The 57,671-nt window shown below is 50.5% G+C and carries 55 protein-coding genes, 2 other RNA genes and 3 riboswitches (1 of these 60 running past the window's edge); of the genes, 49 read left to right on the forward strand and 8 right to left on the reverse strand.

Annotation, left to right across the window (positions count from 1 at the left end; genetic code table 11):
• Positions 1-417 precede the first annotated feature (417 nt).
• From NE473_RS00005 to NE473_RS00120, 24 genes are all read left to right on the forward strand, one after another.
• Entirely contained in the window at positions 418-1,062 is a 645-nt protein-coding gene (locus NE473_RS00005) for an HAD family hydrolase (RefSeq protein ID WP_039892634.1), read from the forward strand.
• An 84-nt stretch (positions 1,063-1,146) separates the two neighbouring features.
• Positions 1,147-1,947, forward strand: coding sequence for a GNAT family N-acetyltransferase (locus tag NE473_RS00010; protein WP_006775737.1), 801 nt, complete (start codon positions 1,147-1,149; stop codon positions 1,945-1,947).
• Between the two features lie 25 nt (positions 1,948-1,972).
• A complete protein-coding gene (locus NE473_RS00015) occupies positions 1,973-2,239 on the forward strand; it encodes an HPr family phosphocarrier protein (protein ID WP_006775736.1) in 267 nt (88 codons plus the stop codon).
• Positions 2,240-2,370: 131 nt separating this feature from the next.
• Positions 2,371-2,551, forward strand: a non-coding RNA gene (ssrS, locus tag NE473_RS00020) — 6S RNA.
• A gap of 101 nt (positions 2,552-2,652) precedes the next feature.
• On the forward strand, positions 2,653-3,885 hold the full coding sequence (locus tag NE473_RS00025; RefSeq protein WP_006775735.1) for an AI-2E family transporter: 1,233 nt from the start codon (positions 2,653-2,655) through the stop codon (positions 3,883-3,885).
• Between the two features lie 9 nt (positions 3,886-3,894).
• A complete protein-coding gene (locus tag NE473_RS00030) occupies positions 3,895-6,174 on the forward strand; it encodes a SpoIID/LytB domain-containing protein (protein WP_055651840.1) in 2,280 nt (759 codons plus the stop codon).
• Positions 6,175-6,242: 68 nt separating this feature from the next.
• A complete protein-coding gene (locus NE473_RS00035) occupies positions 6,243-7,946 on the forward strand; it encodes a S8 family peptidase (protein WP_022032737.1) in 1,704 nt (567 codons plus the stop codon).
• 114 nt (positions 7,947-8,060) lie between these two features.
• A riboswitch (glycine riboswitch) is annotated at positions 8,061-8,143 on the forward strand.
• 215 nt (positions 8,144-8,358) lie between these two features.
• Positions 8,359-9,447, forward strand: coding sequence for a glycine cleavage system aminomethyltransferase GcvT (gene gcvT, locus NE473_RS00040; RefSeq protein WP_055651839.1), 1,089 nt, complete (start codon positions 8,359-8,361; stop codon positions 9,445-9,447).
• A 36-nt stretch (positions 9,448-9,483) separates the two neighbouring features.
• Positions 9,484-9,858 (forward strand): glycine cleavage system protein GcvH, encoded by a 375-nt coding sequence (gene gcvH, locus NE473_RS00045; protein ID WP_055651838.1) that lies wholly within the window; start codon positions 9,484-9,486, stop codon positions 9,856-9,858.
• Positions 9,859-9,887: 29 nt separating this feature from the next.
• Positions 9,888-11,207: an aminomethyl-transferring glycine dehydrogenase subunit GcvPA gene (gcvPA, locus tag NE473_RS00050; protein ID WP_055651837.1), complete on the forward strand. Its 1,320-nt coding sequence runs from the start codon at positions 9,888-9,890 to the stop codon at positions 11,205-11,207.
• On the forward strand, positions 11,204-12,658 hold the full coding sequence (gene gcvPB, locus NE473_RS00055) for an aminomethyl-transferring glycine dehydrogenase subunit GcvPB (protein ID WP_022032733.1): 1,455 nt from the start codon (positions 11,204-11,206) through the stop codon (positions 12,656-12,658). The genes gcvPA and gcvPB overlap by 4 nt, the downstream gene beginning before the upstream one ends.
• Positions 12,655-13,656 carry a lipoate--protein ligase gene (lplA, locus tag NE473_RS00060; RefSeq protein ID WP_155560662.1) on the forward strand — a complete coding sequence of 334 codons (1,002 nt, stop codon included), beginning with the start codon at positions 12,655-12,657 and terminating at the stop codon, positions 13,654-13,656. Before gcvPB ends, lplA begins: the two co-directional genes overlap by 4 nt.
• Before the next feature lie 28 nt (positions 13,657-13,684).
• On the forward strand, positions 13,685-15,076 hold the full coding sequence (gene lpdA, locus NE473_RS00065; RefSeq protein WP_055651835.1) for a dihydrolipoyl dehydrogenase: 1,392 nt from the start codon (positions 13,685-13,687) through the stop codon (positions 15,074-15,076).
• A 277-nt stretch (positions 15,077-15,353) separates the two neighbouring features.
• The gene (locus NE473_RS00070; RefSeq protein ID WP_055651834.1) at positions 15,354-16,364 is read left to right on the forward strand and encodes a deoxyguanosinetriphosphate triphosphohydrolase; all 1,011 of its coding nucleotides are present in this window, start codon (positions 15,354-15,356) and stop codon (positions 16,362-16,364) included.
• Between the two features lie 32 nt (positions 16,365-16,396).
• Complete coding sequence (gene dnaG, locus NE473_RS00075) at positions 16,397-18,160, forward strand: DNA primase (protein ID WP_055651833.1); 1,764 nt, start codon at positions 16,397-16,399, stop codon at positions 18,158-18,160.
• Positions 18,161-18,199: 39 nt separating this feature from the next.
• Positions 18,200-19,408 carry an RNA polymerase sigma factor RpoD gene (gene rpoD / locus NE473_RS00080; RefSeq protein WP_022032729.1) on the forward strand — a complete coding sequence of 403 codons (1,209 nt, stop codon included), beginning with the start codon at positions 18,200-18,202 and terminating at the stop codon, positions 19,406-19,408.
• A 16-nt stretch (positions 19,409-19,424) separates the two neighbouring features.
• Complete coding sequence (locus tag NE473_RS00085) at positions 19,425-20,141, forward strand: tRNA (adenine(22)-N(1))-methyltransferase (RefSeq protein WP_055651832.1); 717 nt, start codon at positions 19,425-19,427, stop codon at positions 20,139-20,141.
• A complete protein-coding gene (locus tag NE473_RS00090; protein ID WP_055651831.1) occupies positions 20,110-20,919 on the forward strand; it encodes a Nif3-like dinuclear metal center hexameric protein in 810 nt (269 codons plus the stop codon). Before NE473_RS00085 ends, NE473_RS00090 begins: the two co-directional genes overlap by 32 nt.
• A gap of 60 nt (positions 20,920-20,979) precedes the next feature.
• Entirely contained in the window at positions 20,980-22,641 is a 1,662-nt protein-coding gene (locus tag NE473_RS00095; protein ID WP_055651830.1) for a nucleoside kinase, read from the forward strand.
• 52 nt (positions 22,642-22,693) lie between these two features.
• The gene (locus NE473_RS00100) at positions 22,694-23,617 is read left to right on the forward strand and encodes an AEC family transporter (RefSeq protein WP_022032726.1); all 924 of its coding nucleotides are present in this window, start codon (positions 22,694-22,696) and stop codon (positions 23,615-23,617) included.
• Between the two features lie 91 nt (positions 23,618-23,708).
• An RNA gene (rnpB, locus tag NE473_RS00105) (RNase P RNA component class A) lies at positions 23,709-24,071 on the forward strand.
• A gap of 175 nt (positions 24,072-24,246) precedes the next feature.
• Positions 24,247-25,311, forward strand: a complete 1,065-nt coding sequence (locus NE473_RS00110) for a lysylphosphatidylglycerol synthase transmembrane domain-containing protein (protein ID WP_242866241.1) — start codon at positions 24,247-24,249, stop codon at positions 25,309-25,311.
• 183 nt (positions 25,312-25,494) lie between these two features.
• A complete protein-coding gene (locus NE473_RS00115; RefSeq protein ID WP_022032725.1) occupies positions 25,495-25,944 on the forward strand; it encodes a LytTR family DNA-binding domain-containing protein in 450 nt (149 codons plus the stop codon).
• A gap of 1 nt (position 25,945) precedes the next feature.
• Positions 25,946-26,344, forward strand: a complete 399-nt coding sequence (locus tag NE473_RS00120) for a DUF3021 family protein (RefSeq protein WP_006776923.1) — start codon at positions 25,946-25,948, stop codon at positions 26,342-26,344.
• A 64-nt stretch (positions 26,345-26,408) separates the two neighbouring features.
• Here the strand turns inward: NE473_RS00120 and NE473_RS00125 are convergent, their stop codons facing one another.
• Both NE473_RS00125 and pyrB read right to left on the reverse strand, forming a co-directional pair.
• A complete protein-coding gene (locus NE473_RS00125) occupies positions 26,409-26,834 on the reverse strand; it encodes an aspartate carbamoyltransferase regulatory subunit (RefSeq protein WP_022032723.1) in 426 nt (141 codons plus the stop codon).
• Complete coding sequence (pyrB, locus tag NE473_RS00130) at positions 26,828-27,751, reverse strand: aspartate carbamoyltransferase (protein ID WP_022032722.1); 924 nt, start codon at positions 27,749-27,751, stop codon at positions 26,828-26,830. The genes NE473_RS00125 and pyrB overlap by 7 nt, the downstream gene beginning before the upstream one ends.
• A 300-nt stretch (positions 27,752-28,051) precedes the next feature.
• Between pyrB and NE473_RS00135 the strand changes: the two genes are divergently transcribed.
• From NE473_RS00135 to NE473_RS00210, 16 genes are all read left to right on the forward strand, one after another.
• Positions 28,052-28,774, forward strand: a complete 723-nt coding sequence (locus NE473_RS00135; protein WP_055651842.1) for an ABC transporter ATP-binding protein — start codon at positions 28,052-28,054, stop codon at positions 28,772-28,774.
• Positions 28,758-30,587, forward strand: coding sequence for a COG1361 S-layer family protein (locus NE473_RS00140; protein WP_022032720.1), 1,830 nt, complete (start codon positions 28,758-28,760; stop codon positions 30,585-30,587). The genes NE473_RS00135 and NE473_RS00140 overlap by 17 nt, the downstream gene beginning before the upstream one ends.
• Complete coding sequence (locus NE473_RS00145; protein ID WP_055651828.1) at positions 30,577-31,941, forward strand: ABC transporter permease; 1,365 nt, start codon at positions 30,577-30,579, stop codon at positions 31,939-31,941. The genes NE473_RS00140 and NE473_RS00145 overlap by 11 nt, the downstream gene beginning before the upstream one ends.
• Before the next feature lie 129 nt (positions 31,942-32,070).
• Positions 32,071-32,153: riboswitch (ZMP/ZTP riboswitch) on the forward strand.
• A 65-nt stretch (positions 32,154-32,218) separates the two neighbouring features.
• Positions 32,219-32,959 carry an IMP cyclohydrolase gene (locus NE473_RS00150; protein ID WP_055651827.1) on the forward strand — a complete coding sequence of 247 codons (741 nt, stop codon included), beginning with the start codon at positions 32,219-32,221 and terminating at the stop codon, positions 32,957-32,959.
• 26 nt (positions 32,960-32,985) lie between these two features.
• The gene (locus NE473_RS00155; protein ID WP_055651826.1) at positions 32,986-34,161 is read left to right on the forward strand and encodes a phosphoribosylaminoimidazolecarboxamide formyltransferase; all 1,176 of its coding nucleotides are present in this window, start codon (positions 32,986-32,988) and stop codon (positions 34,159-34,161) included.
• Positions 34,162-34,255: 94 nt separating this feature from the next.
• The gene (sigK, locus tag NE473_RS00160) at positions 34,256-34,906 is read left to right on the forward strand and encodes an RNA polymerase sporulation sigma factor SigK (protein WP_022032716.1); all 651 of its coding nucleotides are present in this window, start codon (positions 34,256-34,258) and stop codon (positions 34,904-34,906) included.
• Between the two features lie 173 nt (positions 34,907-35,079).
• Positions 35,080-35,907 carry a BglG family transcription antiterminator LicT gene (gene licT / locus NE473_RS00165; protein ID WP_006776176.1) on the forward strand — a complete coding sequence of 276 codons (828 nt, stop codon included), beginning with the start codon at positions 35,080-35,082 and terminating at the stop codon, positions 35,905-35,907.
• 25 nt (positions 35,908-35,932) lie between these two features.
• Entirely contained in the window at positions 35,933-36,424 is a 492-nt protein-coding gene (locus tag NE473_RS00170) for a PTS sugar transporter subunit IIA (protein WP_022032715.1), read from the forward strand.
• Between the two features lie 13 nt (positions 36,425-36,437).
• The gene (locus tag NE473_RS00175) at positions 36,438-36,692 is read left to right on the forward strand and encodes an HPr family phosphocarrier protein (RefSeq protein WP_022032714.1); all 255 of its coding nucleotides are present in this window, start codon (positions 36,438-36,440) and stop codon (positions 36,690-36,692) included.
• Between the two features lie 72 nt (positions 36,693-36,764).
• A complete protein-coding gene (nagE, locus tag NE473_RS00180; protein ID WP_039892960.1) occupies positions 36,765-38,204 on the forward strand; it encodes an N-acetylglucosamine-specific PTS transporter subunit IIBC in 1,440 nt (479 codons plus the stop codon).
• Between the two features lie 201 nt (positions 38,205-38,405).
• Positions 38,406-38,972, forward strand: coding sequence for a signal peptidase I (gene lepB / locus NE473_RS00185; protein ID WP_055651825.1), 567 nt, complete (start codon positions 38,406-38,408; stop codon positions 38,970-38,972).
• Positions 38,973-39,102: 130 nt separating this feature from the next.
• A complete protein-coding gene (locus tag NE473_RS00190; protein WP_055651824.1) occupies positions 39,103-40,464 on the forward strand; it encodes an MATE family efflux transporter in 1,362 nt (453 codons plus the stop codon).
• A gap of 38 nt (positions 40,465-40,502) precedes the next feature.
• On the forward strand, positions 40,503-41,129 hold the full coding sequence (locus NE473_RS00195) for a manganese efflux pump MntP (RefSeq protein ID WP_055651823.1): 627 nt from the start codon (positions 40,503-40,505) through the stop codon (positions 41,127-41,129).
• A gap of 58 nt (positions 41,130-41,187) precedes the next feature.
• Positions 41,188-42,354 (forward strand): flagellin lysine-N-methylase, encoded by a 1,167-nt coding sequence (fliB, locus tag NE473_RS00200; protein WP_055651822.1) that lies wholly within the window; start codon positions 41,188-41,190, stop codon positions 42,352-42,354.
• A 42-nt stretch (positions 42,355-42,396) separates the two neighbouring features.
• A complete protein-coding gene (locus NE473_RS00205) occupies positions 42,397-43,041 on the forward strand; it encodes a sugar O-acetyltransferase (RefSeq protein ID WP_055651821.1) in 645 nt (214 codons plus the stop codon).
• 141 nt (positions 43,042-43,182) lie between these two features.
• Positions 43,183-44,361 carry a cell wall-binding repeat-containing protein gene (locus tag NE473_RS00210; protein WP_022032708.1) on the forward strand — a complete coding sequence of 393 codons (1,179 nt, stop codon included), beginning with the start codon at positions 43,183-43,185 and terminating at the stop codon, positions 44,359-44,361.
• Positions 44,362-44,457: 96 nt separating this feature from the next.
• On the opposite strand, the gene NE473_RS00215 is transcribed toward NE473_RS00210, so the two are convergent.
• Positions 44,458-45,150, reverse strand: a complete 693-nt coding sequence (locus tag NE473_RS00215) for an LrgB family protein (RefSeq protein ID WP_055651820.1) — start codon at positions 45,148-45,150, stop codon at positions 44,458-44,460.
• Complete coding sequence (locus tag NE473_RS00220; protein ID WP_039894179.1) at positions 45,143-45,514, reverse strand: CidA/LrgA family protein; 372 nt, start codon at positions 45,512-45,514, stop codon at positions 45,143-45,145. Before NE473_RS00220 ends, NE473_RS00215 begins: the two co-directional genes overlap by 8 nt.
• Before the next feature lie 142 nt (positions 45,515-45,656).
• Between NE473_RS00220 and NE473_RS00225 the strand changes: the two genes are divergently transcribed.
• Positions 45,657-46,202: a phosphatase PAP2 family protein gene (locus NE473_RS00225; RefSeq protein ID WP_022032705.1), complete on the forward strand. Its 546-nt coding sequence runs from the start codon at positions 45,657-45,659 to the stop codon at positions 46,200-46,202.
• 130 nt (positions 46,203-46,332) lie between these two features.
• A riboswitch (THF riboswitch) is annotated at positions 46,333-46,431 on the forward strand.
• Between the two features lie 64 nt (positions 46,432-46,495).
• The gene (locus NE473_RS00230) at positions 46,496-47,056 is read left to right on the forward strand and encodes a folate family ECF transporter S component (protein WP_006777059.1); all 561 of its coding nucleotides are present in this window, start codon (positions 46,496-46,498) and stop codon (positions 47,054-47,056) included.
• Here NE473_RS00230 and NE473_RS00235 read toward each other — a convergent pair.
• Positions 47,053-47,838, reverse strand: coding sequence for an HD domain-containing protein (locus tag NE473_RS00235; RefSeq protein WP_006777060.1), 786 nt, complete (start codon positions 47,836-47,838; stop codon positions 47,053-47,055). The two genes, NE473_RS00230 and NE473_RS00235, sit on opposite strands and share 4 nt — an antisense overlap.
• 91 nt (positions 47,839-47,929) lie before the next feature.
• Between NE473_RS00235 and NE473_RS00240 the strand changes: the two genes are divergently transcribed.
• Genes NE473_RS00240 through NE473_RS00250 form a run of 3 tightly spaced genes read left to right on the forward strand, consistent with a single transcriptional unit; the run spans position 47,930 to position 50,338 of the window.
• On the forward strand, positions 47,930-48,739 hold the full coding sequence (locus NE473_RS00240; RefSeq protein ID WP_022032704.1) for a Cof-type HAD-IIB family hydrolase: 810 nt from the start codon (positions 47,930-47,932) through the stop codon (positions 48,737-48,739).
• Between the two features lie 3 nt (positions 48,740-48,742).
• Positions 48,743-49,582 (forward strand): Mrp/NBP35 family ATP-binding protein, encoded by an 840-nt coding sequence (locus tag NE473_RS00245; RefSeq protein ID WP_006777062.1) that lies wholly within the window; start codon positions 48,743-48,745, stop codon positions 49,580-49,582.
• Between the two features lie 45 nt (positions 49,583-49,627).
• Positions 49,628-50,338, forward strand: a complete 711-nt coding sequence (locus NE473_RS00250; protein WP_055651819.1) for a GTP pyrophosphokinase — start codon at positions 49,628-49,630, stop codon at positions 50,336-50,338.
• 97 nt (positions 50,339-50,435) lie between these two features.
• On the opposite strand, the gene NE473_RS00255 is transcribed toward NE473_RS00250, so the two are convergent.
• A complete protein-coding gene (locus NE473_RS00255; RefSeq protein ID WP_055651818.1) occupies positions 50,436-51,110 on the reverse strand; it encodes a GntR family transcriptional regulator in 675 nt (224 codons plus the stop codon).
• 205 nt (positions 51,111-51,315) lie between these two features.
• On the opposite strand from NE473_RS00255, the gene NE473_RS00260 reads away from it, so the two are divergent.
• The gene (locus NE473_RS00260) at positions 51,316-51,999 is read left to right on the forward strand and encodes a cyclase family protein (protein ID WP_006777065.1); all 684 of its coding nucleotides are present in this window, start codon (positions 51,316-51,318) and stop codon (positions 51,997-51,999) included.
• Positions 52,000-52,016: 17 nt separating this feature from the next.
• Positions 52,017-52,943: a ketopantoate reductase family protein gene (locus NE473_RS00265; protein WP_055651817.1), complete on the forward strand. Its 927-nt coding sequence runs from the start codon at positions 52,017-52,019 to the stop codon at positions 52,941-52,943.
• A 116-nt stretch (positions 52,944-53,059) separates the two neighbouring features.
• On the opposite strand, the gene NE473_RS00270 is transcribed toward NE473_RS00265, so the two are convergent.
• Positions 53,060-54,307, reverse strand: coding sequence for a sensor histidine kinase (locus tag NE473_RS00270; RefSeq protein ID WP_055651816.1), 1,248 nt, complete (start codon positions 54,305-54,307; stop codon positions 53,060-53,062).
• Positions 54,301-54,978, reverse strand: coding sequence for a response regulator transcription factor (locus tag NE473_RS00275; RefSeq protein WP_055651815.1), 678 nt, complete (start codon positions 54,976-54,978; stop codon positions 54,301-54,303). The genes NE473_RS00270 and NE473_RS00275 overlap by 7 nt, the downstream gene beginning before the upstream one ends.
• A 343-nt stretch (positions 54,979-55,321) precedes the next feature.
• Here NE473_RS00275 and NE473_RS00280 point away from each other — a divergent pair, with 343 nt between their 5' ends.
• Together NE473_RS00280 and NE473_RS00285 are read left to right on the forward strand one after the other, a co-directional pair.
• Positions 55,322-56,413, forward strand: coding sequence for an S-layer homology domain-containing protein (locus NE473_RS00280; RefSeq protein WP_055651814.1), 1,092 nt, complete (start codon positions 55,322-55,324; stop codon positions 56,411-56,413).
• A 14-nt stretch (positions 56,414-56,427) separates the two neighbouring features.
• Positions 56,428-57,671, forward strand: partial view of an efflux RND transporter periplasmic adaptor subunit gene (locus NE473_RS00285; protein WP_055651813.1) — the 5' portion only. 508 nt of this gene lie beyond the right edge of the window; 1,244 of the gene's 1,752 nt are visible here — the first part of the coding sequence; it begins with the start codon at positions 56,428-56,430; the stop codon falls past the right edge of the window.

Here is a 57,671-nt window from a genome sequence, read left to right on the forward strand (position 1 = left end):
TGAATTTATATAGGATTGTCTGATGTAAAAGGATTCCGCATTTTTGGACTTCGTTGTATCAACCTTCATAATAATCACCCCATCCCTATTTTACCACAAAAAGCTAAAAAAGGCTATATATTAAAACGAAATATTTGACAAAAAAATATAAGCCAGTAGCGGCTTAGTGGCTAATTTTCTATGATTAGGGTGTCAAAGACCCGAGCACGGCGGGGAGTGAATATTTTATGATTCGTACAAAATATATACATTTTACGACAAATTTGCAATAGAAATGATTGACTTCTAATTCACAAAGTGAGATAATGTCTTAAACTGTGAATGGAATTAATTCAAAATGTGGATGGAAATAAAAATGCATATGGGGACGGGGGCTTGCCTTCCGTCTCCGTTGCATTCTTATCCATGGAGGAGAGAATGGAGAAGGAATACCTGCTGTTTGATCTGGACGGAACACTGACCGATCCAAAAGAAGGCATCACGAAATCCGTGCGCCATGCCCTTAAGGCCTATGACATCGAGGTGGAGGATTTAGATTCCCTCTGCTGTTTTATCGGCCCGCCGCTGAAGGACAGCTTCATCGAGTACTACGGCTTCAGCGAGGAGAACGCGTCCAATGCAATTGGCGTTTACCGGGAATATTTTTCCGACCGTGGGATCTTTGAAAACGAAGTTTATGAGGGCATCGAGGAGGTGCTGAAGGCACTGAAGGCCTCAGGGAAAAAGCTGTTCGTGGCTTCGTCGAAGCCCGAGGTTTTTGTCAGGAAAATTATGGAGTATTTTAAGCTGGATCCGTATTTTACCTTTATGGGAGGCGCGGATTTAGGCGAGACCAGAGTGAAGAAAGCGGATGTGATCCGCTACGTCCTTGAGGAAAACGGAATTACCGATCTGGAGAAAGTGATCATGATCGGAGACCGGAAACACGATATTTTAGGGGCGAAGGAAGTCGGAGTCGACAGCGTCGGCGTCCTCTATGGTTATGGAGACCGGGAGGAACTGGAAGCCGCGGGAGCGGACTTTCTGGCGGAAACAGTTTTTGATTTGCAGAATCTTTTATAGTGTGGTATGATACACAGTATTATGGCGCTTAAGGAATAGTTTTGGCTGACGGCGAAGAGGAACGCCTTAAGGAGGAGACGCATTATGATTGAACTGGGAAAAGAAAAGAGACAGATAATCAGAACGCTTTGCGGACAGGCGGATAATGTACTGGTGCACGGAGCGGTTCAGGGATATATGGGCCGTGTGTGGGTGCCGGAGCTGACGAATCCATCGTACTGCCTGATTCATCTGGGTGATTTCGCATACCTGTTTGGCATATGCCCAAAGGGTGAGCAGGCCATGGAACTGAGAGCACAGCTTTACAGGGAATGCGGCCAGGACTACATCACCCCAGCCGATGAAAGATGGGCCGAATGGCTGGAAGAATCCTTTCCGGGAGAATACAGGGTTTTATCCCGGTATTCGATGAGAAGGGACAGGAACCATTTTTCGGAGGAGGCACTGGAATCCTACTGCAGGAATCTGCCTGCCGGAATTCGATTAAAAAGAATTGATAAGAGACTGTACCAGACGGCGCTTAAGGAGGAATGGAGCCGCGATTTCTGCTCCAATTTTGAAACTCCGGAAGAATATGAACAGAACGGCCTCGGATTTGTCGCCATGGATGGCAGAAAGATTGTTTCCGGCTGTTCTGCCTATGGAATCAGCGAGGGAATGTTTGAGATCCAGGTGGAGACCCGGAGAGAGTATCAGCGGAAGGGCCTGGCACTGGCGTGCAGCGCCCGTTTCATACTCACGTGTCTGGAACAGGGAATCTACCCGAGCTGGGATGCGATCAGCCTGCAGTCCGTCGGACTGGCTGAAAAACTGGGCTATATTTTTGACAGAGAATACAAAGTGTATCAGCTCCATGATATGGAGAGCGGCCTTTTAATGGCGTAACCGGACATTTGGAGGAATACGAGCGATGAAAAGAGTAAAAGTCGGATTCTGGGGGATTGATTCAATCCTGGAATTTGTAAAAATAACCGGCAGCAGCCGTCATAAGATGGAACTGGTCTGCGGCAGTACGGTAGTGGATGCCAAATCACTTCTGTCCGTGCTGTCCGTTAAGGCAGCCCAGGCAGTGGAACTGGTGATTCATGAGGAGAGCTGCGACCGTCTGCTGGAGCGGCTGGACCCTTATATCGAGCATGGCAGTCTGTTGGACAGGGCCCATCATTTGAGTGCCTGACAACAGAACGGAAGCCGCCGGAATGCAGCTCTGCAGGGCCGGCAGCCTTCAGAAAGAAAACTGACAGGAAAAGGAACTTGAAAAATTGAGTAAAGTGGTGTATACTAATGCTATAAAAATAAGATGAATTGTAATTCCTGGAATGTTCGATACTCTTACCTACTTTGAACCTACATTTTGACATTCGGGATTCCAATATTTTTAAGCGGATGTCAGGCCTCCTTTATTGAGTGGAAGGCAGAAGCTTAAGTGAGGTCGCCCACCTAGCAAGGCTAGGCGTCAAACAGTAAGAACCGGCATTTTGGGGTTACAAAAGAAAAAAGCAGCGAGAAATCGCTGCTTTAACTTTTTACAAAAGTATGATAATGTATACATAGGGCAGTGCCCTTATCTTAAAAATACAGGAGAATAATATGAAGGAAACGAAATTCAGGAATTATATATGCTGGGGAGTAACCGCGCTGGCGGTGATCGCGCTGAGTATCGCGTTTGCTTTTTTTCTTACACGATTTCAGGTGATGAAGGCGGGACTTAAAGCATTTATCGGCATCCTGATGCCGGTGATCTATGGTGCGGTCCTGGCATATCTGCTTCTTCCGATTTATAACAGGACGAGAAGCCTTCTTGAAGGATGGATTGCGAAGGGCATAAAAAAGGAAAAGACAATCAGGGGATTATCGAAGGCCGGAGCGACAGCCGTCAGCCTGATCGTTCTTTTTGTGATTGTCGCGGGACTGTTCTGGATGGTGATTCCGCAGATTTATACGAGTATTATGACGCTGCAGGAAGGGCTGGGGGAGAATATTAACAACCTGGCGCTGTGGCTTCAGAAGCTTCTGGAGGATAATCCGTCTCTGGAACAGAAGGTAATCCCGATGTACGACGAGGTGACCAATCAGCTGGAAAACTGGCTGACCACCTCCCTGGTACCGAACGTGTCGACGGTGATCAGCGGTCTTTCCAGCGGTCTTTTAAGTGTTGTGCTGGCGCTTAAGAACATTCTGATCGGCGTTATCGTTATGGTATACCTGTTAAACATAAAAGAGACTCTTTCCGCACAGGGAAAGAAGATCATTTACAGTGTACTTCCGCTGCGGATGGCGAACCAGTTTATTGAGGAACTCCGTTTTGTCCATCGGGTGTTTGGCGGTTTCATTACGGGTAAGCTGCTGGATTCCCTGATTATCGGCATTATCTGCTTTGTCTGCTTAAACTGGATGAAGATGCCGTACGTACTGCTGGTCAGCGTGATCGTGGGCGTGACGAATGTGATTCCGTTTTTCGGCCCGTTTATCGGAGCTGTCCCGAGCGCCTTTTTAATACTTCTGGTGAGCCCGATGAAGTGTCTGTATTTCCTGATTTTCATCGTACTTCTTCAGCAGTTTGACGGCAACATTTTAGGCCCGAAGATTTTAGGACAGTCTACCGGGCTTCCAAGCTTCTGGGTGCTGTTTTCCATCCTGCTGTTCGGCGGTCTGTTCGGATTTGTCGGTATGATCATTGCAGTTCCCACCTTTGCCGTGGGCTACAGTATGCTTACCGGGCTGGTAAACCGGGCTCTCAGGAAAAAAGAGCTCTCCCTTAATACTAACGACTACATGGATTTAAAACACATCGATGAAGAGAAGAAAACTTATATGAGATAAGAGGAGCGCATGAATAAAAGGAAATTTATTGCATTTGCAGCCGGAATTCCTCTTCTGGTTCTCATTTTAATTATCATCATCCTGGTCAGTGAACCGAAGCCGGGTGGGATATCGAGAGCGGCGGCCTATAAGTCGGCCGCCCTTCTTTTGACAGATGCCGAAAGCTGTGAGCAGCTGCTTAAGGAGCAGGGGCAGAACTATTTTACGGAGAAAGACAGGAATCACTGGTATGCGAAATATTTGAACTATCTTTATGTGAACGGATATGTATCTCCGGACACGACCCCATCCGATCCGGAGTACGTACAGGGATACCTGACGTACCGGGAGGCGGAGGAACTGGCAGAGGCGCTGTCCCCGGGACAGGGGGAAGCGGCCCGCGTGGGAAAAAAGAAGCAGGGCAAACCGTTTCCATCGGATAACTGGTGGTTTATTTACGACAGCCTCAGAAAAGAACTGGATCACGATGGCAGCATAAAGGAACGGAATATCCTCCTTTACGGTACACCCATGAATATAAGGAGCGCTCCGGCCTGGACCGCATATACGAGCGAAGGCAAATTCCGCTTTGAGGGAATCAGCCTCGACAGCTACATAGACTGGGAGCTGAAGGTCCTGGTAAAAGACGGCGAGATGATCGCGGTCAGGGAACCGGTGAGCGATTCCGTCACCTATAAGAATGTCTGGCTTACCCACGGTGAGGGAGACACGTTTTCGGTCCGTCTGGGAACTGTCGATCGGTCGTTTCCCATGGAGGCCTCTTTGGGGCAGCCGGAGGAATTTGCGGATAATCTGGCGGACTTGTCTTTAAAGAACGGGAAGCTTCAGAAGGTAACCCTGAAGAAAAAGAGAATTACCGGAAAGGTTCTGGCGGTAAAGGACGATTCCATTGAGATAGAAGGCTACGGAAAGATTAAACTGGATAAGGATTTCAAGGTGTATAAGCTGTACGGTCAGTTCGAGGAGCAGTCTGTCTCGGACATTCTCGTCGGCTACGACATCCAGGAATTCGTCGTGGCGCATGGAAAGCTGTGCGCGGCGCTGACCATGCGGGAGTTCGATGCGAAGACCATCCGGGTCATGATCATGAATACGAATTTCCAGTCTGTATTCCATCCGTCGGTCACCTTATCGGCGGAGAGTGGCTTAAACCTTGCAAGCGGGGAAGAGAGCGTTCAGATACCGGCGAAGGCCGAAGTGATTATCGATCCGTCGGATGAGAGGCTGAAGGACGGCCGGATTGTCGTCACCCCTGTGGAGGCCGGCGACACCATAACCGTCAATTCCATCCGCCGTTCCCTGGGAACGCCAACGTACAGCGGCAGTATCGAGATCAGGAAGGAGAACGAAGGGATTACCCTGATTAACGAGTTGTATCTGGAAGACTATTTGACCAGGGTAGTGCCCAGTGAGATGCCTGACAGCTATGAGATGGAGGCGCTAAAGGCCCAGGCGGTCTGTGCGAGGACGTACGCCTACCGTCAGATTCAGAGCAACGCCTACAGCCAGTACGGCGCCCATGTGGACGACAGTACCAGATTTCAGGTGTATAATAACTTAAAGACTTCGGATAAGACGGAGCAGGCTGTGCGGGAGACATACGGAAAGCTTCTGTTCTATCAGGATGTGCCCATTGAAGCGTTTTATTTCTCCACCTCCTGCGGCCACACGACAGACGGCAGCATCTGGGGGAGCGATCCGGCCAAGTATCCGTATCTGGATGGCTGTCTTCTGGATGGCGGACGAAGTGTTTTGAATCTGTCCACCAATGCGGCGTTTGAAGCATTCATCAAAGATAAGGAGTATCCATCCTATGATTCGTCCTTTCCGATGTACCGGTGGGAGACTACGGTAACCAACCGGCAGCTGGAGGAGGAGATAACTGCGGTGGGAACTATTTTGAATATTTCCGTCACCGAGCGTGGAGTGGGCGGCATAGTGAAAAAGGTGCGTGTGGAAGGCTCCGATGGAATTATGACGATCAACGGGGAGGGACAGGTGAGAGCAAAGCTTGGCAATCCTTATATGAAGATCACGAAGAATGACGGAACTGTCATGAAGGATATCGAATCTCTGCCCAGCGCCTATATAGCCATTGAGAATGAGGGCGTGGATGATAACAATATCACCACCTTCCATATCTACGGCGGCGGCTATGGCCACGGCGTCGGCATGAGCCAGAACGGGGCCCAGGCTATGGCGTCGGAGGGAAAGAGCTATGAGGAGATTCTTCAGTTCTTTTATCAGGGCGTAGAAGTCAGAGAAGCAGAAAAGGAAGGGGACCAGTGACGGGAAAGAACCCGAATACGACCATGCTGTCACGCGTATGATAGACTAAAAGAGTAATCGGGAAGCATATGCAGAACCAAAAGCTGGAAAATCTGTTAAACCTGGCGCTCAGCGCCACGGAAGAGGAACGGGAAAAATCAGAGTCATTAAATGTAGGCTATAATTCTGACCAGAATACATGGGAACTGATCGTCAAATATTCCGGAAGCCTTGACGAGGCAGCAGAACACGGGGTCACCGTGGAGGAGATGATCAATGAGTACGCGATTCTCACGGTGCCGGAATCGGAGATCGACTATATCAGCAGTCTGCCTCAAATCGAATACGTGGAAAAACCAAAGAGGCTGTTCTTTGCCATCAACCAGGCAAAGGCAGCCTCCTGCATTAATATTGCGCAGCAGGGGGACAGGAGCCTGTCAGGCAGAGGCGTTCTGACGGCGATCATCGATTCTGGGATCGATTATTACCACGACGATTTCCGGAAGGAGAACGGAGACACCCGCATTGTCATGCTCTGGGACCAGACGCTTAACCGGGTGTTTACGGAGGAGGAGATTAACGAAGCGCTGGCAGCAGGGAGCCGGGCGGCCGCACGAGCGCTTGTACCTTCTGTGGATACGAGCGGCCATGGCACGGCTGTGGCCGGAATCGCGGCGGGCAACGGAAGGGAAAATAACGGGCAGTACCGCGGAATCGCCTATGAGAGCGAGCTTCTGGTGGTTAAGCTGGGTGTGCCGAAGAGCGACGGCTTTCCGCGAACGACGGAGCTGATGCGGGCAGTCAATTTCGTGGTGAGAGAGGCCGTGCGCAGGAGACAGCCGGTGGCGGTCAATTTAAGCTTCGGCAACACGTACGGTTCCCATGACGGCACCAGTCTTCTGGAAACATTTCTCAACGATATATCCAATTACGGAAAAACGGTGTTTGTGGTGGGAACGGGAAATGAAGGCGCGGGAGACGGTCACAGTGCCGGGCAGCTGGTGATGAACCAGCCGCAGGAGGTGGAACTGACGGTCGGGGCCTATCAGACCAGCTTCAGTGTTCAGCTCTGGAAGTCCTATACGGATATCTTTGATATCAGCTTAATCACGCCATCCGGCGAGACCATCGGCCCGGTCAGCAGCCGTCTGGGACCGCAGACAATCCCGTTTGTGAACCAGACGATCCTCCTCTATTACGGAAAACCGGGACCCTACAGCGTGGCGCAGGAGATCTATCTGGATTTCATTCCCAAAGAAAATTACCTGGAGGAGGGGCTCTGGAGGATTCGTCTGACTCCCCGGGAGATTGTGGAGGGAAATTTTGATTTCTGGCTTCCTTCCGCCAGTGTACTGAGCCGTTCCACCCGTTTTTTAAGGCCGTCGCCGGAGACGACACTGACCATTCCGTCAACGGCGGCGGGCGTCATATCTGTCGGAGCCTACGATGACGCCTACCAGTCTTTTGCCGATTTTTCCGGCCGCGGTTTTACGAGAATGACGCGTCAGGTGAAACCGGATCTGGTCGCCCCCGGCGTCGGAATTATTACCGCCAGATCGGGCGGCGGTTATGAGACCGTGACAGGAACCTCCTTTGCCACGCCATTTGTGACGGGAAGCGCGGCGCTGCTGATGCAGTGGGGGATTGTGGACGGAAGAGATCCGTTTCTGTACGGCGAGAAAATAAAGGCTTATTTAAGGCGGGGCGCCAGGCATCTGCCCGGATATTCCCAGTGGCCGAATCCGGAGCTGGGGTTTGGAACCCTATGCCTGTCGGACAGCATTCCGATATAAAACGGGTTCACCGGAAAAAATTTAATAATTAGAAAATATTAGAAAATATGCACAATAATCGCTTGCGGCTCCCGGATAAACATGTTATACTTTACTCGTAAATTGAATACTCGGTTGAAGAATCCGGGAGAGACCGCAGATCAGCGGCGGCGCCGAAGGTGAGAAAAACTCTCAGGCAAAAGGACCGGATTTGGACGAAACTCTGGAAAGGTGACAGACACCACCGACGAGGCAGCTTTCCGGCTGTGCGTTTTCCCGGACCGGTCGCAGTGCATTTACAGACTGGATCAGAGAAGGGAACCGTAACAGAGGAAGGTAATCTTTCAGGTACGAAGACGGGGCATATAACGAATTGCGTTGTATGCCTTTTTTGTGTTCAAAATTTAACAATCTTGATTGGAGGAAGGAAATCATGGAATGTAAAACGACTTTATATGATACTCATGTAAAGTATGGGGGGAAGATGGTGCCGTTTGCCGGATATCTCCTGCCGGTGCAGTACGGAACCGGAGTCATTGCGGAACACATGGCTGTACGGACGGCCTGCGGCCTGTTCGACGTATCCCATATGGGAGAGATTCTGTGTGAGGGAGAAGGCGCTCTCGACAATTTAAACCATCTGCTGACCAATGACTTTACGGGGATGGCGGATGGCCAGGCCAGATACAGCCCGATGTGCAACGAGGAGGGCGGCGTGGTGGATGACCTGATTGTGTACAAGATCAGAGACAATCACTATTTTATCGTGGTAAATGCAGCCAACAAGGATAAGGATTTTGCATGGATGACGACCCACAGTCTTCCGGGCGCCGAGTTAAAAGACATCTCGGCGGAGATAGGACAGCTGGCCCTCCAGGGGCCGAAGGCAAAGGAGATTCTTCTGAAACTGACGGAGGAAACGAATCTGCCGGTAAAATACTATACCTGCCTTGCAGACCGTCCGGTGGCCGGAATCCGCTGTATCATTTCCAAAACCGGGTATACCGGGGAGGACGGTTACGAGCTCTACATGGCTGCCGGGAAGGCTCCGGAACTTTTTGAAGCGCTGATGGAGGCCGGAAAAGAGGAAGGGTTAATTCCATGCGGTCTGGGAGCGCGGGATACTTTAAGACTGGAAGCCGCCATGCCTCTGTACGGTCATGAGATGGATGATACCATTACACCGATAGAGACAGGACTTTCCTTTGCCGTGAAGATGAAAAAGGAAGACTTTATCGGAAAAGCGGCTATCGAGGCGAAGGGAGAACCGGCGCGGGCCAGGGTCGGTTTGAAGGTGACAGGCCGGGGCATTATCCGGGAACATGAGACCGTCTATGCGGATGGCGGGGAGATCGGCGTGACCACATCCGGGACCCACGTCCCCTATTTAAAATGCCCGGTTGCCATGGCCCTTGTAAAAAAAGAATATGCCGTTCCAGGCACAAAGGTGGAGGCGGATGTGAGAGGGCGCCGGATTGAAGCGGAGGTCGTCCCGCTGCCGTTTTATAAAAGAGTGAAATAACCATACCAAATAAAATCAAAAATGGAGGAAAAAACAATGACATATCCAGAAAATTTAAAGTATGCAAAATCACACGAGTGGGTGGAGTTCTTAGAAGACGGTTCAGCCAGGATCGGTATGACAGATTATGCCCAGGACCAGATGGGGGATCTCGTATTTGTAAACCTTCCGGAGCCGGAGGATGAGGTGACGGCAGGCGAGGCGTTCGGCGATGTGGAGTCGGTAAAGGCCGTTTCCGATGTTTACTCTCCGGTTACCGGCGTGGTTGCGGAGATCAATGAGGACCTGCTGGACAGTCCGGAGAGCATCAATTCCGACCCGTACGGAGCCTGGATGATCCGCGTTTCCGACATTGAGGATAAAGAAGAACTGATGAGTGCACAGGAATATGAGGAGTTCGTCAAAGAATAAGAACTTTGAACAGCAGAAGGAGAATGCATATGGGGTCTTACCTATCCAGCACCGATGATCAGCAGAAGGCAATGCTCGATGAAATCGGTTATAAAGATTACGATGATTTGTTCGGCTGTGTGCCGGATTCCGTGAAGCTAAAGAGACGGCTCTCTGTTCCGGAGGGCAGATCAGAGCTTGAACTGTACCGGCATATGGCGTCCATGGCGGGCAGAAACCGCGTGTTCGACCATGTGTTCCGCGGGGCGGGAGCGTACCGCCATTACATACCGGCTATTGTAAAAGAGGTGGTCTCCAAAGAGGAGTTCGTCACCGCCTATACCCCGTATCAGGCGGAGATCAGCCAGGGGAATCTACAGGCTATTTTTGAATACCAGACCATGATCTGTGAACTGACAGGGATGGATGCAGCCAATGCGTCGGTCTATGACGGCGCATCTGCGGCTGCAGAGAGTGTCTTCATGTGCCGTGAGCGCAAGAGGGTCAGAGTCCTGGCGGCAGACACGGCACATCCGGATGTACTGGCAGCGATGGAGACGTACTGCCACGGCAGAGGTGCTTTCGTGGAACTGGTTCCGTCAAAGGACGGGAGCGTGGATTTTGAGGCGCTGAAGGGGATGCTTGATGAGACAGTGGCCTGTTTCTATGTACAGCAGCCCAATTACTACGGTATTCTGGAAGATGTAACCGCCATATCGGAACTGGTTCACGAAGCCGGCGGCAAGGTGATTGCAGGCTGTAATCCCATCTCTTTGGCGGTTCTTAAGACGCCGGCCGAATGCGGCGCCGATATCGCAGTGGGAGAAGGACAGCCGCTGGGACTTCCTATGGCTTTCGGCGGTCCTTACCTGGGATTTATGGCGACGACGCGGGATATGATGAGGAAACTCCCCGGCCGTATTGTGGGTGAGACGGTGGATTCCGATGGAAAAAGGGGCTTTGTTCTGACTCTGCAGGCGAGAGAACAGCATATCCGCCGGGAAAAAGCAGGCAGCAATATCTGCTCCAATCAGGCGCTGTGCGCACTGACGGCCTCCGTCTATCTGTCAGCGATGGGACCGCAGGGGCTTAGGGAGGCGGCGCTCCAGTGCACCTCAAAAGCCCATTATCTGAGAGAAAAACTGAAAGAAGCCGGATTGAAGCCGGTCTATGACAAGCCATTTTTCCACGAGTTTGTGACAGAGTGCCCTGTAGATACAGAGCAGTTGTCTGCCAGGCTGGAGGAAGAAGGGTTCTTAGGCGGTCTGCCTTTACCGGGCGGACGCATACTCTGGTGTGCGACAGAGATGAATACGAAGGAGGAGATGGACCGTCTGGCCTGTCTCGTAAAGGAGGTGTGCTGCGCATGAAACTGATATTTGAACGAAGCGTACATGGGCGTCACTGCCAGATTCTTCCGTCATCCGATGTGCCGTATGTGATGCCGGAACACGGAAGGGAGCTTCCGCTGCGCCTTCCCGAGGTATCGGAAAATGACATAAGCCGCCATTATACGGAACTGGCAAAAGCAACCCATGGTGTCAATGACGGCTGCTATCCCCTCGGTTCCTGCACCATGAAATACAATCCCAAGATCAATGAGGAGATAGCCGGCCTCCCGGGATTTACCGGAATTCATCCGCTGCAGCCGGAATCCACTGTTCAGGGTGCCTTGGAGGTCCTTAAAACGGCGGAGGAGATTTTCAGCGAGATAACCGGAATGGACAGCATGACGTTCCAGCCGGCGGCAGGCGCTCACGGCGAATTTACAGGACTGCTGCTGATCCGTGCCTGGCACGAGAGCCGTGGAGATGAGAAACGGACGAAAATCATCGTTCCGGACTCCGCCCATGGAACGAATCCGGCCAGCGCGGCCATGGCCGGCTACAAGGTAATCAATATTCCATCCACAGCCGACGGTCTTGTGGATTTGGAGAAGCTTCGGGAGGCTGTCGGAGAAGATACCGCAGGCCTTATGCTGACCAATCCCAACACAGTAGGGCTCTTTGACCCGAATATCTTAGAGATCACGAAGATTGTCCATGACGCAGGCGGCCTCTGCTATTATGACGGAGCAAACCTTAACGCGGTCATGGGAATTACAAGGCCCGGAGACATGGGCTTCGACGTGGTTCATTTAAATCTGCACAAGACCTTTTCCACGCCTCACGGCGGCGGCGGCCCGGGAAGCGGCCCGGTGGGCTGCAAGAAATTCCTGGAACCGTTCCTGCCGGGACGGAAGGTGGTGGAACGGGATGGAGTGCTCTGTACGGCGCCTTACGGGCAGTCCATCGGAATGGTAAAAGAGTTCTGCGGCAATTTCCTTGTGGTGGTGAAAGCACTTTCCTATGTTCTGACGCTGGGACCCGACGGCATTGCTGACGCCTGCAGAAACGCGGTATTAAATGCAAATTACGTCAGAGTCAAGCTTTCGGACGATTACCACATGCCGTTTAAACAGACGTGCATGCATGAATTTGTCATGAGTCTGGAGCAGGAAAAGGAAGAGATGGAGGTGACGGCCATGGACATCGCCAAGGCCCTTCTGGACCACGGAATCCATCCGCCGACCATGTACTTCCCGCTGATTGTCCACGAGGCTCTGATGGTAGAACCGACTGAGACAGAATCAAAGGAGAACTTGGATGAACTGATCTCCGTGTTCCATGAGATTTACGAGACGGCGAAGCGCGATCCGGAATATATCCGGAATTCTCCTCATGTCACCCTGGTGAAGCGTCTGGATGAGGTAAATGCGGCCAGAAATCCGAAACTGCATTACGCATTCGGAGAGGAAGCTTCAGAAAGGGACGAGGCGTGATCCGCCTTCTGACCCTGGCTCATGGGCCGGGGACGTACCCCTATCCCAACTTCGGCATGGAGGAGTATCTGCTGTACCATGTGGAGGAAGAGGAGTGCATTCTCTACCTGTGGCAGAACGAGAAAACCGTAGTCATAGGCAGGAACCAGAATGCATGGAAAGAATGCCGCAGAGAAGAACTGGAAGCGGCGGGCGGCCATCTGGTAAGACGTCTGTCAGGCGGCGGCGCCGTGTTCCACGATCTGGGGAATTTAAACTTTACGTTTATCACAAGAAAAGAAAACTACGATGTCACAAAACAGACGGAGGTCATCTTACGGGCAGTGAAAAAGCTGGGCATCCATGCGGAACGGACCGGCCGCAACGATATTACCGCAGAAGGCCGCAAGTTTTCCGGCAACGCATACTATGAGACCGGGGACTTCTGCTGTCACCACGGGACCATTCTGCTCTCTGTGGACAAAGAAGAGATGGCCCGCTATTTAAACGTCTCCAGGGAAAAACTGAAATCCAAAAGCGTGGATTCCGTCAGAAGCCGTGTAACCAATTTATGCGAGTTCGTTCCGGATCTGACGGTCCGCCGCATGGGCCAATGTCTGGAGGAAAACTTTGGTGAGGTCTATGGCCTTCCCGTCAGACCGTTTCCGCCGGAACGCATGGACGAAAGTGAAGCAGCAGAGCGGACCGCGCGCTTTGCCTCCTGGGACTGGAAATACGGCAGGAAGATTCCGTTCAGTGACGAGTCCGCTGCCCGTTTTTCGTGGGGGGAAGTCCAGGTACTGGTTCTTGTGGAACAGGGCCGCGTCCGGGAAGCAAAGATCTGGTCCGATGCGCTGGACACAGACTTTATAAAGGCCGCGGAGGAGGCTCTGGGCGGCATGGTCTGGAGCAGAAATGCGGCAGCGGCCCGTTTCAGTGCCCTATCCTGTGTAACGCTCCTTCAGGAGACGATGCGGCGGGACTTACAGGACGTGATCTGCAATATGATAGAAAGATAACTGGCAGAAAGCCATACAGGAGGATTGGATGGAAAAACACTACGATCTCATCGTAATCGGTGCGGGGCCGGGAGGCTATATGGCGGCTCTTTATGCGTCGAAGGCGGGAAAAAGAACGGCCGTGATCGAGCGGTCCCACGTGGGAGGCACGTGTTTAAACTGTGGCTGCATTCCTACGAAAACGTATCTTCACACCACCGGCCTTTTCCGGGAGGTTAAGAAGACAGAGGCGGCGGGCCTTCATACGGAGGGCATGCACGTTTCCATGGCCGAACTGAAGAAGCGGAAGGACGCCGTGGTGGAAGAATTACGCGCCGGCATCGAGAAGCAGCTGGCAGCCGCGAAGATCGACTTATACAGGGGGAACGGAGTGGTCTGCGGAGATCATCTGGTAAAGGTTATGCCGGAAGGAGAGGAGCTTACCGCAGAGTATATCCTGCTGGCAGCCGGTTCTGAGCCATCGTCCCTTCCCATTCCCGGCATGGATCTGCCTGGTGTAAAAAACAGCACCGGGATTCTGGAGGAGGAGACAGTTCCGGACCGTCTCATAATCATAGGAGGCGGAGTAATCGGCATGGAGTTTGCAACCGTCTATAATGATCTGGGCTGTCAGGTGACGGTACTGGAAGCCATGGACAAGATTCTGCCGGGAATGGACAAAGAGATTTCCCAGAACTTAAAGATGATTATGAAGAAACGCGGCGTCGAGATTCATACCGGAGCCATGGTTTCTTCGATTGAAAATATGGGGGACGGAACGTATCTCTGCCGTTATACGGAAAAAGAGAAGGCCTGTGAGTGCTCCGCTCCGCTGATCTTATCGGCAGTCGGCCGCCGTCCCTGCGGCAGCGGTTTATTCTCCGGGGAAATGCAGGAACGCATCAAAATGGAACGTGGCCGCATCCTGGTCGACGAGCGCGGTGAGACCTCTGTCCCCGGAATTTACGCGGCGGGAGATGTCATCGGCGGCGTCTGCCTTGCCCATGTGGCCTCTGCCGAGGGCTACCGGGCAGTTTCAGCCATGTTCCCGGAACTGAAGGGAAAAGACATGGCGGTAATCCCATCCTGCGTTTACACCGATCCGGAGATTGCCTGTGCCGGCCTCACCGCCGACGAGGCAAAAGCCGCCGGCATAGAGGCTGTTACGGGAAAATATATTATGTCCGTAAACGGAAAGTCCGTGTTGTCCATGCAGGACCGCGGCTTCTTAAAAATAGTCGCGGAAAAGGATACCGGCCGCATCCTGGGCGCCGGGCTCATGTGCGCCAGAGCAACCGATATGATCGGCGAACTGGAACTGGCTGTTTCAAAGGGACTGACGGCCGAGGATCTGGCAGCGGTGATCATGCCGCATCCGACATTCTGCGAAGGAATCGGAGAGGCCGCAGAATCATTATGTATGGAAAAGAAGAATAAATAAAACAGGAAACTCCCATGGAATTCAGGGCTTTTAGCGGCACCTGGTTTTCCGTGGGAGCTTCTTCCTTTTTTTCGTTAAAAATGCTGAATCGCATGAGGAAGAACATGGCGCGGCATCCATCGCAAAAAATCAAAAACATTAAATATAGGGTATTAAAGTTACTGAAAATATGATATAATGTAACATAACTTTGGGTTTTTATTTAATGGAATAAGCGAGGATCCTTCCGCCGCTTAAGGCGGAGGGCCGGATGATTGAGACAGGATGGAGGTGACTCATGAATATCAGGGAATCTACGGAATCCTGGGAAGCAGAAACGTTAAGTCCTTACGCCTCACTCAGCAGGAATTCGAAAGGAAGGGACAGAGAGGAAGAACCGTGTGACATACGGCCCGTTTATCAGCGTGACCGTGACCGGATTATTCACTGTAAAGCATTTCGCAGGCTGAAGCACAAGACACAGGTCTTTCTGGCGCCGGAAGGCGACCACTACCGGACGCGGCTTACCCATACTCTGGAGGTAGCGCAGATTGCAAGGACCATTGCCAGGGCGCTGCGTATGAACGAGGATCTGACAGAGGCCATAGCACTGGGGCACGATCTGGGGCATACGCCCTTCGGCCATTCCGGGGAGGCGGTTCTGGGCAAGATCTGCTCGGAAGGATTTGCCCACTACCGGCAGAGCGTCCGGGTGGTGGAGGTTCTGGAAAAAAACGGGAGAGGCCTTAATTTAACCTGGGAAGTCCGCGACGGCATCTTACACCACAGAACGAGCGGAAGACCGTCTACGCTGGAGGGAAAGATTGTACGGCTGTCCGATAAGATCGCCTACATCAATCACGATATCGACGATGCGATCCGCGCCAGGATGTTTGTGGAGGAAGATCTGCCTGCGTGTTTTACGGATGTCCTGGGACACAGCGTACGGGAGCGTCTGAATAATCTGATACATGATATTATCCTGGGAAGCATCGGGAAGCCGGAGATTATCATGTCGCCCCATATGGAGGAAGCCATGCAGGGGCTCCGCACCTGGATGTTCGAGAACGTATACCGGAGCGACGTACCCAAGGCGGAAGAAGGAAAGGCCCAGCATCTCATTGTGATGCTGTTTAACTATTATATGGAGCATACGGATAAGCTCCCGGCGGAATACCATTATCTGATGGATGTACGCCATGAAAACCGTGAACGCGTGGTATGCGATTACATAGCGGGGATGAGTGACAGCTACGCCATCGACAAGTTCGAAGAGCTGTTCGTCCCAAAGGCCTGGAAGGATATCTGACAGTTAAGGGAATCAGGGAGGTGTGAAATTTCATGCGATATCCGGAAGAAGTAGTAGAAGAAGTCAGGATGAAAAACGATATCGTGGATGTGATTTCAGGATACGTGAAGCTGCAGAAGAAGGGGAGCAACTACTTCGGACTCTGCCCGTTTCACAATGAGAAATCACCTTCCTTTTCCGTGTCGCCCTCCAAACAGATGTATTACTGTTTTGGCTGCGGCGCCGGAGGCAATGTGATTACGTTTGTGATGGAATATGAGAATTATTCCTTTATGGAAGCGCTTCAGATGCTGGCCGACAGGGCCGGTGTGGCGCTTCCGAAGCAGGAGTACAGCAAAGAAGCGAAGGAGGCTGCCGATCTGCGGACGGCCCTGCTGGAGATTAACCGCATGGCGGCGAATTATTACTATTACCAGCTCACCAATCCGCAGGGTGAGGCGGGCTACCGGTATTTGAGGGACAGGCAGCTGTCCGACGATACCATCCGCCATTTCGGACTTGGTTTTGCCAATAAGACCAGTGACGATTTATACCGGTATTTAAGGGCAAAAGGATACGACGACAGGATCTTAAAGGAGACAGGTCTGGTCACCATCGAGGAACGGGGAGCCCATGACAAGTTCTGGAACCGCGTCATGTTCCCCATCATGGATGTGAACAACCGCGTCATTGGTTTCGGCGGCCGTGTGATGGGAGCCGGGGAACCGAAATACTTAAACTCTCCGGAGACGAAGCTGTTCGATAAAAGCCGGAATCTTTACGGTCTGAACTATGCAAGACTTTCCAGGGAAAAATACATACTGATCTGCGAAGGCTATATGGATGTCATCGCCATGCACCAGGCCGGCTTCACCAATGCGGTGGCGTCACTGGGAACGGCATTTACGACGCAGCATGCGGCGCTCTTAAAGCGCTACACGGATAAGGTGGTTCTGACGTACGACAGCGACGGAGCGGGGACGAAGGCCGCTCTGAGGGCGATCCCGATTCTGCGCGATGTCGGCATGTCCATCCGGGTGCTGAACATGCAGCCGTACAAAGACCCTGATGAATTTATCAAGAACATGGGGGCCGAAGCGTTCCGTGAGCGGATCGAACAGGCGAGAAACAGCTTTTTATTCGAAATTGATGTGCTGAAAAGAAACTACGAGATGGAAGATCCGGAGCAGAAGACCGAATTCTATAATCAGGTGGCAAAGAAGCTCTGTGAATTTCCGGAAGCCCTGGAGCGGGACAACTATTTAGAAGCTGTGTCGCGGGAATTTTTTATCAATTACGAGGACTTAAAGCGCCTGGTAAACCGCATGGGGGCGAGACTGGGGCCGGTGTCTCCCCGTGAGGAGGAAGAAAGCACGTCTGTCAAGAAGAAAAAGGACAGGGAAGACGGGAAAAATCAGTCCCAAAGGCTTCTCCTCACATGGCTGATCGAGAATCCGTTCCTGTTTGACAAGATAGAGGGAATTATCACTCCCGATGATTTTATTGAAGATCTGTACCATCAGGTTGCCAGGATGGTATTTGACGGACACGCCGCCGGGAATTTGAACCCGGCAGAAATCCTGAATCATTTTATTAACGATGAAGAACAGTACCGGGTGGTTGCGGGACTTTTTAATGCAAGCCTGAAAGAATCCCTGGATAATGAAGAACAGAAGAAGGCATTTTCAGAAACGATCATGAAGGTGAAAAAGAACAGCCTTGATTATGCCAGCCGCAATGCAGCCGGGATCGAGGAGCTGCAGAGAATCATCAGGGAACAGGCGGCGTTAAAGGATCTGCATATTTCACTGGATTAGGGTGAACACTATAGGCAAGCTGTGGAAGGATGGAAGAACATGGGCGAGAATGTTAAGAGAACGGCAGAGAAGCTGTCATCATCAAAGAAGGTGGACGAGGCCAGGGAAGCAGAACTGAGGGCCGCAGAAGAACAGGCTGCATTTGAGGAACAGTTGAATCAGCTGCTTCTGCTGGCGAAAAAGAAAAAAAATGTTCTGGAAAACCAGGAAGTGCTTGACTTCTTTACAGGCACTGTGCTGGATGCAGACCGGCTGGACCGGATCTATGATTTCCTGGAGACGAATAAAGTGGACGTTCTTCAGATCAATGAAGATGAAGACTTGGAACTGGATCCCGACTTATTTATCGAGGAGGAACTGGAGGAAGAGGAAGAAATCGATATGGAGCATATCGATCTCTCCGTTCCTGAGGGCATCAGTGTCGAGGACCCTGTCCGCATGTATTTAAAGGAGATCGGCAAGGTTCCTCTCTTATCCAGTGACGATGAGATTGAACTGGCCAAGAAGATTGAGCTGGGAGATGAACTGGCCAAGGAGAAGCTGACCGAAGCAAACTTAAGACTGGTAGTCAGCATCGCCAAGCGTTATGTGGGACGCGGCATGCAGTTTCTCGATCTGATCCAGGAAGGCAATTTGGGACTTATCAAGGCCGTGGAAAAGTTCGATTACAGGAAGGGCTATAAATTCAGCACCTATGCGACCTGGTGGATTCGCCAGGCCATCACGCGCGCGATTGCGGACCAGGCCCGTACCATCCGGATTCCCGTTCATATGGTGGAGACCATTAACCGTCTCGTGCGGGTTTCGAGGCAGCTTTTACAGGAGCTGGGCAGAGAACCGTCGCCGGAGGAGGTCGCATCGAGGGTGGACATGCCGGTGGAGCGGGTGAGGGAGATCATGAAGGTATCCCAGGAGCCGGTTTCTTTAGAGACTCCCATCGGCGAAGAGGAAGACAGTCATCTGGGTGACTTCATCCAGGATGATCAGGTGGCAGTCCCGGCGGACGCGGCTACCTTTACGATGCTTCACGAGCAGCTTATGGAGGTTCTTGATACCCTGACGGAGAGAGAGCAGAAGGTGCTCCGCCTGCGGTTCGGTCTCGACGACGGCCGGCCGAGGACGCTGGAAGAGGTCGGCCGGGAGTTTAACGTGACGAGAGAGCGTATCCGCCAGATCGAGGCCAAAGCTCTGCGGAAGCTCCGCCATCCGAGCCGGAGCAAAAAGCTGAAAGACTATTTAGACGATTGATATTGGAGCTGTATATATGAAACTGTCAAAACGGTTAGAAACGGTTGCTTCCTTTGTTCCCAAAGGAAGCAACATTGCTGATATAGGGACGGACCACGGTTACGTTCCCATTTACCTGGTAAGAGAAGGCCTGGCGGAGCGCGCGGTAGCCATGGATGTGAGAAAAGGCCCGCTGGAGCGCGCTAAGGCACACGTGGCGGAAGCCGGACTCGAAAACAGAATCGATGTCCGCTTAAGCGACGGACTGACAGGGCTGAAACCGGGAGAAGCGGACTGTGTCGTGATCGCGGGTATGGGGGGTGAACTGGTCATACATATTCTGGAGGCGGGACGCAGCCTGTGGGAGACCATCGGATACTGGGTCCTTTCCCCGCAGTCGGAACTGGATAAAGTGCGCCGTTTCCTGGAAAAAGAGTCATTTTCCATTGTTCGGGAGACTATGATGAAGGAAGATGGAAAATACTATACGGTGATGGGGGTGACCCGGGGCGGTTTATCCGGGGAAAACGACTCTGAACCGCATTACCTGTATGGAAGCCGGCTGATCCGGCAGAAAAATCCTGTTCTCGCAGAATTTCTGAAGAAAGAACAGGAACAGCTGGAACAGATTCTGGATACACTAAAGGACAGCGATACGCCCGCAGCCTTAAAACGCCGCGTGGAAATGATGGAAAAGCTGGCCTGGAACAAGGAGGCACAGGATGAAATGCTTGGAACTGATACAGAAGCTTGAGACACTGGCGCCGGCGGACTGCGCCTGTGAGTGGGATAATGTCGGTCTGCTGGTCGGCTGGCGGGAACGGGAGATTCACAGGATCTTAATCGCACTGGATGCCACAGACGAGGTGGTGGAGGAAGCCGTCCGGATGCGGGCGGATCTTTTACTCACACACCATCCGCTTATTTTTAAACCGCTTAAAAAGGTCAATGACGATGATTTCATAGCCCGCAGGGTGATGGAATTAATTCAGTACAATGTGAATTATTACGCTATGCATACGAATTTTGACGCTGCTCCCGGCTGTATGGCCGATCTGGCGGCAGAGCGGCTGGGACTGACGGAGACGCGTGTCCTGGAGGTTGCCGGAACCATGGAGACAGACGGAAGGCCTGTCGAATACGGGATCGGTAAAGTGGGGCTTCTTCCTTCCGCAATGACGGTAAAGGAACTGGCGCTGCTGGTCAAAGAGCGGTTTCATCTGCCGTTTATTACCGTTTACGGAGAACATGCGGCAGGAGAGACGGTAACGCGTGTGGCGATTGCCCCCGGATCGGGAAAGAGCTCTATCGCATTTGCGGAGAAGGCCGGAGCCGAAGTGCTCGTCACCGGCGATATCGGGCATCATGAGGGGATCGATGCCGCAGCCAATCATCTGACTGTTCTGGATGCGGGGCATTACGGTCTTGAGCACCTGTTTATCGGATTTATGGCTGATTATCTGGAGCGTGAATTCGGAGCGCGCCTGGAGATCCATAAAGCGGCAGCGGCGTTTCCGGCGGCCGTGCTTTAACAGCCTGGTACATTCAAAGCCCCCGCCGCAGGCAACGGGGAACCAACAAGGAGGTAACAGATGGCATTCGTAACAATCGGTGATGTAACAAAGGAATATCCCAACGGGACGACGTACCTGGAGATCGCGGAGGAATATCAGCCGCAGTACGAGGACGACATTCTGCTGGTGCGGATAAACGGAAAGCTCCGGGAGCTTCATAAGAAAGTGAAATTTGACTGCAGGCTGGAGTTCTACACAGGCAGGGATCAGCCGGGAATCCAGACGTACCACAGGAGCGCTACCTTCCTGATGCTGAAGGCATTTTACGATGTGGTGGGAGTGGAAAAGATCGAGAAGGTTACCGTGGATTTTTCCCTCGGAAAAGGCTATTATATTGAACCCCACGGCAGCTTTACGCTGACAGAGGAACTGATCGGCCGCGTGAAGGCCCGGATGCACGAGTATGTGGAAGAGAAGATCCCCATCATGAAGCGGAGCGAGAATACGGATGACGCCATTGAGCTGTTTCACAGACACCGCATGTATGACAAGGAACGTCTGTTCCGCTACCGCCGGGTATCGCGCGTCAACATCTACAGCATCGGCGGTTTTGAAGATTACTACTATGGCTATATGGTACAGAATACGGGATATATCAAGTATTTTGACCTGTTTCTGTACGATGACGGCTTCATGCTGATGCTGCCCCAGAAGGATAATCCCAAAGAGGTCCCGGTATTTGACGCGGAGAAGAAACAGAAGCTTTTCCAGGTGCTGAAGGAAAGCGTAAAGTGGGGCGAACGCCTGAATGTCTCCCATGTTGGGGAGCTGAACGAGGTGATCGCGAAGGGAGACATCAGCAGACTGATCCTGATTCAGGAGGCCCTTCAGGAAAAAAAGATCGCTGAGATTGCCGAAAAGGTCACGAAAGAGCGGGATAAAAAATTCGTGATGATCGCTGGTCCGTCGTCCTCCGGCAAGACGTCATTTTCCCACCGGCTGTCGATCCAGCTAAAGGCACAGGGGATGATTCCCCATCCGATCGGCGTGGATGATTACTTTGTCAACCGGGTGGACAGTCCGAAAAATCCCGATGGAAGCTATAACTACGAGGTGCTGGAGTGCCTGGACGTAGAACAGTTTAACAAGGATATGACGGCCCTGCTGGCCGGTGATACCGTAGAGATGCCGCGCTATAATTTTAAGACGGGAATGCGGGAATACCACGGAGACATGTTAAAGCTGGGAAGAGACGATATCCTGGTAATTGAGGGAATCCACTGCTTGAATGACCGGCTTTCCTATTCCCTTCCGGCGGAAAGCAAATTCCGCATCTACGTCAGCGCGCTGACCCAGCTCAACGTTGACGAACACAACCGGATTCCCACCACGGACTGCCGCCTGCTGCGCCGCATGGTCCGGGATGCCAGGACGAGAGGCGCCTCCGCCCAGGATACGATCCGTATGTGGCCGACGGTGAGACACGGGGAAGAGCAGTATATTTTTCCGTTCCAGGAATCCGCCGATATGATGTTTAACTCTGCCACGGTATATGAACTGGCGGTTTTAAAGCAGTATGCGGAACCGCTTCTGTTTGGGATTCCAAGGGAGTCGGAAGAATATATGGAGGCCAAGCGCCTGCTTAAGTTCCTGGATTACTTCCTGGGGGTAAACAGCGAGACGATTCCCAATAACTCAATCATACGGGAATTTATCGGAGGAAGCTGCTTCCGGGTGTGACGGCAGGAACGCAGTACAAAAGAAAAATTGATGGGAATGTGAGGATGGAAACGTGGAACTGGCTGTTATTACTGCGGAGAAAATAAGCGTCATGTTTGTCATGGCGCTTATCGGGATGATTTGCTGCCGGATTGGTCTGATTAGCGGACACACCAATGAGAAGCTTTCGGATATTCTGCTTCTTCTGGTGTCTCCGCTGCTTATTTTTACCTCCTACCAGCAGGCCTTTGATCCGGAGAAGCTTTACGGGCTTCTGACTGCATTCTTCATGGCGGCGGTCAGCCACGCAGTGGCCATTACGCTCGCATCTTTTCTGGTGAAAAAGGGAAGAACGGACTGGGAGGTTGAACGGATATCCGCGATCTATTCCAACTGCGGTTTTATGGGGATTCCGTTGGTGAGCGCACTGTTTGGCGCCGACGGAGTTTTCTATGCGACCGCCTACATCACTGTATTTAATATTCTGGTATGGACGCACGGAGTGATCCTGATGACTGGAAAGCAGGATTTTAAGTCATTCCTGACGGCTCTTCGATCCCCCTGTATCATTGCGGTGGTGCTGGGGCTGTTCTGCTACCTGGCGCGAATCCGTTTTCCCGCCGTTATTCTGGAGCCGCTTACGGCCATTGCCGATATGAATACGCCGTTAGCCATGCTGGTGGCCGGTGTGTCCATTGCAGGCAGCGACATTAAGGCCCTGCTTATGAAGGTACAGATCTATTATATCTGTGCCATACGTCTGCTCATTATCCCAACAGTCGTCCTTCTGGTGCTGAAGGCTTTCCGTCTCGATGACATGGTCACTACGGTGGTCGTACTGGCAACAGCCTGCCCTACGGCAACCACAGGCACGCTGTTTGCCCTGAAATTCCACCGGAATTCCGGTTACGCCTCGGAGATATTCGGCCTTGCCACGGCCAGTTCCATCGTGACGATTCCGCTGATGATGCTGTTGTGCGGGCTGATAAACGGATAGGGCCTGAGCTGCAGCCGGAATTGAACTGCGAAAAGATTTCTGCCGGCTTTCCTTTACAAAAAGGCAAATCTATGGTAAACTAACAACGTTTTGAGTAAGACAAATGGCCGCAGCTGTGATGCCGAAAGGCTGCAGATGAGGAAAGTCCGGGCTTCACAGGGCAGGATGCCAGATAACGTCTGGCGGAGGCGACTCCAGGGAAAGTGCAACAGAAATATACCGCATCTGCGCGTCTCACCGGCGCGTAAGTGTAAGGGTGGAAAGGTGGTGTAAGAGACCACCGCTCTCCTGGCAACAGGAGGGGTCCATGTAAACCCCATTCGAAGCAAGACCGAACAGAGAGCATAAGGCGGCCCGTCTGCTCTCGGGTAGGTTGCTTGAGCCTGCCGGCGACGGCAGGCCTAGATAGATGGCCATTCAACGACATAACCCGGCTTATCGTCTTACTCAAAATATAAATGAAAAAGCCCTTTGCCATGCGGGCCTGCATGATATGTCAGCAGGTTCATGCGGCAGAAGGCTTTTTCTGTTTGACCGGGAAACAGTAAATTTGAAGAAATATTTAGAAAATCCTCACAGGATTTTAATATTTAAGGACTATAATGGTATTCAGTGAATCCTGGAAGGGTGTGACGATATTGAAACAAAAGAGAATGCATAAGAGGCAGATGATGATCTGTCTGGCTGTTCTGGCGGTACTGTCCTTTATGACGTTTCATATTCTGTTTAAGGACCATTCGCCGGAATCGCTGTATGAAGTTTTTTCCGGGGCAGACTGGAGATTTGTGGGGCTTGGCGCTGCCTGTATGGCCGTTTATCTGATCTGTGAGGCGGAGAGTATCAGAACCCTGATGGGAGCTTTTCAGACGAAGGTTCCGTTTCTTAGGTCGGCAGGGTATTCGTTTGCCGATTTTTATTTCAGCGCGATCACCCCGTCTGCGACCGGGGGCCAGCCCATGCAGCTTTACTATATGACGCGGGATGGATTCGGTTTTGCGCAGAGTTCCTTTTCCCTTCTGACTCTGGCCGCGGTATACCAGCTGATGGTTCTGGTGTATGGCGTGGTCATGGTAATTCTCAAGTATCCTTATGTGCAGAGCCAGGGACGGCTGATCAAGTGGCTGCTCGTGTTCGGGATAGCCGTAAACGGCCTCTGCTCTCTGGGAATTCTTCTGGTGATCTTAAAAAGGGCTCTGGTAGAGCGCATTGCCATGACAGGAATCTCGATAGCCGTGAAACTGAGAATCATAAAGGACAGAAGGAAGCTGGAGCGGAAAGCGGAGCATCTGATCGATGAGTACAGCCGGGGCGGTGAATGCTTCCGCAAATATCCGCAGGTTTTTGTCAAAGTGATGATTTTAACTGCGTTTAGGCTGACGGCGCTGTTTCTGATCCCGTATTTTGCCTGTCTGGCTCTTGGGATCGGAGGTGTGGAGCCGCTTGAATTCCTGGCGGTCCAGGCCATACTGAGTCTGGCTGTAACCGCGGTACCGCTGCCGGGGTCGGTCGGTGCGTCGGAGGGCAGCTTTATGATCTTATACAGCGGAATGGTTGCTGCAGATCATTTGTTTCCCATGATGATGCTGAGCAGAGGAATCAGCTTCTATGGCTTTCTGGCCGTCAGCGGTGCGGCGACTCTGGTTCTTCAGTTCTGGAATGCCGGAAAGCACCGCAAAACAGAGGTTCAGATGTGATAATAAAGAGAACAGGTTCCATGCAGTTGGTCATATCTTCTCCGGCCAGCTGCATTTTTCTGTCGTGAAGAAAGGTTGAAGAAGGATTTTTGGCATCTTACTGGCAAAAAATTACCACTCACTGCATTTTCAGAGACAAATCAGAGAGGCTGGTATACAATGACATCAGAAGGGAGGCAGAGTATGAAAATTATCATCGAACCGGGAGATATGGAAGAACCGGAGGTCATCATACGGGGACGGAGCGGAAGCGAGGAGGTCAGGCAGCTGCTGGAGCTTTTAGGCGGAGCGGGAGGCATATCCCAGATCCCGCTGTATGCGGAAGAAAAGGAATACTTTTTTAAGCCGGAGGAGATCTGCTACTTTCTCACGGAGGGCGGAAAGGTCAATGCCTATCTGGAATCCGGAGTCTATGAGGCAAAAGGAAGGCTCTATGAGCTGGCCAGGCAGCTTCGCCACAGAGGATTTATTCAGATCAGCAAAAGCACAGTCATCAACACTGCCATGGTTGCTTTTGTGGAGGTGGAGTTCAGCGGCAACTATACCGCATTTTTAAAGGATGGAAAGACAAAGCTGCTTATTTCCAGAAACTACATGAAGGATTTTAGAAAATATATTATGGAGGGACGATAATATGAAACGCTTCGAAGAGTTTTTAATCAGTATATTTACTGGAATTGGGATCGGGGCTGTCGTGTGTACGGTAACCATGGCTGCCATGGGTGGAATGGACGCGACGCTAAAACAGGTGCTGGTCTGGGTGGCGGCGTCTGCGCTGTTTGCCGTTATTTCTCAGATTATGTGCATGGATTTTGGCAATCTTCTGATCCGCACCGTAATCCATTTCTGTCTCTGTTTTACTCTGGCTGCTACGGTTGGGACATTTCTTCACTACTCCTCGGACTGGATCTCCAGCGCAAGGGTGATGCTTCCTGCATTTATCATCATTTATGTGATTATTTATGTGGCCATATTTCTCGTACGCCTGGCTGAGACGAAGGAACTGAATAAAAAGCTGAAAGAACCGGAATAAAGGAAAAAAGAATCATGACAGACTGATATGAGCACTGTCATGATTCTTTTTTTATTTCCACTGGTTATTTGGAATACTTTTCCTCACAGTACATGCAGCGGTAAGTCTCCGTCTCAGAATCGGCCAGATAGAAGATATGCGGCAGTTCCTGCTCGATGGAGGTGATGCAGCGCGGGTTCCTGCAGTGGATGACATTGGTAATCTTTTTCGGAAGCTTTAAGGTTCTCTTTTCCGCAATCTGATTGTCGCGGATAATGTTAACCGTAATATTGTGATCGATATAGCCGAGAATGTCGAGATCGATGTGGTCCAGGCCACCCTCAATCTTAATGATATCCTTGCGTCCCATCTTGCTGCTCTTTGCGTTCTTGATAATGGCAACCTGGCAGTCTAACTTGTCCAGTCCCAGGTTATAGTAGATGTCCAGGCTCTTGCCGGCCTGAATGTGGTCTAATACGATGCCTTCGTTTAATCCGCTGATATTTAACATGGTTTTTCTACCTCCAGTAATGTCATGATAAGGGCCATGCGCACGTATACGCCGTACTGGGCCTGTTTAAAGTAGGCGGCTCTCGGGTCGTTGTCTACTTCGACGGAGATTTCGTTGACTCTGGGAAGCGGGTGAAGAACGTACATGTCTTCCTTGGCCAGCTTCATTTTGTCCTTATCGAGAATGTAGCAGTCTTTTAAACGAATGTAATCTTCCTCGTTGAAGAAACGTTCCTTCTGTACGCGGGTCATATAGAGAATGTCGAGAGACGGCATGGCTTCGTCGAGGCTGTCCATTTCCACGAACTCGATGTTGTTCGCTTTTAATACGTCTTCTCTGATGTATTCGGGAACGCGCAGCTCCGGTGGGGAGATGAGGACGAACTTAATGTTCTCATAGCGGACCAGAGCGTTGATCAGGGAGTGGACGGTACGGCCGAACTTCAAATCGCCGCAGAGGCCGATGGTTAAGTCGTGCAGCCGGCCTTTTAAAGAGCGGATGGACAGTAAGTCCGTGAGCGTCTGGGTCGGGTGCTGATGGCCGCCGTCACCGGCGTTGATCACCGGAATGCCGGAGTGTGTGGCTGCTACTAACGGAGCGCCTTCCTTGGGATGTCTCATGGCACAGATATCAGCGTAACAGGAAATCACGCGGATCGTATCGGCCACGCTCTCGCCTTTGGCTGCCGAACTGGAATCGGCAGAAGAAAAGCCGAGTACGCTGCCACCTAAATTTAACATGGCTGCTTCAAAACTCAAACGAGTTCTTGTACTTGGCTCATAAAATAACGTCGCTAATTTTTTACCGTCACATACGTGGGAATATTCCGAAAGGTGATGTTCAATATCGTCTGCCAGATCGAGCAGCTGACCGGTTTCTTCCACACTAAAGTCTAATGGGTTTAATAAATGTCTCATAAGAATCTCCTTTGTCTGTTTTTCAATCCGCATTCTGGAAGTGAATCCAAAATGGTATGGCAGCAGGGCTGCTGAATTCTTTCACCATTATATAGTATCTCTTAAAATATTTCCATACTTTTTTACAAAAAAAGTGCCTGTAAGGAATATTTAAGGAACTTTAAGAAAAATAAGGAAGACCGGATGGCAAACCTGTTGTATAATGGCAGTATGAGAAAAGGAGCTGCGTTACGTGCTCATAGCGAGGAGGTATCTGCTTTGGCGGAAGAAAACAGGGAAGAGAAGAGTAAGAAGATACCTATGATTCAGGTGAAAAATCTCTACAAAGTATATAAAGTCGGCGATACCAAGGTCTATGCTTTGGGAGGGGTCGACTTTACGGTATATAAGGGAGAATTTTGTGCGATTGTCGGTCCTTCCGGCTCTGGAAAGTCCACACTTCTTAATATGATGGCCGGTCTGGAGAAGCCCTCGAAGGGGGAGATTGTCATTGCCGGGAAACATATTGAGAAGCTGACTGAGAACCAGCTGGTCGCTTTCCGGCGGAAGCATGTGGGCTTTATCTTTCAGTCCTACAATCTGCTTCAGACGATGAATGCCGTAGAGAATGTGGCGCTGCCGCTTTCGTTCCGCGGTGTCCCCAAGAAGAAACGGAACGAGAAGGCGGTAAAGTACATTAAGCTGGTCGGTCTGGAGAAGCAGATGAAGCATATGGCCAACGAGATGTCCGGCGGCCAGCAGCAGCGTGTGGGTATTGCCAGAGCACTGGCGGTGGACCCGCAGATCATTTTTGCAGATGAGCCTACCGGTAATCTGGATTCGAAGACGACGAAGGAGATCCTGGGGCTGATGAGGAAGATTGTGCGGGAGCAGAATCAGACGCTTGTCATGGTAACTCATGATAATTATATTGCCGGGTTTGCCGACCGGCAGTTACATATTGTAGACGGCAAGATCTTCAAGATCGAAGAACAACACCATGATGATACCGAGGAGGAGACAGAGAATGAAGAAGAGAGGTAACAGAGTACTGGCGGGGCTGCTTGCCGTACTGGTAGTGCTGGGGGCCGTGCCGGTTCAGACGATGGGAGCGCAGTACGGGATACAGAAGAATAAGTATCTCGACGTCAAGAAGACTCCAACCGGAAAGACCGGCCAGAATATGACCATTAGCATGATATTTGACAACAGCAAGGGGAGCGAGGATTTACAGGGCGTATCCGTCCGGTTTGACGACAGTGCGGTGGACAGCGAATACGACGCGGCGGAAGACCCGGATGAAGAGACCCGGTATAACGGTTCCATCTTCCCGTTCGAGATTACCTCCAGCATCTTTGATGCCAAAGTAATCGGTTCTGTAAAAGCGGGAGCGACCAAGACCGTTTCCTTATCTGCGAGAGTCAGAAGAGATATAGCCGAGGGCTATTATTCCGTACCGATTATCGTGAAAGCAAACGGCAGCGATGCCACGACGGACCATATCAATGTCTGGATCACCAAATCCAGCGGAACCACGGAATCGGGAGACGATGAGGGATCGATCCGGTTCGAACTGGGGGAAAACCAGTCCACTCCGTCCGGCCAGTATCCGGATGTGATGAATTTCACCGTAAACTTACGCAACGCGTCGAATATTACGGCATTTGATGTCAACGTGCGTATGGGGTTAAGCGAGGACAGCACAAAATTCCCCTTTAACATCAACGACGGTAACTATGTGAGACATTTTGACCGGGTCGGCGGCGGAGAGACCCAGGAGGTCTCCTACAGCATGGCCATCCGCAAGGAAGCGTACACCGGATACTATCCCATTACCTTTACAATCGAATACAGGGACAGTACCGAGGGCGACATTCAGAAAGCGGAATCCATTTTCTACGTTCACGTCCAGAACAAGGACAAGGAAGAGGAGACGAAAGAGTTCAATGCCAATGACAGAACGAGAGCCAGACTGATCGTCGACGGATTCCAGACGAATCCGGAGGTGGTTTATGCAGGCGATGAATTCGACCTGATACTCCGAATGAAGAACGCTTCCGAGAACGTGGCGGCCAGCAATATCCTGTTCACTCTGGAATCGGAAAAGGTTACGGACAGTGCTGTATTTACCACGGATTCCGGTTCTTCCTCCATTGTGGTGAATTCTCTGGCCGCGGGCCAGAGCACGGAGCTTAAGATCCGCATGAGGGCAGGCGCGTGGGTAGACCAGAGAACATATGCCATAACCATCAACGAGAAGTATGACAGCCCGGAGTATAAGAATGCGGAGGAAAAGGTTACCGTTGATATTCCGGTGAAGCAGATGGCCAGATTAAATACAGGAACGATTGAGGTGATGCCTGACACGATGTCGGTGGGCGCGGAAAGCAATGTCATGTTCCCGATTAATAATACGGGCAAGGTGCTTCTGTATAATGTTATGGTCACATTTGTGGGAGATTCCATTCAGCAGACAGATTCCTATGTGGGAAATATTAAGCCGGGAGAGTCTAAGACCGTGGATGCCATGGTGAGCGGCGTGACGCCTACTACAGATGACGGCAAGGTCAAAATTCTGATTACCTACGAGGATGAGAACGGCGTCGTCAGCGATCCGATCGAGAAGGAGATGACGCTGATGGTCACGGAGGAGATGGAGCCGGAGGATGGAATGCTCGACGATATGGGAGCGTTTCCGGCAGATACAGAGCCAGCCGGCATTAAAAAATATCAGAAGTTTTTAATCCCCGGTATCATTGCGGTACTTGTAATTGCAACGGCAGCGGCGGTAGTGGTCCTGAAGAAGCGTAAAAAGAAGAAGGAAGCAGAAGAAGAGGACATAGACGATGAAATTTAGCGATTTGCTTTCCATGAGCGTGAATAATTTAAGACGAAGAAAGTTGAGGACATTCCTGACCGTTCTGGGAGTTGTAATTGGTACGGCTTCCATCGTGGTTATGGTGTCCCTGGGTATCGGCCTGAATGAACTCACGATGGAACAGATTGCCTCATACGGGAGCCTGACAGAGATATCAATCTACTCGGATGCAATGTGGGGAGGGAATACACAGGACGGCAAAGAGCCCAATTACATGACGGATGAAGTAATTGAAAAGTTTCGAAAGCTTAACCACGTATCATCGGTGTCACCCATCCTGAATTTTTATGTCATTATGAAACAGGGCGTCTATCAGGCGAACGTCAACTTAACGGGTGTTACGAGAGAGTATATGAAAAATATACCCTTAAAGGAAGGAAGTCTTCCGGCGGCAGACAGTCAGGAACTGGAGATGGTGGTGGGAAACCAGATTCCCATGCGTTTTCAGAATCCAAAGTCGAGAGGGAATGTATACATGTTCTCTAACGACCCGGCAGACGCACCGGATGTTGATTTTATGAACCGGCCCATGTTTGTGATTTTCGATACGAATGCATATTACCAGAGCCAGAACGGATCCTCTGCGGACGATGAAAACCCTGTGAGGGCTCCTAAAAAATATATGCTGAAAACTGCGGCGATGGTAGGCGGCGAAGATTATAATAACTACAGCTTCAGCGTCTATGTGGATATTGATATGCTGAAAGCACAGTTAAAACAGGTGTTTAAAAAGAATCCGATTCCGGATCAGCCGACGAATAAGAAGGGAAAGCCCTATAACTATTTTATCTATGACCAGGCGGTTGTGGAAGTGGACGACATGAAAAATGTAAGTGAGGTCCAGAAAATAATCAATGATATGGGATTTCAGGCCTCCAGCCAGATGGACTGGCTGGAGCAGTCACAGAAGCAGTCCAACATGGTACAGGGAGTACTTGGCGGCATCGGCGCCGTTTCCCTGTTCGTAGCTGCCATCGGAATCGCCAATACCATGATGATGTCCATCTATGAAAGAACGAAGGAGATCGGTATTATCAAGGTACTGGGCTGTGATATGAGAAATATTAAGAACATGTTCCTTCTGGAATCAGGATTTATCGGTTTCATGGGAGGTGTGATCGGAATCTTGCTGAGTTACGGAATCTCCTTTATTGCCAACAAGTTTTTATCGGGGCAGTTTCTGGTTGGAATAGAAGGCGATTTATCGAGAATTCCGCCGTGGCTTTCATTAGCGGCGATTGGATTTGCCATCTTCGTGGGTATGGCAGCCGGCTTCTTCCCGGCGCTGCGCGCCATGAAGCTAAGTCCTCTGGCAGCGATCCGCAACGAATAGAAAGTGGGTGGATCGTCGTCATCACCGCCGGACCGCGGCCAGACCGTTATGGAAATGCCTGCTGCCGGGAGAGCACAGGTACAGGAAAAAATACTTGCAATTCAAACAGGAATATTATATGATGTTTGGAGAGGTACGTGCGACTGGCGGATAAGTGGAGAAACACCACGGGGAGCACGTTACAGTTAAAGCCGACCGCCTGGGCACCGCTTTGGGGTATCCAGGCGGTTTTTTGCGTCCTGATTTCGGACGTCACCACGATTGAGGAGGAAAGAAGATGAACATGATTTCACTGAAGGACGACTTGAGAGGCAATTCCTATCCGGGAAGAGGGATTATCATCGGAAAAACGCCAGATGGGAAAAAGGCGGTTACCGCTTATTTTATTATGGGAAGAAGCGAGAACAGCCGCAACCGCGTATTTGTGGAGGACGGAGAAGGAATCCGTACTCAGGCGTTTGATCCGTCAAAGCTTACGGACCCCAGCCTGATCATTTATGCACCGGTCCGGGTTTTGGGAAACAAGACGATAGTGACCAATGGTGACCAGACGGATACGATCTACGAGGGCATGGACAGGCAGATGACCTTTGAACAGTCTTTGAGAAGCCGTGAGTTTGAACCGGACAGCCCCAACTATACCCCCCGGATCTCCGGAATTATGCATGTACGGGGAAACTCTGACGGTGATGCTTCGGAAGCAGGCGGCTATAATTATGCCATGTCCATCTTAAAAAGCAGCAATGGAAATCCTGAGTCCTGCTGCCGCTATACATTTGCTTATGAGAATCCTGCTGCCGGCGAGGGCCATTTTATCCATACCTACATGCATGACGGCAATCCGCTTCCAAGCTTTGAAGGAGAGCCCAAACTGGTGGAGACCATGGATGACATCGATGTGTTTACCAGCCTGCTGTGGGAGAATTTAAACGAGGACAATAAGGTGTCCCTGTTTGTACGGTATATTACGATTGCCACAGGCGAGTATGAAACGCGCATTGTGAATAAAAACCAGTGATTTTTTTACGAAAAGGAGAAAGAGCGATGAAAGAATTAGAACTGAAGTATGGCTGCAACCCGAATCAGAAACCGTCCAGAATCTTTGTCAAGAACGGAGAACTGCCGATCGAGGTGCTGAGCGGCCGTCCGGGCTATATTAATTTCATGGATGCCTTCAATGGCTGGCAGCTGGTAAAGGAACTGAAGGAAGCGACAGGACTTCCGGCAGCGGCTTCCTTTAAGCACGTGTCTCCGGCGGGAGCGGCAGTTGGCCTTCCGTTAGATGAGACGTTGAGAAAGATTTACTGGGTGGATGATATGGGGGAACTCTCCCCGCTGGCATCAGCCTATGCCAGAGCGAGAGGCGCTGACCGCATGTCTTCCTTTGGCGATTTCATCTCTCTGTCCGACGTCTGCGATGTGGATACGGCCAGGATTATCAAGCGGGAAGTCTCCGACGGCGTCATTGCTCCCGGATATGAGCCGGAGGCTCTGGAGATTTTAAAGTCCAAGAAGAACGGCAGTTACAATGTGATCGTCATCGATCCGGAGTACAGACCGGAGCCGATCGAGCGCAAGCAGGTATACGGCATTGTATTTGAGCAGGGAAGAAATGAACTGAAGATCGATGAGGAGCTGCTTAAGGAAGTCGTGACTGCCAATAAGGAGATTCCGGATTCTGCAAAGATCGATCTGATTATCTCTCTGATCACTCTGAAATATACCCAGTCCAACTCCGTGTGCTTCGCAAAGGGAGGCCAGGCCATCGGCATCGGCGCAGGGCAGCAGTCCCGCGTTCACTGTACGCGGCTGGCGGGCAATAAGGCGGATAACTGGTTCTTACGCCAGTGCCCGAAGGTGTTAAATCTGCCCTTTGCCGACAAGATCCGCCGCGCGGACCGCGACAACGCCATTGACGTCTACATCGGTGAGGACTATATGGACGTGCTGGCAGACGGCAGATGGGAGAATATTTTCAGGGAGAAACCGGAGGTGTTTACAAAAGAGGAGAAGAGAGCATGGCTGGACCAGATGACAGACGTGGCCCTCGGTTCCGATGCGTTCTTCCCCTTCGGCGATAATATTGACAGAGCTTACAAAAGCGGCGTGAAGTATGTGGCACAGCCGGGCGGATCGGTCCGTGACGATCAGGTAATCGAGACCTGTGACAAATACGGCATGGCAATGGCGTTTACGGGAATCCGCCTGTTCCACCATTAAAATAAAAGAAGTATAAGCCTATATTTTTTGTAAAAGCACTTTAAAAGGAAAGACGGCATAAAATGAGAGTAAGTAAGTTTTAAGGCGGCTTTCTTTGAAAACTTTTCCCAAACCTTTAACTGCGCGAGAGGAACGAGAGTGTCTGGAACGATACCAGGAAGGGGATCAGGAGGCGAGAGCCACACTCATCGAGCGGAATATGCGTCTGGTGGCGCATGTGGCCAAGAAGTATCAGAATACAGATTATGATATGGAGGACCTCCTGTCTGTAGGAACCATCGGTCTCATCAAGGCCGTCAATACGTTTCACACGGACAGGGGGTCAAGACTCGCCACCTACGCCGCAAAGTGTGTGGAAAATGAAATCCTCATGCTCCTTCGTGCCAATAAAAAATATTCAAAAGAGGTGTCTTTATTTGAGCCCATCGGAGTAGACAAGGATGGTGAAACCGTCAGTCTGGTGGATGTCATAGAGATGGAGAACAAGGAGGCTCTGGAGACCATCATTTTGAGTCAGGACATCAGGGAACTGTACGATGCATTTGACCACTGTCTCAGAGACACGGAGAAAAAGGTTATCGGTATGCGGTACGGACTGTACGGCGGAAAGGAGCACACCCAGCGGGAGATCGCCGATATGCTGGGAATATCCAGGTCCTATGTCAGCCGGATCGAGAAGAAATCCATTGAGAAATTACGCATGGAATTCGAGAAAAACAATAAGAAATCAGGAATTATTAAATAAGTATAAAAAATGTCTAAATAATTTGTTGACTTTTTCCTAGAGTTCTGGTATAGTATGAATTAAGTTAATACGAGATGGATTGTTACTGGTAAGCAGGCAAAACCAATTTTGATCAATGAAAATATAACTTTATTTTCGCTGGCAGAATTGGTTTTTTTATTTGTAGGTGAAGTATGAAAATTGACAAGATTATCAACAATAACATTGTCAGTGCCATAGAAGCGGATGGAAAAGAAGTTGTTATCATGGGCCGGGGACTGGGATTTGGAATGAAGCCCGGGAAGGAGATTCCGGAGGGAAAGATCGAGAAGGTTTTCCGGTTAGACAGCCAGAACAGCACGGATAAGTTTAAAGAGCTGCTGGCGAATCTGCCTCTGGAGCACATTCAGGCCTCCACGGAGATCATCAATTATGCGAAAAGCGTGTTGAACCGGCGATTGAACCAGAGCATCTATATCACACTGACAGATCATATTAATTTTGCCATTGAACGATTTAAAGAAAGAATGGTGTTTACCAATCCGCTGTTAAACGAGATCAAGACGTTCTACAAGGAAGAATACCTGGTCGGCGAATACGCCGTAGCCCTGATTGAACGAAGGATTGGAATTAAGCTTCCGGTGGACGAGGCGGGATTTATTGCGCTTCATATCGTAAATGCAGAATATAATACAGTCATGCGGGATACGATTGATATTACAAACTTAATTCAGAATGTTGTAAAAATCGTGAAAGAATATTTTTCCATGGATTTAGATGAAACTTCGCTGAATTACCAGCGCTTTGTTACTCATCTGCGTTTCCTGGCCCAGCGGATTATCGGAGGAGAGATGTTAAACAGCGAGAATCCGGAATTTAATCAGCTGATCAGCCAGATGTATCCGGAGGAATACGCATGCAGCCTGAAGTTAAAGGATTATATCCAGGTGACCTATCACCATGATGTGACCGAAGAAGAAACGGCATATCTGGCTGTCCATATAAAGAGAATAAGAATGTAAGGAGAAGAAAGGAGATTGAGGAAACATGTTTAATTCATTAAAAAAGATGTTTTCAGGAAGTGAGAAGGAGAGAGAGAAGATCCTTGCTCCCGTAGAGGGAAAGGTGGTACCGTTAAGCGAGGTCAGCGATCCGACCTTCAGCCAGGAGATTCTTGGAAAAGGAGTCGCTGTTATTCCTGCAAAGGGGAGAATCGTGGCGCCGGCCAGCGGTGTTCTGACCGTTATGTTTGAGACAAAGCACGCCGTCAGCGTAACGACTGACGGAGGCGCTGAGATCATCGTCCATGTGGGCCTTGATACCGTAAATTTAAAGGGAGAGCATTACACCTCCTATAAGAAGCAGGGAGAGCATGTCAAAGCGGGAGAACTCCTTCTGGAGTTTGACATCGATGCGATCAAGGAAGCGGGCTACGATGTGATTACACCAATCATCGTATGCAATACGCCGAATTATCCGGATATGGTATGCCATACCGGCATGGAAGTAAAGGAACTGGATCCGATTATCGAATTATAGGACTGGGCGATCAATGAGGGAGTTTTTATATGAAGTGAAAGACCCCATGGGCTTTCACGCAAGACCGGCTTCACGGCTGTTTATGAAGGCAAGAGAATTTGACTGCCGGATTGACATTGCCGCGGAAGGGGAAACGGTGGATGGAAAGAATCTTCTGGCTCTGATGGGTCTCGAGATCAGAGAAGGGGAGCTGCTTCGGTTCCGGTTCGAGGGAACCGATGAGGCAGAGGCGGAGAAGGCACTTTTAGAGGTGCTGGACCAGATATGATTTGAACCTGTGATGGGCACAGGATCAGATAAATAAATGTCCGCTAGGACAAAAGAAAGGGGTTTCTTTATTATGATGAAGTATTTGCAGAAATTGGGTAAGTCATTGATGCTCCCGGTAGCGGTTCTCCCGGCAGCAGGTATCCTCATGGGTATCGGTTACTGGATTGACCCGACAGGCTGGGGCGCCAACAGCGCCATCGCAGCATTCCTTATCAAGGCGGGCGGTGCAATTATTGACAATATGGCAATTCTGTTTGCCATTGGTGTTGCTGTTGGTATGGCGGATGATCACGAGGGTACAGCCGGTCTTGCCGGTCTGGTTTCCTGGCTGATGATTCAGACCATCCTTTCCACAGGTGTAGTTGCCATGTTAAAGGGCATCGACGCTGGGGAAGTAAATGCAGCTTTTGGTAAGATCAACAACCAGTTTATCGGTATCTTATCCGGTATCATCGGTTCCACCTGCTATAACCGGTTTAAAAACACGAAGCTTCCGGACGCGCTGGCATTCTTCAGCGGCAAGCGTTCTGTTGCGATCGTAACGGCTCTGGCTTCTCTCGTTGCCTGCCTTGTATTATTCTTTGTATGGCCGGTAGTTTACTCCGCACTGGTAGCATTTGGTGAGGCAATTCTTGGTCTTGGCGCAGTAGGTGCAGGTATTTACGGTTTCTTCAACCGTCTGCTGATTCCTGTCGGCCTTCACCATGCACTGAACTCTGTATTCTGGTTCGACGTTGCAGGTGTGAATGACCTTGGAAACTTCTGGGCAGGCACAGGTACATTGGGCGTAACCGGACAGTACATGACAGGTTTCTTCCCGGTTATGATGTTTGGTCTTCCGGCAGCAGCTCTGGCAATGTATCACACAGCAAAACCTGGCAAGAAGAAAGTTGCATACGGTTTATTACTGGCTGCAGCAGTATGTTCCTTCTTTACAGGCGTTACAGAACCTCTGGAATTCGCATTCATGTTCTTAGCACCAGGCTTATACTTAATCCATGCATTATTAACAGGTATTTCCTTAGCGATCTGTGCGCTGCTTCCTGTCCGCGCAGGCTTCAACTTCAGCGCCGGTTTTGTTGACTGGTTCTTAAGCTTCAAGGCTCCGATGGCAGTGAATCCTCTGTTCATCATTCCGATCGGCCTGATCTATGGCGTGATCTACTACGTCGTATTCCGTTTCGCAATCGTGAAGTTCAACTTCAAGACACCGGGACGTGAGGATGACGATGACATTGATGAGAATCAGGTAACATTAGCGAACAACGACTATACTCAGGTTGCTTCCATTATCCTGGAAGGACTCGGTGGAAAAGGCAATATCAAGAGTGTTGACAACTGTATCACAAGACTGAGACTGGAAATCAACGATTACACACTGGTTAACGAAAAGAAGATCAAATCTGCAGGCGTTGCAGGCGTAATCAGACCAGGAAAGACCAGCGTACAGGTTATTGTTGGTACCCAGGTACAGTTTGTAGCAGATGAATTTAAGAAATTATGTCAGTAATCTGACATGGAGACAGCCGGGCGGGTGACCGTTCCGGCTGTTTTACTGTATCCAAAGCGGGATCAGTCAATCGGTTTTATTGGTTCAGCTATGCCGGAGCGGGAAAATAAATGTTAAATTTATGTGAAAAGGATGAACGAAAGGAGATTTTTGTGGTAGAATAGGAAAAGAACACAGAACAGCAAAGGAAAATATGCAGATATGAGAGAAAAAAAAGAAACATTACAGGAACAGGAAGAGCCGTTTGATCTGAAAAAAGAGATATTTGAATGGGTGAAGATTATTATTGCGGCAGCGGCTATCGCGTTCTGCCTCAACACCTTTATCATAGCCAACAGCACGGTGCCCTCCGGTTCTATGGAAACGACGATCATGACAGGAGACAGAATCATCGGTTCCAGGCTGGCCTATAAGTTCGGCGGAGACCCTGAGCGGGGAGATATCGTCATTTTCGATCATAAGACAGGCCCCGGCGATAAGGAGACTCGTCTGGTAAAGCGAATTATCGGACTTCCCGGAGAGACGGTGGAGATCAGGGACAATCAGTTATATGTCGACGGAGTCCTGCTGGACGAGCCGTATTTGAGAGAGGCGATGGACTCTGAGAACTATCATTTTGAAGTGCCGGATGGCTGCTATCTGATGCTCGGCGACAACCGCAATTACTCTGCAGACGCCAGATACTGGCCAGACCCTTATGTGCCGGAGAAAAAGATACTGGCAAAGGTTCTCTTCCGATATTATCCCAGAATTGGAAAAATTGAATAGACGAAAGAAACTTCTTGACCTTCCGGTTACTGGAAGGTCTATTTTATAGGATAGAAGATTACTTCCATAATATAAAAATCAGTAGAAAGAGCAGTGTATCACAGCTGCACAGACAGGGAGGAACGGGAGGATGCAACAGGAAAACAATCTGACGGAAGGAAATGTGTTTCGGGTTCTGCTGGAATTTTCCATACCATTTGTAATTGCCAATGTGATTCAGGCGCTGTATGGCGCTGTGGATCTGCTTGTAATCGGCAAATACTGTACGCCGGAAAGTGTCGCTGCGGTTTCCACGGGAACGCAGGTTACACAGATCATCACCAGCATGATTACGGGTCTTACGCTCGGAGGAACCATCATGGTGGGAAAATATACGGGGATGAACGCGAAGGAGGAGGTGAAGAAGACCATTGGAACCACACTGTCTATATTTGGAGCAGCCGCCCTGGTACTAACGGTTCTGATGATCATCTTTTCGCCGGCAGTCTTAAGACTGTTAAAGACGCCGGAGGAGTCGTTTGAACTGGCAAAGCAGTACGTGATCCTGTGCAGCTGCGGAATCATCTTTATCTGCGGTTACAACGCGATCAGCGCCATTCTGCGCGGATACGGGGACTCCAAACGGCCCATGATGTTTATCGCCCTGGCCTGTGTACTGAATATCATCGGTGATGTGGTGCTCACGGGCATTCTGGGCCTGGGAGTGGCAGGCGTTGCCATTGCCACCATCGGATCACAGGCGGTCAGCATGATCTGCGCGATCTGGTATCTGAACCGAAACCGTTTTATTTTTACGTTCCGATTCTCTAATTTAAAAATTGACCGGGATAAGGCGCTGGAGCTGGCAAAGGTGGGGATCCCCATCTCCCTGCAGGAATGTATGGTGCGGCTTTCCTTCCTCTATCTTACCAGTGTGACCAACCGCCTCGGCGTCTATGCGGCGGCGGCAGTGGGAGTAGCCAGCAAGTATGATGTGTTTGCCATGCTGCCGGCCACCTCCATCGCCAATGCACTGGCTGCGATTACAGCCCAGAATTACGGGGCAGGAAAGCCGGAGCGGGCGAGACGTTCCCTGGCAGCCGGACTTGCCTTCGCTGTGGCAGCCTCCTCCGTGTTCTGGCTGTGGGCCCAGGTGTCTCCGCAGACCATGATCGGAATCTTTTCAGATAATCAGGACATCATAGCGGCGGGAATTCCGTTCTTTACATCGTGCAGCTATGATTATCTGGCGGTCAGTTTCGTATTCTGTCTAAATGGTTACTTAAACGGCCGCGCAAAGACCATTTTTACCATGATCAGCTGCTGCTTCGGAGCACTGGCTTTGCGCATGCCGCTGATCTGGCTGGTTTATACCCGCTGGCCGGATAATCTGTTCCGGATCGGAACCATTGCGCCCATGGTGTCCGGATTTATGGCCTGCTATACCCTTATTTACGTAATCTGCGGCTTTTGGAAGGAGAGAAACGAGAGAAGGGTTTCCAAAAGCGCTTAAGGGGAATATATTACTAGAAAAAGCAAAGACAGATGACTATGTTTCATATCCTGGTTTTAGTCCTGGCCCTCTGCATGGACACGTTTGTGGCCAGCATGGCTTATGGCGCAAATAAAGTGCATATTACATGGGAAAAAATCGTTGCCATGAATGCCGTCTGCAGCGGCTGTCTGGGCATTGCGCTGGCGGCGGGCAGTATACTGGATGATCTCGTTCCGGAGACGATGACCCGGACGGTGTGTTTTATCAGCCTTTTCCTTCTGGGCATCGTGAAGCTTCTCGATTATTTCATCAAGAAATACATTAACAGGCACGTAAGCCTGCACAAGGGAATCACGTTTTCTTTTTCAGGTCTCCGGGTGATTGTCAATATCTATGGAGATCCCATGGCGGCAGACTGGGATCATTCCCAGTCGCTGTCGTGGAAAGAAGTTCTGTTTCTGTCCTTCGCCATGTCGATCGACAGCCTGATTGCGGGAGCCCTCTCCGCATTTCTGGAAATACCGGTGGGACTGACGATGGGGACGGCGTTTATCATGGGGATCTTGGTGATGGCTGCAGGTCTTTTTTTAGGCAGAAAGCTGGCGGCCCGCTGCAAATGCGATCTGTCCTGGATCAGCGGCGTGCTGTTTATGATTCTGGCCGTGACAAAAAGCCTCTCATGAGTTATACTATGAACACCTGGCAGAGTTTCAGAATACCAGGTGACAGGAGATAAGATATATGAAAATTACAGTACCGCATTATTACAGCCGGTTTCAGTGCGTGGCGGGTCAATGTCCGGATACGTGCTGCGCCGGCTGGCAGATTATGATCGATGAGACATCTTTAAAAAAATACAGGAAAAGAAGAGATTCCTTCGGCAGCCGGCTGAAGAATTCCATTGACTGGGAAAATTCTGCGTTCCGCCAGTATAACGGACGCTGTGCCTTTTTAGATGAAAACAATCTCTGCGACATCTATTCGGAAGTGGGGCCTTCCATGCTCTGCCGGACCTGCCGGGCGTATCCAAGGCATATCGAGGAGTTTGAGGGGGTGAGGGAGATTTCTCTGTCGCTGTCGTGTCCGGAGGCGGCAAAGCTGATTCTGGACTGTAAGGAGCCGGTACGGTTCCTGAGTAAAGAGACGGAGAAAGAGGAGACGTATCCTTTTTTTGATTTCTTTCTTTATACGAAGCTTATGGATTGCAGAGATGTCATCATTTCCACCTTACAGAACCGGGAGCTGGACTGGAACCTGCGCGCGGGAATCGTGCTGGGGCTGGCTCATGACTTACAGCGCAGAATCGTAAATGACCGTCTGTATGAGACCGATTCCCTGCTGGAGCGATACGGGAGGAAGGGGGCTGTCGAAAAGCTGGCCTCCAGGCTTTTGGCGTATCAGATTGACGGGGATAGCCGTTTTGAGGGGATGAAAGAACTGTTCGGCTTCTTTGACGGGCTGGAGGTGTTAAACGCCGGCTGGCCGGATTATATCGGACGCGTGAAGGAAGTGCTTTACGGAGCCGGAGAAGACGCTTATGAGGAGCAGAGACAGGAATTTTATGAGTACCTGGAGTCGGAGGAAGAGCGGCTGGAGACGTGGGAGCGGTGGTCTGAGCAGCTGATGGTCTACTTTGTATTTACCTGGTTCTGCGGTGCGGAATACGATGAACACCCCTATGGGAAGATGAAGCTGGCCGTGGTGAGCACGCTCCTGATCCGTGAGACGGCGCAGGCACTGTGGAAAGAGCAGGGCGGCGTACTGGAAAAGGAAGTGTTTTTTGAGGCCGCACGCCGCTATTCAAGGGAGGTGGAACACTCGGATTTGAATCTGGAACGCCTGGAGACTTTGTTCCGTGAGAAGAAGGTCTGTAGCCTGGACCGGCTGCTTACACTGGTCATGGGGTAACATGAAAATAAATAGAAAAAGAAGAACCGGAGGTACAAAAACATGTCATTGGAAGGCAAGATGAAGAACGGCCGCTTATACTGCGAATTCGGCCATGAGTTGGAAGAGAACAGGGCATATGAGCGGAAGATCGAATACCAGCGAGTACATTGTAAGGAGCTGGTCTATGATTATAATCAGACAAGACCGTCGAATGTAAAGGAAAAACGGAGAATTTTAGATGAACTTCTGGCGGAAGCGGGTGAGGAAATCTGGATTGAATCCCCCGCCTTTTTTTCGTACGGCTGCAATACGCATATCGGTCATCATTTTTATTCTAATTTCAATCTGTGTGTCGTCGATGACTGTGAAGTCTTTATCGGCAACTACGTGATGTTTGGGCCGAATGTGACGCTTACAGTCACGGGACATCCTGTCTGGGGAGAATACCGCCGCAAGGGCGCTCAGTTTTCCCTGCCGATCCACATTGGCGACGACGTATGGATCGGTGCCAATGCCATCATTCTTCCGGGAGTGACGATCGGAAATGATGTAGTGATCGGTGCCGGCAGTGTGGTAACCCACGATATTCCTTCCCATTCGGTGGCCTTTGGAACGCCGTGTCAGGTGGTGCGGGAGATCACGGAAGAAGACCGGCTGTATTACCGGAAGGGACAGCCGGTGAATGAAGACTGGGACAGAGATTAGTTACACATTTTTAAGAATGGTTGGAAAAGTCTGTCATAAAAATGTAATATTTCGTAATGATAAAGAAATTGAAAGATATTTGTTATTTTACTATAATAAAGATAGAAAATAACTGGTGCATTTTTATGAGGAGGAATTGATATGAAAGGAAAGCGATTGGGTTTTATTTTGACACTGGTCCTGATCATGGCGCTGGCTGTGCCGGCATGGGCCGCGGATACGAAGATTGATTCGGTGAAGCTGGATTTCTCGTATGCAGGGGCAGAACCAAAGTCCGGCAATGAGATCGGCGGAATTCACGTGAAGGTGCCGGATGGACAGCCTTTTACCGTTGAATACGCGGAGTATTCCAACGAGGGCGATGTCTGGGTAGTCGGCGACCGGCCACTGGTCCATGTAGAACTGACGGCGAAGAGCGGTTACCGTTTCGGTTCCACATCGAAGAGCAGATTTACGTTAAACGGCTGCAGCGCAGTTTATAAAAAGGCCAGAATCTACGACGACGGAACACAGATGGAGCTGGAAGTATATTTAAAGAGAATCGGCGGAACCTTAAGCAGCGTACAGAACTTAGAGTGGGGAGGCAACGTGGCCTACTGGGATCCGCTGGAAGGTTCTAAGGAATACGAAGTCCGGCTTTACCGCGATGAGAAATCAGTAGTGACGGTTAAGACGACAGACAGCAGTTATAATTTCTCAAACAATATGGACCGCGAGGGCTCCTATACCTTCCGTGTCCGCGCCATTGCAAGCTATAATTCCAGAGCCGGCGAGTGGTCTGACTACTCGGAGGACTACTACATCGATGAAGATGAGGTCTGGTACTACGGCGGCAACGGTGCCTGGCAGCAGAATGCCAGAGGCTGGTGGTATGCGTATTCCGGAGGCGGATATCCGAGAAGCTGCTGGAAGCTGATTGACAACGCATGGTACTATTTTGACGGCGACGGATATATGACGACAGGCTGGAGAAGGGTCGACGGCAATTACTACTATCTTGGGCCGGACGGCAAGATGCGCACCGGCTGGCAGCAGATCGACGGAGCGTGGTACTATCTGGACGGAAGCGGCGTGAGAACCACAGACTGGCAGTATGTGAACGGGCGCTGGTACTATATGAATTCCAGCGGTGTGATGCAGATTGGCTGGCAGAGGATCAACGGCGACTGGTATTATCTGGACGGAAGCGGAGCCATGGCGACGGGCTGGCAGTATATTAACGGAGCATGGTACTATCTGGATGGAAGCGGTGTGATGTACGCAGGGCGCTGGACACCTGATGGAAGATATGTGGATTATAATGGAGTATGGGTTCAGTAAGCGGCTGTACGCTGCTGAATGAAGAAGGGCGCATCGGAAACTGTCTGATGCGCCCTTTCCTATGCAGAATGTGATGAGAAAAGTCTGTAATCAGTTTTAAAGAAAATTAGCAAATACCGACGCAAACAGGACGGTGCATAGCCCGGATACGGCGATGGCGAGGCTGCTCATGGCGCCTTCGACCTCGCCCATTTCCATGGCCTTCGTGGTGCCGATGGCGTGGGAAGCGGATCCGATGGCGATCCCTTTGGCGACCGGTTCCGTGATGTGGAAAAGTCGGCAGACCGTCTCAGCGATAATGTTGCCGATGATTCCCGTGATGATAATACAGGCTACAGTGATCGTGACGATACCGCCCATCTCCTCAGATACGCCCATGCCGATGGCTGTGGTGATGGATTTTGGAAGAAAGGTGACATACTGTTCATGCGTCAGCCCGAAGAGAAGCGCCAGGACCAGAACCGTTGCCATGGTGGTCAGAACACCGGTCACAGTCCCTGCCAGAATCGCCCTGGCGTGCTTTTTGAGCAGGCTTAACTGCTGGTAAAGCGGCACGGCCAGACAGACGGTGGCGGGAGTCAGCAGATAGCTTAAGTATCTGGCGCTTAAGTTGTAGCTTTCATAGTCAATGTGGAAAACTGATAAAAATATCATGACTGCAATAATGGATATCAACAGTGGATTGAAAATGGGAGATTTAAACTTTGCCTTGAGAAACAGGCCCAGTTCATATCCCATGATGCTGACTGCTGCTCCAAAAAAAAGAAACTCTTTTATCATCTCATTCATGTTCCGGTACCTTCTTTTCTTTGTCAGATCTTATAAAAAACTGCGTGATTTTCCCTGTGACGACCATGACCACCACTGTGGAGACCAGTGTGATGACCAGGAATGGGACGAGGATCGGCCGGAGAAGCCCCCAGGAATCCAGAAGTCCCACCGCGGCGGGGATGAACATCAGCGGCATAATATCGATCAGAAAAAAGCTGGCTTCCCGGACGCTGTCCAGGGGAATGAGCTTCGTATAAAGCCCCGCGAGCATGATAAGCAGCCCGTAGATGCTGGCTGGAACCGGCAGTGGAATAAAGTAGTGAAGCGCTTCCCCGATCAGGGAAATTATCAGGATGATACTGAATTGTTTGATGAATTTCATGTTTTGCCTCCCTTGATGTATCATTCGTTTAACTACGGTTTATCCTAAACTCAAAATAGCCGCTTGTCAAATATTTTTTCAGCTGTTATAATACCCATTACATTGAAAAAAACAGATTGATACCGGAAGGAGCTTATAAATCATGATCGAAGCGGAGTTTGGAATTCTTTATTTTCTGCAGTCCCTCCATACGCCATGGCTGGATGCAGTGATGAAAAATATTACCCATCTGGGAGACAGCGGAATTTTCTGGATTCTCACGGGGCTTGCGCTGTTCTGCTTTAAAAAGACGAGACGGATGGGATTCTGTGTTCTGTTATCCCTGGCAGGCGGTTTGCTGATCGGCAATATCTTCTTAAAAAATTTAGTGGCGAGAGACCGGCCGTGCTGGATTGATCCCACCATTCAGCTGCTGGTCGCCAGTCCGAAGGATTTTTCCTTCCCTTCCGGCCATACCATGGCCTCTTTTGAGGCGGCAGTGAGTATCTTTTTATATAACCGGCGCTGGGGAGCGGCGGCATTCGTTCTGGCTGTGCTGATTTCATTTTCCAGGCTGTATCTCTTCGTCCATTTTCCGTCGGACGTGCTGACCGGACTTGTGCTGGGGACTGTGATTGCCGTGGCGGTCCATAAGATTGTGGAATGGAGCGTGAGGCAGAAGAAAGAGACGGATGGAGAAGCAGAATAAAAAATATTTGCATTTTTCGTATTCTATGATATACTTAGGTTCGGGTAGCGGCAGCTACGAGGTCATTTTAAGCTGATCATGCATGGAGCGCTCGGGTCAGAATAGAATGCAGAAAAAATAAAATAAGAAAAGCAGAGTAGGTTTGTGTGCGTTAAGTGCCGGTTGAACAGGGAGTTGTCAGCCGGACGAAAAGGTTTCTCTTGCGGTACACGAATCGCATCCCGCTGCATCAGAAGATGATACGTTTATTATCTCCGGTTGTAGTAAGAGGTCTGCAAAGGAGGTATTTTTTTATGAAAAAATTCGTCACTTTGTTCACCGATTCTTACAAAGAACTGAAATCTGTAAGGACCATCACCACCGCGGCTATGCTCGCGGCCATCGCCATCATTCTGGGCATGTTTTCCATCGATGTGGGCAGTACCATACGAATTGGCTTTTCCAGTATTCCGAACGGCGTATGCGCTTATTTGTTCGGACCTGTCGTGGGCGGCATCTTTGCCGGAGGCCTGGATGTGCTTAAGTATCTGCTGAAGCCCACTGGACCGTTTTTCCCCGGGCTTACGGCAGTTGTCATACTGGCAGGCGTGCTCTATGGCTGTTTCTACTATAAGAAGCCCATTACCTTCTGGAGGGTGCTTTTGGCCAAGTTTACAGTCATGCTGATCTGCAACGTGCTCCTTAACACCCTGTGCCTGTCTGTTTTGTACGGCAAGGGCTTCATGGTGATTCTTCCGGCCAGAGTGATCAAGAACCTGATTATGTGGCCCATCGATTCCATGATCTTTTACAGCGTCTTGAAAGCGTTAAACCTGCTTGGGATTTTAAAGGCGGTCCGTACGAATTTCGCTTAATGAAAACGGCTGCCCCCGGCAGTGGATTCTGATAAAAAGTTCCAGGCCGCCTGACGGATCAGCTCCATCTTCCGCCGGGTGGCCTCGTTGCTGTAAGGGACACGGTCGATGAGCGTATCGATGACGCCTCGTTCGGCTGCGCAGCGGCGGCTCTCCGGGAAGTTTAAATCATAGATATAGCCAAGGTAGGAGATCCACATGTCCATATGGGTCACACGGTCGGAGTTTTTGATGGGCCGGCGGTTTAAGAAGGATGTGAGAATATGGTCGGAGATGTCCTCCGCACCGAGTTCCTCTGCCTCGATATCCAGCATGGCGGGGATCGAGTCCTGTTCTTTTACCCGGAAATTATCGAGTTTATCCGCATCCCGTATGATCATGGAGTGCAGGCGGTCCCTTCCGGTGAGAGAGTCATCCATCAGGTAAACTCCATGATTTTTGATGGCCGTATAGATGACGGAATCGTAGTCCCGTTCCGGAATGAAGCTGCGGATCAAGTTTTCGTCGAACAGGATCGAGAGGCTTAAATCTGCGTGGGGCACGATGGAATCGTCGAAGCTGTCATATCTCTTCAGCTGTTCGAAGCGGCCGATGTCGTGGAGAAGCGCGATGTGCAGGGCCAGAGCAGTGTCCTCTCCGGAGAGGCCGAGTCCTTCGGCGATCAGCCGGGCAGCGTCCACCACGCCGTAGGTGTGTACGATTTTCAGCCGGATTTTATCGTTTTTCGTGTCATACTGCTTTAAATATCCGGCAAATATTTTTTTTGCCTGTGCAAAATCCATAGACAGAACCCTTCTTTCATACTATAATCTTAAGTGTCTGCATTATACTACGAATCGCAGACGATGGCAACAGGTAAAGGAAGAGATGAGAATGAGGAGAAGGCAGATCAGAGCCATATTTTTCGATATAGACGGGACACTGCGTGATTTTGATACGAAGCGGGTTCCGGACAGCACAAAAGAGGCGCTGCGGAAGGCGAAGGAGGCAGGAATTCTGCTGTTTGTCGCTACCGGGCGCCATAAGCTTGAGATCGAGGAGGAGAATCTCCTGGAGGATATGGAGTTTGACGGATACGTTACGCTGAACGGGCAGTACTGCTACTGCGGCAGCACCGTTGTATATGATGCACCTATTGATGGTGCCGGGGTCGCAGCGATGCTGAGACTCATCGGGAAAGATCCTTTTCCCTGCCTTTTTATGGAGGCTGACCGCATGTATATCAACATGGTGGATGAGGTCGTTAAGAAGGCTCAGGAGGGGATTGGAACACGGATCCCGCCGGTTATGGATGTGAGCCGGGCAGCCGGGCAGCCGATCTACCAGATCGTCCCTTATATCGGCAGAAACAGGGAAGAAGAGATCAGGCGCGCGGTTCCCGGATGTGAGATCATCCGGTGGCACGATGAGTACGCTGTGGATGTGATACCGCGAGGCGGGAGTAAATGCATTGGGATTACGCGGATGGCGGCTCATTTCGGCCTGTCTCTGGAGGAGACTGCGGCTGTCGGTGACGGAGCAAACGACGTTTCCATGGTGGAGATGGCCGGGCTCGGCATTGCCATGGGGAATGGAAAAGATGCAGTGAAAGCCGTGGCGGATTATATTACGGATTCGATAGAAACGGATGGCCTTTCCAGGGCTGTCTTCTATATATTAGAGAATAATCATCAGGAGGAATGAAACATGAGTGAAACAAACTGTACTCATAATTGCAATACCTGCGGGGAGAGCTGCAGCAGCAGACAGGCGGAGCAGACCAGCTTTTTAGAGCCGTTAAACCCTGCAAGTACGGTTAAGAAGGTAATCGGTGTAGTAAGCGGAAAGGGCGGCGTAGGAAAATCACTGGTAACCACCATGATGGCGGTCCGCATGAACGCAAAAAATTATAAGACGGCAATTCTCGATGCGGATATTACCGGACCCTCGATTCCGAAGGCATTTGGCCTGGGAGACGACGGCGTCGGCATGACACCGACGGGACTCATGATCCCGGCAACCACGTCCATGGGCATTGAAGTCATGTCAGCTAACTTAATTCTCGATCACGAGACCGATCCTGTGATCTGGAGAGGACCTGTGATCGCCGGAGCGGTGAAACAGTTCTGGCAGGAGGCTCTCTGGGAAGATATCGACTATATGTTTGTAGATATGCCTCCGGGAACGGGTGATGTTCCGCTGACGGTATTCCAGTCTCTGCCGGTCGACGGCATTATCATCGTCACCTCTCCTCAGGAGCTCGTATCCATGATTGTGGCAAAGGCTGTGAATATGGCTAAGAAGATGAACATTCCGATCCTCGGACTGGTAGAGAATATGAGCTACTTAGAATGTCCGGACTGCGGCAGAAGGATTTCCGTATTCGGAGAGAGCCGGATTGATGAAGTGGCGAAGGAGAATGAGATTCCTGTTCTCGCCAAGATCCCGATTGAACCCAGGATTGCGAAGGCTGTCGATGAAGGTACCGTGGAGTATTTGGAAGCACCGTGGCTGGACGAGGCGGTAAAAGCCGTGGAGTCCATCTAAGAGGTGTTCCCTGACAGCTTAAGGACAGGACAGCGAGGTAAAGATATGAATATAAGCATGAACCCCAACAGCGAACTGCATCAGTCCATTGTAAATGTACCGAATCTGGTACAGGTTCCGGACCCGCTCTTAGAGCAGGCATACCAGTTCCAGGAAGCGATGATGATGTACACCTGTGCAATCAGGGAGATCAAGACGAAGCTGGAGGTCTTAAACGACGAACTGTCCGTGCGGAATTCCAGAAATCCTATTGAGATGGTAAAATCCCGGGTGAAGAAGCCCTTAAGCATTGTGGAGAAGCTGCAGCGGAGAGGTCTTCCCATAACCATGGAATCCATGATGGAGAATCTCGACGATGTGGCGGGGATCCGTGTCATCTGTTCTTTTTTAGATGATATCTATGCGGTTGCCGACATGCTGACCCGTCAGGATGATGTGCATATCATTGCTATCAAGGATTATATCCGCCATCCAAAGGATAACGGATACCGGAGTTACCATATGATCGTGGAGATTCCCGTCTTCTTTTCCGACAGGAAGAAGTGGATGCGGGTAGAGGTTCAGATCAGGACCATTGCCATGGATTTCTGGGCCAGTCTGGATCATCAGCTGAAATATAAAAAAGAGGTTGGTGACAGTTCAGAGGAAATCAGCGCGGAACTGAAAGAGTGTGCGGAAGTCATTGCGGAGACGGATGAGCGGATGCTGAAGATCAGAATGAAGATCGAAGCAGAAGGAATTACGGTCAGCAAATAGCAGTTGGTAAAAAGTGAAAATTTAATATTTCAAGCTCATAAGTAAGAAGCTGACGCCTTTATTCCGGTATGACGGAAGGGCGTCAGCTTCTGTTTTATCATGAGACTGAGGATGATGGACTGCCTGAGTGATCGTGAAGATTCAGCGGCATCATCAAATGGCGGATCATGATCTGATAGGCCTCGTTACCGTTGCCCTCGCGGAGCGCACGGTAGTAGAGCTCGTGTTCCTGAAGCGTGCCCTCCACACGGCCGGTGACCGACAGTGCGGTTGCTGATGTCAGGTGGATCAAATACAGAAGGCGCTGGAACAGCTGATTAAACTCATTGTTCTCCACATAGCCGACGATGGCCAGATGAAAAGCGTGGTCACAGTCGATAAAGGTCTGTAAGCCATCGTCTGCATCTTTTGCATTCCGCATCTGCTCAAGAATCTCTTCCAGCTCTTCCAGCAGGCGCTTCCCCTTTTCGCTAGTAAGCTGTCCGGCGATCCTGTGCGTGCAGAAACCCTCAATCGCACAGCGGACCTCGATGGTCTCCTGCATGTCCTTCTCCGTCAGGTGACGGAGCATAAATCCCTTGCTGGGGACGATGGATATGTATCCATCCTGACTTAGACACTGAAGTGCCTCTCTGATGGGGGTTCTGGAAATGTCCAGCTCTTTGGAGAGACGGGCCTCAGAGTAGAGGGTATCCGGAAGCAGCTTACCTTCCAGAATCTGTTCTTTTATGTAATCGTATGCTTTGGATTGTAAAAAGCTTTTTTCTTTCAATGTGATGCATCTCCTGTTTGTTTGACATATCATTATTCTAATATAGAAGTTGGTATTGGTCAATCATTCTTTTGAGGCGGAGAAGGGCTGCCAAATGACCGTTTCATTTGTAAAAATATGGCTGATTGGTGTTGACAGTATACCGGTATAGCGGTATACTGGTTATAAGAAGCAACCGAAATAATAAAAAGAGGAGGATGACGGGATGTGTGTTTATAAGATGGGGAATTTAAGAGTGGTGGATTTAACGAAGGAGCTGGACCCGAAGACAGAGAGCCGGAGATGCCATATGTATCGGTTTAATACCGGAGGACCGATTCCGGATTACCATACGATTATGGACATTACCAGTCATTTAGGGACACATTGTGAGTGCCCTTATCATCACGATGACAACTGGCCGAGTGTGGCGGAGCTGCCGTTAACTGCGTTTATGGGCAGAGCCCTGTATGTGGATTTCAAGGAGGATGTTGCGCCGGGAACCCACATTACGGCAGCGGATCTGGACAAGGCGACAGAAGGAAGAATCATGGAAGGCGATATTGTAATTATTGACTCTTCCTATAAGCTGCCCCCCTTTACCCCGGCTACCAACACCGAAGCGGACAAACGTCTTTTAATTGGAAGAGAAAGTGCCGAGTGGTTTCGGGATCATAAGGTAAAGTGTGTCGGCTTTGGAGACGGAGTCTCAATAGAAAACTGCAACGAAGACGTTAAGCCATTCCACGATATTCTGATGGCAGAGAACATCGTCTTTTTGGAGGTACTGAAAAACCTGGATAAACTGGAGCAGGACGTCTTCTTCATGAGTTATTCCCCACTTCCGATCCACGGTCTGGACTCCTGTCCGGTCCGCGCCTATGCAATTGAGGGACTGGAAGGATTTTAGAAAGGCAGGTTTTCCCTATGAAAATAGCAGTGATTGGCGCCGGAGCCATGGGCTCCATCTATGGCGGCCATCTATCAAAGAATCATCAGGTATATCTGGTAGATACGAATCCGGACATTGTAAAGCAGATCAACAGCGAAGGGCTGAAAATCGACGAGGATGGCGTGACGAATATCTGGCATCCGACGGCGGTAACCGACACGGAAGGGCTGGGGGAGATGGACCTGGTCATTCTGTTTGTGAAGTCCATATTTTCCAGAGCCGCACTGGCGGGGAACCGGGGCGTGATTGGGGAGAAGACCCGCCTTCTGACACTGCAGAACGGTGCGGGGCACGAAGATATTCTGAAAGAATTTGTTCCTGAAGAGCGAGTCATCATAGGCACAACAGAGGACAACGGCGCAGTGCTGGCGCCGGGGCATGTAAGAAGAGGCGGAGTTGGGAATACGAACGTCGGGATGCTGACGGAGGACCGTGAAGGATTTCTTCCGCGTCTGAAGGAGGCATTTGACAGCTGTGGATTTCATGTGAAAATCCATGAAAACATTCAGTATCTCATCTGGGACAAGCTGTTTACCAATGTATCCTTAAGCGCAGTGACCGGTATCCTGCAGGTCGATATGGGATTCATAGCCGGCAACGAATACGCGTGGAATTTAACGAAAGCCCTGATTCACGAAGCGACAGCGGTCGCCGGTGCACTTGGCCTTTCCTTTGACGAGGAAACGGTTACGGAACGGGTTCGCCAGACCTCCATCGGAAATCCTGCCGGCTGTACCTCCATTCGCGCCGACTTACGCGACGGCAGAAGGACTGAGGTGAATACCATCAGCGGAGCTGTGGTGACAGCGGCAAAGAGGTGCGGCGTACCAGTACCGAGTCATGAATTTGTCGTGAATATGGTACATGCGATGGAGATGAAAAGACAGGACAGCAGCATCTGATATCAAATCAGGTTCTGACAGCCAGCCGAACAAGGTTCAAACAACAATCAAACAACAATCAGCCGGCCCGGGTCAGCTCCTGTCATCAGGAACCGCCCCGGGCCGGCTTCCATCCTCTACAATTCCGGAAGTACAACTGTAAAAGTCGTTCCCTCTTCTTGGCTGCTGGATACTGTGATTTTCCCTTTATGCTGTTCTACAATGGTTCTGGCAATGGAAAGCCCCAGGCCATACCCGCCTTCTTTTCTCACACGCGATTTGTCTGTGCGGTAAAACCGCTCGAAGATATGCTTCTGATCGGAGGACGGGATCGGTTCTCCCGTATTGTTGACGGTCAGCACCGCATGATGGGAAGCTGATTTTAAAGAGACGGAGACCGTTCCATGTAAACCGGCGTATTTGCAGGCATTGTCCAGAAGAATGGTAACCACCTGTTTCATCTGAGTTTCACTGCCGCAGACGTGGATGCCGGGAACGATGTCGTTGTTTAAGATGACCTTGTTTTCAAATGCGACCGCTTCAAACAGCAGGGCGCAGTTCAGCACACTGTCGCTGTAATCGAATTCCGTGTATGCAGCATGTGAAACTTCCACTGTGCCTGCATCGGAGCGGGCCAGAAAGAGAAGCTCCTCCACCAGCTGCTTCATGCGGGACGCCTCCTCCCGGGTGTTGTCAACCCATTTGAGCTGGTTTCTGATCGTCGAATCCTGATGGGAGAGAAGAATCTGTAAATTAGCCAGAATGACGGTCAGCGGTGTCTTCAGCTCGTGGGAGGCGTCGGCAATAAACTGGTTTTGCTGCTTCCACGCCTGCTCCACCGGCTTTAAGGCCCAACGGGACAGGAAGATGCTGAGCAGCAGAAACAGGAGGGAGGCGATGAAAAACAGCAGGAGGCAGTTGAAGCGCAGGGCCCGGATGTTGTTCAGCTCAAAGCTTTGATCCGCAAATGCGATGGTGATGCTGTCCGGTGTCTCAGCGCGGTTATAGCGCAGAGAATAGTCGTTTAAGACACCTCGCGCTTCCTCCTTTTCCATGACCAGGTCCGTCAGGGTGGCGGCCATGTCAGCGGATATGGAGAGATTGTTGGACTTGATATCGGTCACTGTCTTTCCGTCCTTTTTAAGGATTATGACTGCATTGGGGACGAAGGGCGGCGGTGCATCGTCAGTCCGGCGGCCCGGTTCCACCTTATTCGGCTTTCCGTTTTGGCGGGCCGAATCCTGGGCCTGCATCAGGGCCATATCGGTCTGGCGCTCCAGCCGCCAGATATTGACATGGTAAAAATTCCCCAGCACGATGATGAGAATCGTGATAACCAGGGACATATTGATGATAATAAATTTTCCGCGAAGCTTTTTCAGCATGACGGTTCCTCCAGACGGTACCCTACTTTCCGGACTGTTACGATTTCCACCCTGGAGTTTAAAAAGGAAAGCTTTTTCCGAAGAAAGGAAATATAGGCTTCCACATTATTGTCCTCCGCATCAGAATCATTGCCCCAGACCCTGGAAATCAGCGTATCTTTGGAAATGATTTTTCCGGCATTGTTCATAAGCAGCTTTAATACCTCGAATTCTTTATAGCCTAAGTGGATTGACTTTCGGCCGCGCAAAAGGTCGTTGGTTGAAAGATTCAGGACCAGATCTCCAAAATGAAGCTCTTCTACGACTACCTCGCCCTGTCTGCGGGAAAGCGCGCGTATCCGTGCCAGCAGCTCTTCCGGAACAAATGGCTTTGTCATATAGTCGTCAGCCCCGCGGTCCAGACCGGTAACCTTGTCGCTGATATCGTCTCTGGCAGTCAGCATCAGTACCGGCGTCTGGACGTGGGCCTTTCGCAGCTTCCTGACCACATCGAACCCATTTTCACCCGGAAGCATCACATCCAGAACAATGACGTCATATTCGCCCGACAGTCCGCAGTAGAGGCCGTCGGTACCGGTATACACAATGTCTGTGTGGTAATGCTGCTCCTCCATAATCTGTCCCAGTGCATCGGCCAGTCTCACTTCATCTTCTACAATCAGTATATTCATGAATCATTTCCTTCCTTTTCCGGCATGACCGGGCCATGAAAGCCGACGGGCCATATCCTTACCTATATTATAAAAGGGGGTTCCGCGTTTGGCAATCCCATTCCATTTCCAGTAACCGCATTTTAAATAGTCTGAACGGTTATAAACTATTATAGTAAAGAAAGCTGAAAATAGCCTGAAACCGCCTTTCAGGTTAATTTCAGGTACCTGTGATAGAATGGGACGAATGAAAATGACTGAAAAGGAGTTTCAGGTTAATTTCAGGTTACTGACACAAAATGAACATAGGGACCTGATAAACTGAAGCAGAACAACAGACAGAGTGAAGAGAGGAGCAAATCGGATGAATGGAAGAAAAATAGCCGCTTCCATGGCGGTGGTGACAGCGGCCATGGCTGTGATGCCCATAACGGCAGAGGCTTCGACTAATATTGACCTGAGAAAAAAAGTGATTGGAATATCAGGGATCATGAGTGTATCCAACATGGATTCCACAATTACGAGAGGCGAGTTTGCCAGCATGCTGGTGAACGCGTCTTCCTACAGAAGCACGGTGAGCAGTGTGAGCAACACTTCAGTATTTGCCGATGTGCCGCGAGATCATGCGTATGCGGCGTCGATCAGGATTGCGGCGGAACAGGGGTGGATGACGGGATATTTAGGCGGTAATTTCAAACCGGATGAATCGGTGACGCTTCAGGAGGCCATCAAAGGGGTGCTGGCACTGCTGGGATATGAAAATACGGATTTTACCGGAGACCAGACCGGAGCCAGACAGTCCAAATACCATTTCCTGGAGCTGGACGAAAATATGAATAAGAGTCCGGAGGAGGTCCTGATCAAAGAGGACTGCATCAATCTGTTTTATAATCTGTTAAAGACCGACACAAAGGCGGGAACCATGTTTGGAAAGAGCCTGGGATGTGAACTGACCTCGGATGGAGAGATCAATCCGCTTACCATGGTGGACAACAGCTTAAAGGGACCGAAGATCGTGAGGAGCAAGAGCCGCCTTTCCGATTATCTGCCGTTTAAACTGAGCGCTGCCAACGTTTACCTCGATGGGTCTCCGATCTCCAACAGCAGCGACGCGATCGCAGCAGCGCTGGAGAATGATAACGGAGTTCTTGTATATTACCATCCGGTATCGAAGACCGTATGGCTGTATACCGTGGGAAGTGAAAATGAGAACGGCCGGTCCGCGGTATACGGCGAGATCACAAATGTCATTTATAATTCTGCCGATTTGATGACGCCTGACGCAATCATACTGGATGACGGCAATACGTATGAGCTGGACAGTACCGAGATGAAGTTCGCATTTTCCACGTACGGCGACATGCGGGTGGGAGATACGGTCACTCTGGTCTATTCCGTGACAACGGATAATAACGGCGACGAAACGCGCACCGTGCTCGATTATATTGAAGACTGACAGGAGAGCCTGAAATGAAGAAAATAAGTTTTGGAAACAGGTCTAAAAATGGAAAAAAAACGGGAAAAAAGGGGAAAAAGCTTCTTCTGCTTCTGCTGATCCTGCTTGCCGTTATACTGGGACTATACGCGGCGGTCCGGATGAAGGCGGAGAAGGCGGCCAGTGCAAACACGAAGGAGGTTAAAACTGCGGTGGTGGAGAAGCGTGACATCACCTCGGAGCTGTCGTCTTCAGGAACGATCTCCCCGAAGAATACATACGATATCACCTCTCTCGTGGAAGGCGAGGTGATATCCGCCGATTTTGAAGAGGGGGACCAGGTAGAGGCGGGACAGATCCTGTACCAGATTGACACCTCTTCCATGGAATCGGAGCTGACCAGCGTCAACAATTCTCTGTCAAGGGCACAGGAAAATTATGAGGTGGCTCTGGACGACTATAACACGGCGCTGAGCGATTACAGCGGCAATACGTATAAGTCAACCGAGACGGGATACATCATGACACTATATATCAAGGAAGGCGATAAAGTAAGCTCCAATACAAAGATTGCCGATATTTACGACGACAAGGTCATGAAGATCAAGCTTCCCTTCCTAGCCGGGGAAGCGGCGTTAATCGGTGCGGGGAACGACGCGGTGCTGACGCTGACCGACACGGGAGAACAGCTTACGGGAACGGTCACGGCGGTGAGCAATATGGATGTGACGCTGACCGGCGGCCGGATCGTGCGGTATGTCACTATCGAGGCTGCAAATCCAGGCGGCCTGACTACGGATATGGCCGCTACCGCCACGATCGGGGACTTTATCTGCAGCTCCGAGGGAACGTTTGAGCCGACGCTGGAGACGGTGATGAATGCAGACATCTCATCCAGTGTGGAGGTGGGAAAGCTGCTGGTCAACGAAGGCGATTACGTGGGCAGAGGAACCCCTGTGTTCTCCATGGAATCGAAATCGGCGGAAAAGCTGCTCAGAACCTATAAGGATTCCGTGGAAAAAGCGGAGGAAACGCTGGAATCCGCCAGGAACAAGGTGGACAGCACACAGGATAATTACGATAATTACACGATTACCGCGCCGATCTCCGGTCAGGTGATTACGAAAAATGTCAAGGCAGGCGACAAGGTGGCGAAGAGCAACAGCGGCAGTACGACGCTTGCCGTGATCTATGATATGTCAGGCTATACCTTTGAAATGTCGGTGGATGAGCTGGATGTAAAGGAAGTAGCCGTGGGACAGAGTGTGGTGATTACTGC

The organism is Hungatella sp. SL.1.14, from assembly GCF_024460495.1.
GTDB classification, from domain to species: Bacteria; Bacillota; Clostridia; order Lachnospirales; family Lachnospiraceae; genus Hungatella; species Hungatella hathewayi.

What these genes read in the sequence shown, in the direction of transcription:
- NE473_RS00005 (WP_039892634.1), top strand. Translation starts at nt 418, where the DNA reads ATGGAGAAGGAATACCTGCTGTTTGATCTGGACGGAACACTGACCGAT.
- NE473_RS00010 (WP_006775737.1), top strand. Translation starts at nt 1,147, where the DNA reads ATGATTGAACTGGGAAAAGAAAAGAGACAGATAATCAGAACGCTTTGC.
- NE473_RS00015 (WP_006775736.1), top strand. Translation starts at nt 1,973, where the DNA reads ATGAAAAGAGTAAAAGTCGGATTCTGGGGGATTGATTCAATCCTGGAA.
- NE473_RS00025 (WP_006775735.1), top strand. Translation starts at nt 2,653, where the DNA reads ATGAAGGAAACGAAATTCAGGAATTATATATGCTGGGGAGTAACCGCG.
- NE473_RS00030 (WP_055651840.1), top strand. Translation starts at nt 3,895, where the DNA reads ATGAATAAAAGGAAATTTATTGCATTTGCAGCCGGAATTCCTCTTCTG.
- NE473_RS00035 (WP_022032737.1), top strand. Translation starts at nt 6,243, where the DNA reads ATGCAGAACCAAAAGCTGGAAAATCTGTTAAACCTGGCGCTCAGCGCC.
- gcvT (WP_055651839.1), top strand. Translation starts at nt 8,359, where the DNA reads ATGGAATGTAAAACGACTTTATATGATACTCATGTAAAGTATGGGGGG.
- gcvH (WP_055651838.1), top strand. Translation starts at nt 9,484, where the DNA reads ATGACATATCCAGAAAATTTAAAGTATGCAAAATCACACGAGTGGGTG.
- gcvPA (WP_055651837.1), top strand. Translation starts at nt 9,888, where the DNA reads ATGGGGTCTTACCTATCCAGCACCGATGATCAGCAGAAGGCAATGCTC.
- gcvPB (WP_022032733.1), top strand. Translation starts at nt 11,204, where the DNA reads ATGAAACTGATATTTGAACGAAGCGTACATGGGCGTCACTGCCAGATT.
- lpdA (WP_055651835.1), top strand. Translation starts at nt 13,685, where the DNA reads ATGGAAAAACACTACGATCTCATCGTAATCGGTGCGGGGCCGGGAGGC.
- NE473_RS00070 (WP_055651834.1), top strand. Translation starts at nt 15,354, where the DNA reads ATGAATATCAGGGAATCTACGGAATCCTGGGAAGCAGAAACGTTAAGT.
- dnaG (WP_055651833.1), top strand. Translation starts at nt 16,397, where the DNA reads ATGCGATATCCGGAAGAAGTAGTAGAAGAAGTCAGGATGAAAAACGAT.
- rpoD (WP_022032729.1), top strand. Translation starts at nt 18,200, where the DNA reads ATGGGCGAGAATGTTAAGAGAACGGCAGAGAAGCTGTCATCATCAAAG.
- NE473_RS00085 (WP_055651832.1), top strand. Translation starts at nt 19,425, where the DNA reads ATGAAACTGTCAAAACGGTTAGAAACGGTTGCTTCCTTTGTTCCCAAA.
- NE473_RS00090 (WP_055651831.1), top strand. Translation starts at nt 20,110, where the DNA reads ATGAAATGCTTGGAACTGATACAGAAGCTTGAGACACTGGCGCCGGCG.
- NE473_RS00095 (WP_055651830.1), top strand. Translation starts at nt 20,980, where the DNA reads ATGGCATTCGTAACAATCGGTGATGTAACAAAGGAATATCCCAACGGG.
- NE473_RS00115 (WP_022032725.1), top strand. Translation starts at nt 25,495, where the DNA reads ATGAAAATTATCATCGAACCGGGAGATATGGAAGAACCGGAGGTCATC.
- NE473_RS00120 (WP_006776923.1), top strand. Translation starts at nt 25,946, where the DNA reads ATGAAACGCTTCGAAGAGTTTTTAATCAGTATATTTACTGGAATTGGG.
- NE473_RS00125 (WP_022032723.1), bottom strand. Translation starts at nt 26,834, where the DNA reads ATGTTAAATATCAGCGGATTAAACGAAGGCATCGTATTAGACCACATT.
- pyrB (WP_022032722.1), bottom strand. Translation starts at nt 27,751, where the DNA reads ATGAGACATTTATTAAACCCATTAGACTTTAGTGTGGAAGAAACCGGT.
- NE473_RS00135 (WP_055651842.1), top strand. Translation starts at nt 28,052, where the DNA reads ATGATTCAGGTGAAAAATCTCTACAAAGTATATAAAGTCGGCGATACC.
- NE473_RS00140 (WP_022032720.1), top strand. Translation starts at nt 28,758, where the DNA reads ATGAAGAAGAGAGGTAACAGAGTACTGGCGGGGCTGCTTGCCGTACTG.
- NE473_RS00145 (WP_055651828.1), top strand. Translation starts at nt 30,577, where the DNA reads ATGAAATTTAGCGATTTGCTTTCCATGAGCGTGAATAATTTAAGACGA.
- NE473_RS00150 (WP_055651827.1), top strand. Translation starts at nt 32,219, where the DNA reads ATGAACATGATTTCACTGAAGGACGACTTGAGAGGCAATTCCTATCCG.
- NE473_RS00155 (WP_055651826.1), top strand. Translation starts at nt 32,986, where the DNA reads ATGAAAGAATTAGAACTGAAGTATGGCTGCAACCCGAATCAGAAACCG.
- licT (WP_006776176.1), top strand. Translation starts at nt 35,080, where the DNA reads ATGAAAATTGACAAGATTATCAACAATAACATTGTCAGTGCCATAGAA.
- NE473_RS00170 (WP_022032715.1), top strand. Translation starts at nt 35,933, where the DNA reads ATGTTTAATTCATTAAAAAAGATGTTTTCAGGAAGTGAGAAGGAGAGA.
- NE473_RS00175 (WP_022032714.1), top strand. Translation starts at nt 36,438, where the DNA reads ATGAGGGAGTTTTTATATGAAGTGAAAGACCCCATGGGCTTTCACGCA.
- nagE (WP_039892960.1), top strand. Translation starts at nt 36,765, where the DNA reads ATGATGAAGTATTTGCAGAAATTGGGTAAGTCATTGATGCTCCCGGTA.
- lepB (WP_055651825.1), top strand. Translation starts at nt 38,406, where the DNA reads ATGAGAGAAAAAAAAGAAACATTACAGGAACAGGAAGAGCCGTTTGAT.
- NE473_RS00190 (WP_055651824.1), top strand. Translation starts at nt 39,103, where the DNA reads ATGCAACAGGAAAACAATCTGACGGAAGGAAATGTGTTTCGGGTTCTG.
- NE473_RS00195 (WP_055651823.1), top strand. Translation starts at nt 40,503, where the DNA reads ATGTTTCATATCCTGGTTTTAGTCCTGGCCCTCTGCATGGACACGTTT.
- fliB (WP_055651822.1), top strand. Translation starts at nt 41,188, where the DNA reads ATGAAAATTACAGTACCGCATTATTACAGCCGGTTTCAGTGCGTGGCG.
- NE473_RS00205 (WP_055651821.1), top strand. Translation starts at nt 42,397, where the DNA reads ATGTCATTGGAAGGCAAGATGAAGAACGGCCGCTTATACTGCGAATTC.
- NE473_RS00210 (WP_022032708.1), top strand. Translation starts at nt 43,183, where the DNA reads ATGAAAGGAAAGCGATTGGGTTTTATTTTGACACTGGTCCTGATCATG.
- NE473_RS00215 (WP_055651820.1), bottom strand. Translation starts at nt 45,150, where the DNA reads ATGAATGAGATGATAAAAGAGTTTCTTTTTTTTGGAGCAGCAGTCAGC.
- NE473_RS00220 (WP_039894179.1), bottom strand. Translation starts at nt 45,514, where the DNA reads ATGAAATTCATCAAACAATTCAGTATCATCCTGATAATTTCCCTGATC.
- NE473_RS00225 (WP_022032705.1), top strand. Translation starts at nt 45,657, where the DNA reads ATGATCGAAGCGGAGTTTGGAATTCTTTATTTTCTGCAGTCCCTCCAT.
- NE473_RS00230 (WP_006777059.1), top strand. Translation starts at nt 46,496, where the DNA reads ATGAAAAAATTCGTCACTTTGTTCACCGATTCTTACAAAGAACTGAAA.
- NE473_RS00235 (WP_006777060.1), bottom strand. Translation starts at nt 47,838, where the DNA reads ATGGATTTTGCACAGGCAAAAAAAATATTTGCCGGATATTTAAAGCAG.
- NE473_RS00240 (WP_022032704.1), top strand. Translation starts at nt 47,930, where the DNA reads ATGAGGAGAAGGCAGATCAGAGCCATATTTTTCGATATAGACGGGACA.
- NE473_RS00245 (WP_006777062.1), top strand. Translation starts at nt 48,743, where the DNA reads ATGAGTGAAACAAACTGTACTCATAATTGCAATACCTGCGGGGAGAGC.
- NE473_RS00250 (WP_055651819.1), top strand. Translation starts at nt 49,628, where the DNA reads ATGAATATAAGCATGAACCCCAACAGCGAACTGCATCAGTCCATTGTA.
- NE473_RS00260 (WP_006777065.1), top strand. Translation starts at nt 51,316, where the DNA reads ATGTGTGTTTATAAGATGGGGAATTTAAGAGTGGTGGATTTAACGAAG.
- NE473_RS00265 (WP_055651817.1), top strand. Translation starts at nt 52,017, where the DNA reads ATGAAAATAGCAGTGATTGGCGCCGGAGCCATGGGCTCCATCTATGGC.
- NE473_RS00270 (WP_055651816.1), bottom strand. Translation starts at nt 54,307, where the DNA reads ATGCTGAAAAAGCTTCGCGGAAAATTTATTATCATCAATATGTCCCTG.
- NE473_RS00275 (WP_055651815.1), bottom strand. Translation starts at nt 54,978, where the DNA reads ATGAATATACTGATTGTAGAAGATGAAGTGAGACTGGCCGATGCACTG.
- NE473_RS00280 (WP_055651814.1), top strand. Translation starts at nt 55,322, where the DNA reads ATGAATGGAAGAAAAATAGCCGCTTCCATGGCGGTGGTGACAGCGGCC.